General features: G+C 72.6%; 47 protein-coding genes (1 of these 47 only partly in view). 20 read left to right on the top strand and 27 right to left on the bottom strand.

Annotated elements, in window-relative coordinates:
- Positions 1 to 1,054, bottom strand: partial view of an FAD-binding protein gene (locus tag VMF51_RS25055; RefSeq protein ID WP_325477217.1) — the 5' portion only. It extends 632 nt beyond the left edge of the window; the window shows 1,054 of its 1,686 coding nt (coding positions 1-1,054); the start codon lies at positions 1,052 to 1,054; its stop codon lies off the left edge, out of view.
- Between the two features lie 5 nt (positions 1,055 to 1,059).
- On the bottom strand, positions 1,060 to 1,923 hold the full coding sequence (locus VMF51_RS25050; protein WP_325477216.1) for an alpha/beta fold hydrolase: 864 nt from the start codon (positions 1,921 to 1,923) through the stop codon (positions 1,060 to 1,062).
- A gap of 256 nt (positions 1,924 to 2,179) precedes the next feature.
- On the opposite strand from VMF51_RS25050, the gene VMF51_RS25045 reads away from it, so the two are divergent.
- On the top strand, positions 2,180 to 2,734 hold the full coding sequence (locus tag VMF51_RS25045; RefSeq protein WP_325477215.1) for a flavin reductase family protein: 555 nt from the start codon (positions 2,180 to 2,182) through the stop codon (positions 2,732 to 2,734).
- Between the two features lie 21 nt (positions 2,735 to 2,755).
- Here the strand turns inward: VMF51_RS25045 and VMF51_RS25040 are convergent, their stop codons facing one another.
- Positions 2,756 to 3,562, bottom strand: a complete 807-nt coding sequence (locus VMF51_RS25040; protein WP_325477214.1) for an IclR family transcriptional regulator — start codon at positions 3,560 to 3,562, stop codon at positions 2,756 to 2,758.
- 251 nt (positions 3,563 to 3,813) lie between these two features.
- On the opposite strand from VMF51_RS25040, the gene VMF51_RS25035 reads away from it, so the two are divergent.
- From VMF51_RS25035 to dmpG (VMF51_RS24990), 10 genes are all read left to right on the top strand, one after another.
- Positions 3,814 to 4,971 (top strand): Rieske 2Fe-2S domain-containing protein, encoded by a 1,158-nt coding sequence (locus VMF51_RS25035; protein WP_325477213.1) that lies wholly within the window; start codon positions 3,814 to 3,816, stop codon positions 4,969 to 4,971.
- Complete coding sequence (locus VMF51_RS25030) at positions 4,971 to 5,303, top strand: ferredoxin (RefSeq protein ID WP_325477212.1); 333 nt, start codon at positions 4,971 to 4,973, stop codon at positions 5,301 to 5,303. Before VMF51_RS25035 ends, VMF51_RS25030 begins: the two co-directional genes overlap by 1 nt.
- Complete coding sequence (locus VMF51_RS25025; protein ID WP_325477211.1) at positions 5,300 to 6,097, top strand: SDR family NAD(P)-dependent oxidoreductase; 798 nt, start codon at positions 5,300 to 5,302, stop codon at positions 6,095 to 6,097. The genes VMF51_RS25030 and VMF51_RS25025 overlap by 4 nt, the downstream gene beginning before the upstream one ends.
- Positions 6,094 to 6,969: a TIGR03619 family F420-dependent LLM class oxidoreductase gene (locus VMF51_RS25020; RefSeq protein WP_325477210.1), complete on the top strand. Its 876-nt coding sequence runs from the start codon at positions 6,094 to 6,096 to the stop codon at positions 6,967 to 6,969. The genes VMF51_RS25025 and VMF51_RS25020 overlap by 4 nt, the downstream gene beginning before the upstream one ends.
- Positions 6,966 to 7,460 carry a nuclear transport factor 2 family protein gene (locus VMF51_RS25015; protein WP_325477209.1) on the top strand — a complete coding sequence of 165 codons (495 nt, stop codon included), beginning with the start codon at positions 6,966 to 6,968 and terminating at the stop codon, positions 7,458 to 7,460. Before VMF51_RS25020 ends, VMF51_RS25015 begins: the two co-directional genes overlap by 4 nt.
- Positions 7,457 to 8,230 (top strand): SDR family oxidoreductase, encoded by a 774-nt coding sequence (locus VMF51_RS25010; protein ID WP_325477208.1) that lies wholly within the window; start codon positions 7,457 to 7,459, stop codon positions 8,228 to 8,230. Before VMF51_RS25015 ends, VMF51_RS25010 begins: the two co-directional genes overlap by 4 nt.
- Positions 8,227 to 8,637 carry a nuclear transport factor 2 family protein gene (locus tag VMF51_RS25005; RefSeq protein WP_325477207.1) on the top strand — a complete coding sequence of 137 codons (411 nt, stop codon included), beginning with the start codon at positions 8,227 to 8,229 and terminating at the stop codon, positions 8,635 to 8,637. The genes VMF51_RS25010 and VMF51_RS25005 overlap by 4 nt, the downstream gene beginning before the upstream one ends.
- Before the next feature lie 68 nt (positions 8,638 to 8,705).
- Positions 8,706 to 9,548, top strand: a complete 843-nt coding sequence (locus tag VMF51_RS25000; RefSeq protein ID WP_325477206.1) for a 2-keto-4-pentenoate hydratase — start codon at positions 8,706 to 8,708, stop codon at positions 9,546 to 9,548.
- 50 nt (positions 9,549 to 9,598) lie between these two features.
- The gene (locus tag VMF51_RS24995) at positions 9,599 to 10,501 is read left to right on the top strand and encodes an acetaldehyde dehydrogenase (acetylating) (protein ID WP_414689501.1); all 903 of its coding nucleotides are present in this window, start codon (positions 9,599 to 9,601) and stop codon (positions 10,499 to 10,501) included.
- Complete coding sequence (dmpG, locus tag VMF51_RS24990) at positions 10,498 to 11,508, top strand: 4-hydroxy-2-oxovalerate aldolase (protein ID WP_325477204.1); 1,011 nt, start codon at positions 10,498 to 10,500, stop codon at positions 11,506 to 11,508. The genes VMF51_RS24995 and dmpG (VMF51_RS24990) overlap by 4 nt, the downstream gene beginning before the upstream one ends.
- 487 nt (positions 11,509 to 11,995) lie before the next feature.
- Here the strand turns inward: dmpG (VMF51_RS24990) and VMF51_RS24985 are convergent, their stop codons facing one another.
- The 3 genes from VMF51_RS24985 to VMF51_RS24975 form a co-directional block, all read right to left on the bottom strand.
- Positions 11,996 to 13,108 carry a TIGR03032 family protein gene (locus VMF51_RS24985; RefSeq protein WP_325477203.1) on the bottom strand — a complete coding sequence of 371 codons (1,113 nt, stop codon included), beginning with the start codon at positions 13,106 to 13,108 and terminating at the stop codon, positions 11,996 to 11,998.
- Positions 13,102 to 14,742, bottom strand: coding sequence for an ELWxxDGT repeat protein (locus tag VMF51_RS24980; RefSeq protein ID WP_325477202.1), 1,641 nt, complete (start codon positions 14,740 to 14,742; stop codon positions 13,102 to 13,104). Before VMF51_RS24980 ends, VMF51_RS24985 begins: the two co-directional genes overlap by 7 nt.
- 933 nt (positions 14,743 to 15,675) lie before the next feature.
- Positions 15,676 to 17,004, bottom strand: a complete 1,329-nt coding sequence (locus VMF51_RS24975; RefSeq protein ID WP_325477201.1) for an HNH endonuclease signature motif containing protein — start codon at positions 17,002 to 17,004, stop codon at positions 15,676 to 15,678.
- Between the two features lie 196 nt (positions 17,005 to 17,200).
- On the opposite strand from VMF51_RS24975, the gene VMF51_RS24970 reads away from it, so the two are divergent.
- On the top strand, positions 17,201 to 18,025 hold the full coding sequence (locus tag VMF51_RS24970) for a hypothetical protein (RefSeq protein ID WP_325477200.1): 825 nt from the start codon (positions 17,201 to 17,203) through the stop codon (positions 18,023 to 18,025).
- Between the two features lie 24 nt (positions 18,026 to 18,049).
- Here VMF51_RS24970 and VMF51_RS24965 read toward each other — a convergent pair whose 3' ends face one another.
- Positions 18,050 to 20,191 (bottom strand): FAD-dependent oxidoreductase, encoded by a 2,142-nt coding sequence (locus VMF51_RS24965; RefSeq protein ID WP_325477199.1) that lies wholly within the window; start codon positions 20,189 to 20,191, stop codon positions 18,050 to 18,052.
- A gap of 302 nt (positions 20,192 to 20,493) precedes the next feature.
- Here VMF51_RS24965 and VMF51_RS24960 point away from each other — a divergent pair, with 302 nt between their 5' ends.
- Together VMF51_RS24960 and VMF51_RS24955 are read left to right on the top strand one after the other, a co-directional pair.
- Positions 20,494 to 21,303: an HNH endonuclease family protein gene (locus VMF51_RS24960; protein WP_325477198.1), complete on the top strand. Its 810-nt coding sequence runs from the start codon at positions 20,494 to 20,496 to the stop codon at positions 21,301 to 21,303.
- A gap of 13 nt (positions 21,304 to 21,316) precedes the next feature.
- Entirely contained in the window at positions 21,317 to 21,961 is a 645-nt protein-coding gene (locus VMF51_RS24955; RefSeq protein ID WP_325477197.1) for a dihydrofolate reductase family protein, read from the top strand.
- A 127-nt stretch (positions 21,962 to 22,088) separates the two neighbouring features.
- Here the strand turns inward: VMF51_RS24955 and VMF51_RS24950 are convergent, their stop codons facing one another.
- The 9 genes from VMF51_RS24950 to VMF51_RS24910 form a co-directional block, all read right to left on the bottom strand.
- Positions 22,089 to 23,279: a 4-hydroxybenzoate 3-monooxygenase gene (locus VMF51_RS24950; RefSeq protein ID WP_325477196.1), complete on the bottom strand. Its 1,191-nt coding sequence runs from the start codon at positions 23,277 to 23,279 to the stop codon at positions 22,089 to 22,091.
- A gap of 65 nt (positions 23,280 to 23,344) precedes the next feature.
- Positions 23,345 to 24,325, bottom strand: coding sequence for an Ig-like domain-containing protein (locus VMF51_RS24945; RefSeq protein ID WP_325477195.1), 981 nt, complete (start codon positions 24,323 to 24,325; stop codon positions 23,345 to 23,347).
- Complete coding sequence (locus VMF51_RS24940; protein WP_325477194.1) at positions 24,322 to 24,834, bottom strand: hypothetical protein; 513 nt, start codon at positions 24,832 to 24,834, stop codon at positions 24,322 to 24,324. Before VMF51_RS24940 ends, VMF51_RS24945 begins: the two co-directional genes overlap by 4 nt.
- Before the next feature lie 188 nt (positions 24,835 to 25,022).
- Positions 25,023 to 29,417: a family 78 glycoside hydrolase catalytic domain gene (locus VMF51_RS24935; protein ID WP_325477193.1), complete on the bottom strand. Its 4,395-nt coding sequence runs from the start codon at positions 29,415 to 29,417 to the stop codon at positions 25,023 to 25,025.
- Between the two features lie 268 nt (positions 29,418 to 29,685).
- A complete protein-coding gene (locus VMF51_RS24930; protein ID WP_325477192.1) occupies positions 29,686 to 32,571 on the bottom strand; it encodes an AfsR/SARP family transcriptional regulator in 2,886 nt (961 codons plus the stop codon).
- A gap of 58 nt (positions 32,572 to 32,629) precedes the next feature.
- Positions 32,630 to 36,085: an ATP-binding protein gene (locus VMF51_RS24925; RefSeq protein ID WP_325477191.1), complete on the bottom strand. Its 3,456-nt coding sequence runs from the start codon at positions 36,083 to 36,085 to the stop codon at positions 32,630 to 32,632.
- Complete coding sequence (locus tag VMF51_RS24920; RefSeq protein WP_325477190.1) at positions 36,082 to 36,789, bottom strand: DUF4194 domain-containing protein; 708 nt, start codon at positions 36,787 to 36,789, stop codon at positions 36,082 to 36,084. The genes VMF51_RS24925 and VMF51_RS24920 overlap by 4 nt, the downstream gene beginning before the upstream one ends.
- Entirely contained in the window at positions 36,786 to 38,297 is a 1,512-nt protein-coding gene (locus VMF51_RS24915; RefSeq protein ID WP_325477189.1) for a DUF3375 domain-containing protein, read from the bottom strand. Before VMF51_RS24915 ends, VMF51_RS24920 begins: the two co-directional genes overlap by 4 nt.
- Before the next feature lie 106 nt (positions 38,298 to 38,403).
- Positions 38,404 to 39,396, bottom strand: a complete 993-nt coding sequence (locus VMF51_RS24910) for an aldo/keto reductase (protein ID WP_325477188.1) — start codon at positions 39,394 to 39,396, stop codon at positions 38,404 to 38,406.
- A gap of 140 nt (positions 39,397 to 39,536) precedes the next feature.
- Between VMF51_RS24910 and VMF51_RS24905 the strand changes: the two genes are divergently transcribed.
- The 4 genes from VMF51_RS24905 to VMF51_RS24890 all read left to right on the top strand — a co-directional run bounded on the left by VMF51_RS24905 (position 39,537) and on the right by VMF51_RS24890 (position 42,861).
- A complete protein-coding gene (locus VMF51_RS24905; RefSeq protein ID WP_325477187.1) occupies positions 39,537 to 40,874 on the top strand; it encodes a glycoside hydrolase domain-containing protein in 1,338 nt (445 codons plus the stop codon).
- A gap of 34 nt (positions 40,875 to 40,908) precedes the next feature.
- The gene (locus VMF51_RS24900; RefSeq protein ID WP_325477186.1) at positions 40,909 to 41,907 is read left to right on the top strand and encodes a 5'-3' exonuclease; all 999 of its coding nucleotides are present in this window, start codon (positions 40,909 to 40,911) and stop codon (positions 41,905 to 41,907) included.
- 88 nt (positions 41,908 to 41,995) lie between these two features.
- A complete protein-coding gene (locus VMF51_RS24895) occupies positions 41,996 to 42,382 on the top strand; it encodes a VOC family protein (RefSeq protein WP_325477185.1) in 387 nt (128 codons plus the stop codon).
- A gap of 128 nt (positions 42,383 to 42,510) precedes the next feature.
- Entirely contained in the window at positions 42,511 to 42,861 is a 351-nt protein-coding gene (locus VMF51_RS24890; RefSeq protein ID WP_325477184.1) for an arsenate reductase family protein, read from the top strand.
- A 2-nt stretch (positions 42,862 to 42,863) separates the two neighbouring features.
- Here the strand turns inward: VMF51_RS24890 and VMF51_RS24885 are convergent, their stop codons facing one another.
- The 6 genes from VMF51_RS24885 to VMF51_RS24860 all read right to left on the bottom strand — a co-directional run bounded on the left by VMF51_RS24885 (position 42,864) and on the right by VMF51_RS24860 (position 48,900).
- Positions 42,864 to 43,484, bottom strand: a complete 621-nt coding sequence (locus VMF51_RS24885; RefSeq protein WP_325477183.1) for a response regulator transcription factor — start codon at positions 43,482 to 43,484, stop codon at positions 42,864 to 42,866.
- Positions 43,485 to 43,531: 47 nt separating this feature from the next.
- Positions 43,532 to 44,422: a hypothetical protein gene (locus tag VMF51_RS24880; RefSeq protein WP_325477182.1), complete on the bottom strand. Its 891-nt coding sequence runs from the start codon at positions 44,420 to 44,422 to the stop codon at positions 43,532 to 43,534.
- A gap of 130 nt (positions 44,423 to 44,552) precedes the next feature.
- Positions 44,553 to 45,923 carry an FAD-binding oxidoreductase gene (locus tag VMF51_RS24875; protein WP_325477181.1) on the bottom strand — a complete coding sequence of 457 codons (1,371 nt, stop codon included), beginning with the start codon at positions 45,921 to 45,923 and terminating at the stop codon, positions 44,553 to 44,555.
- A gap of 195 nt (positions 45,924 to 46,118) precedes the next feature.
- A complete protein-coding gene (gene dmpG / locus VMF51_RS24870; protein ID WP_325477180.1) occupies positions 46,119 to 47,132 on the bottom strand; it encodes a 4-hydroxy-2-oxovalerate aldolase in 1,014 nt (337 codons plus the stop codon).
- A 2-nt stretch (positions 47,133 to 47,134) separates the two neighbouring features.
- Entirely contained in the window at positions 47,135 to 48,082 is a 948-nt protein-coding gene (locus VMF51_RS24865; RefSeq protein WP_325477179.1) for an acetaldehyde dehydrogenase (acetylating), read from the bottom strand.
- An 11-nt stretch (positions 48,083 to 48,093) separates the two neighbouring features.
- Entirely contained in the window at positions 48,094 to 48,900 is an 807-nt protein-coding gene (locus tag VMF51_RS24860) for a 2-keto-4-pentenoate hydratase (protein ID WP_325477178.1), read from the bottom strand.
- A 69-nt stretch (positions 48,901 to 48,969) separates the two neighbouring features.
- Between VMF51_RS24860 and VMF51_RS24855 the strand changes: the two genes are divergently transcribed.
- Together VMF51_RS24855 and VMF51_RS24850 are read left to right on the top strand one after the other, a co-directional pair.
- Positions 48,970 to 49,764: an IclR family transcriptional regulator gene (locus VMF51_RS24855; protein WP_325477177.1), complete on the top strand. Its 795-nt coding sequence runs from the start codon at positions 48,970 to 48,972 to the stop codon at positions 49,762 to 49,764.
- 254 nt (positions 49,765 to 50,018) lie between these two features.
- Positions 50,019 to 50,768, top strand: a complete 750-nt coding sequence (locus VMF51_RS24850; protein WP_325477176.1) for a response regulator transcription factor — start codon at positions 50,019 to 50,021, stop codon at positions 50,766 to 50,768.
- A gap of 94 nt (positions 50,769 to 50,862) precedes the next feature.
- Here the strand turns inward: VMF51_RS24850 and VMF51_RS24845 are convergent, their stop codons facing one another.
- From VMF51_RS24845 to VMF51_RS24825, 5 genes are all read right to left on the bottom strand, one after another.
- Positions 50,863 to 51,210, bottom strand: a complete 348-nt coding sequence (locus VMF51_RS24845) for a hypothetical protein (RefSeq protein ID WP_325477175.1) — start codon at positions 51,208 to 51,210, stop codon at positions 50,863 to 50,865.
- Positions 51,211 to 51,398: 188 nt separating this feature from the next.
- Entirely contained in the window at positions 51,399 to 52,853 is a 1,455-nt protein-coding gene (locus tag VMF51_RS24840) for a PepSY domain-containing protein (protein WP_325477174.1), read from the bottom strand.
- A 36-nt stretch (positions 52,854 to 52,889) separates the two neighbouring features.
- Positions 52,890 to 53,588: a hypothetical protein gene (locus tag VMF51_RS24835; RefSeq protein ID WP_325477173.1), complete on the bottom strand. Its 699-nt coding sequence runs from the start codon at positions 53,586 to 53,588 to the stop codon at positions 52,890 to 52,892.
- Between the two features lie 115 nt (positions 53,589 to 53,703).
- Positions 53,704 to 54,483: an isocitrate lyase/phosphoenolpyruvate mutase family protein gene (locus VMF51_RS24830; RefSeq protein WP_325477172.1), complete on the bottom strand. Its 780-nt coding sequence runs from the start codon at positions 54,481 to 54,483 to the stop codon at positions 53,704 to 53,706.
- 24 nt (positions 54,484 to 54,507) lie between these two features.
- Positions 54,508 to 56,850: bifunctional [glutamine synthetase] adenylyltransferase/[glutamine synthetase]-adenylyl-L-tyrosine phosphorylase (locus VMF51_RS24825; protein WP_325477171.1), on the bottom strand; the 2,343-nt coding region annotated here is incomplete at its 5' end.

Below are 56,850 nucleotides of genomic sequence, written 5' to 3'. Positions count from 1 at the left end.
CCTGGCCGGGGATGGCCCGCTCGGAGACCAGCGGGATCGTCGCCCCGGTGGGGTGCTCCACGCTCGGCATCCACCACGCGTCGTCCATGAAGTCGACGGCCGCGCCGAGCTGCAGGCCGGCGACGATGCCGTCGCCGGTGTTCTCGCGGGCGCCGAGGCTGTGGTTCTCGCGGCCGCCCTCGGGCAGGTAGGCCTCCCGCAGCTCGGGGTCGTGGTCGAAGCCGCCGCAGGCCAGCAGCACGCCGTACCGGCCGTGGATGCGCTCGGTCCGGCCCTCACGCGTGACCTCGATGCCGACGACGGCGCCGTCCTCGACGACCAGCGCGGTCATCGGGGTCTGCAGCCACAGCGGGATCGAGGCGTCCTTCAGCGCCATCCGCAGGCGGGCGACCAGCGCCCGGCCCCCGGTGGCCATGTGCCGGCGTCGTACGACGTTGGAGGAGACCCGCCAGGCGGCGACGACCGACTTCCACCGGCCGCGCCAGGTGCGCTTGACCATCGCCAGGTCGCGGTAGTCGGCGGAGGTGATCCAGAGACCGAGCGGGCCCTTCATGCTGTTGGGCCGCTGGAAGCGCTCGTCGTCACCCAGCTTGCGGGTGTCGAACGGCTTCGGCTCGACCGAGCGGCCGGCGGGGCGACCGCCGTCCCACTCGGGGTGGTAGTCGGAGTAGCCCTTGGTCCACGACAGCTTCCACCACCGGCTCCGGGCGAGCAGCTCCATCGTGGCCGGGCCGTGGTCGACGAAGGCGTCGAGGCGCTCGGGCGCCACCTTGCCCTCGGTGAGCGCGTCGAGGTAACGCCGGATCGAGTCGCGACTGTCGTCGTGCCCGGCCTGGCGCAGGGTGGGGTTGTTGGGGATCCAGATGCCGCCGCCGGAGATGCCGGTGCTGCCGCCGAACTTCTTCGCCTTCTCGACGACGAGCGTGGACATCCCCGCGTCGTGCGCGGCGAGCGCGGCGGTCATCCCGCCGCCGCCGGAGCCGACGACCAGGAAGTCGACCTCGTGGTCCCAGGCGCCCTGGGTCTTGTCGTCCCGGGTGGTCGCGTCGGTCATTCTCGTCAGTCCTTCCGAGTGAGGAACGCGAGCACGACGGCCTCCCAGGCCGACTTCTGCTCGATCATGGCCCAGTGGCCGCAGTTGGGGAGCACGTGCAGCTCGGCGTCGGGGATGGTGCGCATCGGCACCAGCGCCATGTCGAGCGGGCTGACCCGGTCGTCGCGCCCCCAGGTGATCAGGGTGCGCGCCTTCACCTGGTGCAGCATCGCCCAGTACGGCGGCTCCGGCGATGCGCTCGCCGCCTTGGCCATGCCCTCCAGGGCGGCGCGGCTGTACATCCGGCGCGCGGCGGCCAGGGTGCTCGGCTCGGTCGCCTGCGCCCAGCGCTCCTCGATCATCTGCTCGGTCACCATCGCGCGGTCGAAGACCATCGAGTTGAGCCACTCGACCAGCCGTTCGCGGCTGGGCGCCTCGGTGAACTCCATGAGCAGGTTGAGGCCCTCGCCCGGGGACGGGCTGAGCAGCGCCCGGCCCATGCCACCGACCGTGACCATCCGGCGGATCCGGTCCGGCTGCGCCATCGCGAACCGGGTGGAGACGACCCCGCCCATCGAGTTGCCGATGACGTCGACCTGCTCCAGGCCGAGCCCGTCGAGGAACCGGCCGACGGCCGGCAGCGCGGCCGCCATCGGGTGCTGCTCGGTGGGGTCGCTGACCCCGAAGCCGGGGAACTCCAGCACCAGGCAGCGGAAGTGCTCCGCGAACACGGGCAGGTTGGCGCCGAAGTTGCGCCAGCCCGTCACGCCGGGGCCGGAGCCGTGCAGCAGCAGGAGCGGCGGAGCATCCGGATCACCGGCCTCGTGGTACCGCAGCACCCCGTCCTCGGTGGTCAGCTCGCGCAGGGTCTCGTCGTGGGTCAGGCTCACCACGCCACGGTAGGAACCGGTCTTCCGGGTGATCTCCGGCGATCCCGATGACCGGGAGTGGGGGCGGGGGCGGGGCGGGGGCTGCTGCTTCATCACGGTATGCAGACGAGCTGTCACTCCCCACGACGTACCCACCGTGGTGAGTGCGAGCTCGTCGGCATACCGTGATGAACCTGCGACCGCCCCATCCCCCACCCGACCGGTCACCGGGACCCGCCGGACCTCGGCAACGGGAGCCCGCCGTACCGTCGAGGACATGAGCGAGACCCAGCCAGAACCCGCTGTCAGCGCCCCCACCGCGGCCGAGATGCGCCGCGCGATGGGCTACTTCGCCAGCGGTGTCACCATCGTGACCGGACAGGGCGAGGAGCCGGTCGGCTTCGCCTGCCAGTCGTTCGCGTCGGTCTCCCTGGAGCCGCCGCTGGTGCTCTTCTGCGCCGACCACCGGGGCCGCGCCTGGCCCGACATCCGGCGCTCGGGCCGGTTCACCGTGAACGTCCTCGGCGAGGACCAGGACGACCTGTGCCAGCGCTTCGGGTCCAGCCGGGGTCGCAAGTACGACGGGCTCGAGTGGGAGACCTCGCGCTGGGGTACGCCGTCGCTCCCGGGTGCCCTGATGCGCGTGCACGCCGCCGTCGAGACCGTCCACGTCGCCGGTGACCACGACGTGGTGATCGGCCGGGTGCTGGAGCTGGAGACCACCCCCGCCTGGGAGCAGCCGATGCTGTTCTTCCGCGGCCGCTTCGGTGTGGAGGACGCGAACAGCGAGATCGCCCCGAACCTGTGGGGCTGGGGCGATCACTGGGGGTGAGCCGGCGGTGAGCCGGGCTCGTCAGACCGAGCGCAGGCCGCGCCGGCGCCGGCCCGGCAGGTCCGGGTAGAGCTCGAGCGAGACCTGGCGCGCGGCGTCGAGGACCAGCGGGGCGATCCGCTCCAGCGGGGTCGAGGAGTCGCCGACCAGCGAGATGGCGCCGATCGGCCCCTCGGGGGCGCGGATGGCGGCCGCCACGCACGCGATGTCCTCGAAGCACTCCTGGCGCTCGACCGCGAGGCCGTGGCGGGCGCGGACCCGGTTGAGCTCCTGGTGCAGGGCGTCGAGGTCGGCGATCGTGCGGCCGGTCATGGCGCGCGGGTCGGTGCCGACGCGCTCGTCGACCTCCTCCGCGGACAGCCAGGCCAGCATGGCGCGTCCCAGGGCGGTGCAGTGGGCGGGCGCCCATCCCCCCACGCGGGACGGCACGGACGTCGCGAACCGGGCGCCGATCTTGTCGAGGTAGTGGATGCGGCCCTCGTCGAGCACGGCGAGGTGGACGGTCAGGCCGGTGCGGATCATCAGCGAGTGCAGGTGGCCCGCCGCCGCGGCACGCAGCTCGGAGTTGTCGTCCGCCACCCCGCCGAGGTGGAGGGCGCGCGGGCCCAGGCTGTAGCCGAAGCCGGAGTGCTCCAGCCAGTCGGCCTTCAGCAGCTGGTCCAGGATGCGGTGCGCGGTCGAGCGCGGCAGGTGCGTGACCCGGGCGACGTCCTCGAGGGTGAGGCGCGCCGTACGGCTCGGGAACGCGTCGAGGATCAGGGTCATCCGCTCGACCATCGACGGGGGGAGCTCGCGGCGCTCGGGAACTTCGGCGGTCACGACGGACATGGCTTCCTCCGGGACAAGAACTGAAATGAATTCTAGGTGGTGACGACCGCCACGCTAGCGCGCCGATCGGCCCCAGGGAAGCCAAAACTGAAATTCATTCTGGCGAGTCGTCGCCGCGTCGCCGAGGGTCCGGGAGGCCGGTCCCACCCCTTCCGGTGAGTGGGACCTGAACGGCCCCCGCCGGCGGGGTCGGGCGGACACTCGGGACGTCGGCCACGTGTCCCGCATCACGGCCAGAAACGGAGCAGCAGATGAGCGTCGCCCAGGACGAGGTCCGCAAGATCGAGGCAGAGGCCGCACCCACGCGGTTCGCGCGGGGCTGGCACTGCCTCGGGCTCGAACGAGACTTCCACGACGGCAAGCCGCACCAGGTCTCCGCCTTCGGCGAGAAGCTGGTCGTCTTCGCCGGCCAGGACGGCGAGGTCAAGGTCCTCGACGCCTACTGCCGCCACATGGGCGGCGACCTCTCCCAGGGCGAGGTCAAGGGCAACGAGATCGCCTGCCCCTTCCACGACTGGCGCTGGGGCGGCGACGGTCGCTGCAAGCAGATCCCCTACGCGCGCCGCGTCCCGCTGCGCGCGCGCACCCAGGCCTGGCCGACGATGGTCCAGGACGGCATGCTCTTCGTCTGGAACGACCCCGAGGGCAACCCGCCGCCGGCGGACGTCACCATCCCCCACATCGAGGGGTACGGCGACCCGGAGTGGACCGACTGGGTCTGGTACACCACCAAGATCGAGGGCGCCAACTGCCGCGAGATCGTCGACAACGTCGTGGACATGGCGCACTTCTTCTACGTGCACTACTCGTTCCCCACGTTCTTCTCGAACGTCTTCGAGGGTCACACCGCGACCCAGTACATGAAGGGCGAGGGCCGCGAGGACATCCGCCCGCAGCGGGCCAAGTCCGGCGCCCGCACCGCGCTGGGCAACAGCTCGGTCGCGTCGTACCACGGTCCGTCGTTCATGATCGACGACCTGACCTACCACTACGACGACGGCGACGTCCCGAGCGTGCTGATCAACTGCCACTACCCGGTCGACAACAACTCCTTCGTCCTGCAGTACGGCGTCATCGTCAAGAAGCAGCCGGGCGTCGACGACGAGACCGCGCTGGAGATGGCACGCCGCCAGGGCGACTTCATCCGGATCGGCTTCGAGCAGGACGTCGAGATCTGGAAGAACAAGGCACGCATCGACAACCCGCTGCTGTGCGAGGAGGACGGCCCGGTCTACCAGCTGCGCCGCTGGTACGAGCAGTTCTACGTCGACGTCGCGGACGTGACGCCCGAGATGACCGAGCGCTTCGAGTTCGAGATCGACACCACCCGGCCGAACGAGGCCTGGCGCCAGGAGGTCGAGGCGAACATCGCCCGCCGCGACGCCGAGGCCAGCGGCCAGCCGGTCTGATGGGGGTCCGACCCGACAACCGGCTCGCCGACGGCCCCATGACGCCGGTCGCGTGCGTGACCTGCGGGGCCTCGGTCGAGGCGCGCAAGAGCAGCTGGGAGCAGACCAGCGTGCAGTGGCACGAGGACTCCGTGCAGCGGTGCCTCGAGCGGCGGGCCTCCGGCCCGCGGCCCGGCCCCAACGGGTCGTCGTTCCCCGGCTGCCAGGCGCTGCGCGAGAGCATCCGCGCGGCCGCCGTACGCGGTGAGCTGCCCGTCCAGGACGGCGACCCGCTGCCGACCAATCCCGAGAACCCCGACTCCCCCGAGCATCACGAGGTGACCCACGCATGATCGACGTCGAACGGCACGGACCCTGGGCGGTGATCGCCGGCGGCTCCGAGGGGGTCGGCGCGTCCTTCGCCACCCAGCTCGCCGAGGCCGGGCTCAACCTGGTGCTGCTCGCGCGCAAGCCCGGGCCGCTGGAGGAGACCGCCGAGGCGGCCCGCGCCCTCGGCGCCGAGGTCCGCACGCTCTCCGTCGACCTCACCGAGTCCGACGCGGTCAAGCAGATCGCCGAGATCACCGCGGACCTCGAGGTGGGGCTGCTCGTCTTCAACGCGGGCGCCAACACCTACGGCCACGAGTTCGTCGACGGCGACCTCGAGCGGTTCCAGCAGGTCGTCGACCTCAACATCACCGCCCAGCTGGCGCTGGTGCAGCTCTTCGGCGCGCCGATGAAGGAGCGCCGCCGCGGCGGCCTGCTGCTGGTCGGCTCGCTCGCCGGATTCATGGGCCAGGCGCAGATCTCGATCTACTCCGCCGTGAAGTCCTTCTGCCGGATCTTCGCCGAGGGCCTCTGGCTGGAGATGCGCGAGTACGACGTCGACGTGCTGGAGTTCGTCCTCGGCGTGACCCGCACCCCGGCGATGGCCCGGGCCGGCCTGTCGATGGACATCCCCGGCCTGCACGTCTCCGAGCCCGACGACGTCGCCCGCCAGGCGCTCGCCTCGCTCGGCGACGGCCCGGTCCAGGTCGCGGCCGGCAACGAGAAGGCCGTCGAGATCCGCAGCGGCACCGACCGCGGCCGGCTCGTGCTCGGAGCGCACGAGGCGATGCAGAAGCTGCTGCCGCCGGCCTCGAAATGACGACTGCTCAGGCGGGACGCCTGGGCGTGGTCAGCCCGATCGTGACGGCCAACCCGGGCGCGCACAGCGCCTGGGAGGCCGGCGCCGGCATCGAGGAGCTCGCCCGGATCGCCGAGACCGCGGACCGGCTGGGCTTCCACCACGTCACCTGCAGCGAGCACGTCGCCGTACCGACCGACGTCGCCGAGCAGCGGGGCGCGACGTACTGGGACCCGCTGGCCACGCTCGGCTACCTCGCTGCCCGCACCGAGCGGATCCGGCTGGCCACCCAGGTGCTGGTGCTGGGCTACCACCACCCGCTGGAGATCGCGAAGCGCTACGGCACCCTCGACGTCGTCAGCGGCGGCCGGGTGGTGCTCGGGCTGGGGGTCGGCTCGCTGCAGCAGGAGTTCGAGCTGCTGGGGGCCACCTTCGAGGGGCGCGGCGCGATCGCCGACGACGCGCTGGCCGCGCTACGGGCCGCGCTCGGGCGGCGTACCCCCCGCTACGACGGACCGCACTTCTCCTTCGACGACCTCGTCGTCGAGCCGCACGCGGTCCAGGAGCGGATGCCGCTGTGGATCGGCGGCCGCACGCCGCGCTCGCTGCGCCGTGCCCTCACGCTCGGCGACGGGTGGGTGCCCTTCGGCCTCGGGCTCGACGCCCTGACCGAGATGCTCGGGCGCAGCGAGGTGCCCGACGACTTCGAGGTCGTGCTCTCCGCGGGCCGCCCCGTCGACGCCCTCGGCGACCCGGACGGGACCGAGGACCGCATCCGCAAGGTCCGCGCCGCCGGCGCGACCCTGGTCAGCACCGCCGTGCACGCGGAGTCGGCCGACCACTACTGCGAGCAGCTCGAGGCGCTCGCGATCATCGGCAAGGAGATCGGATGAGCACCGACACGGACGCCCGGCTCGCGGCGCTGGAGGACCGGCTGCGCCGGCTCGAGGACGAGCGGGAGATCCTGCACCTGATCACCGGCTACGGCCCGCTGGTCGACGCCGGCGCGTCCGACGAGGTCGCGGCGCTGTGGACCGAGGACGGCGTGTACGACGTCGACGAGGTCTACCTCGGCAGCCAGGAGGACATCCGGGCCATGGTCCTCTCCTCCGGCCACCAGGGCTGGATCACGGGCGGCTGCGCCCACTTCGTCGGCCCCGCCCGGGTCACGATCGACGGCGACGAGGCCGTCGCCATCTGCCACTCGCTGATGGTGGTCAACACCGAGGCCGGCTTCGTCGTACGGCGCGCGACGGCCAACCACTGGCAGCTGCGCCGTACCCCGGAGGGCTGGCGGGCGACCGTCCGCACCAGCCGGGTCCTGGACGGCCGGGCCGAGTCCCCCGCCCTGCTGGAGGCCGGCGCGCTGGGGCGGCGTCCGTGACCGGGCGGCTCGCGGGCCGGGTCGCGGTCGTGACCGGCGCCGGTGACGGCATCGGCGCGGCGGTCGCCCGCGCGTACGCCGCCGAGGGCGCCCGGGTCGTCGTCGCCGAGCTGTCGGAGGAGTCCGGCCGTGCCGTCGCCGCCGAGGTCGACGGCCACTTCGTGCGCACCGACGTGTCCGACAAGGCCCAGGTGCACGCGATGGTCGACGCGGCGGTGAGCACCTACGGCTCGATCGACGTCCTGGTCAACAACGCCTGGGGCGCGGGCTCGATCTGCCGCGTCGAGGACAAGACCGACGCCATGATCGACGGTGCCCTGTCGGTCGGTTTCCGAGGACCGCTGTGGGCCATGCAGGCCGTGTTCGGCCACATGAAGGAGCGCGGCTGGGGCCGCGTGGTCAACATGTGCAGCCTCAACGGCGTCAACGCCCACGTCGGCAGCCTGGAGTACAACGCCACCAAGGAGGCGCTGCGGACCCTGACCCGCACCGCCGCGCGCGAGTGGGCGCCCACCGGCGTCGTGGTCAACGCCCTGTGCCCCGGCGCCAAGAGTGCGGCGTTCCGCCGGGTGATGGGCGAGCACCCCGAGCTCGAGGCGGCGGCCGACCGGGGCAACCCGATGGGCCGGATCGGCGACCCGCTCGAGGACATCGCCCCCGTCGCGGTCTTCCTGGCCAGCGAGGACTGCCGGTACCTGACCGGCAACACGCTCTTCGTCGACGGCGGTGCGCACATCAACGGCGTCGCCTGGCAGCCCGAGCTCCCGTGAGCGACGACCGCACCGCCCTGGTCGAGCTGCTCGCGGAGTTCGCGTCGGCCACCGACGGGCGCGACTGGGCGACCATCTCGGGGCTGCTCACCGAGGACTGCGTGGCGTACGGCGCGCGCGGTCCCGAGGCCGCCGTACGGCGGATGCGGGACCACCTCGGCGGCGTCGGTCCGACCCAGCACCTGCTCGGCAACCACCGGGTCTCGGTCACCGGCGACGAGGCGCGCACCCTCACCTACGCGCGCGTCCACCACGTCGGCGCCGGCCCGATGGCGGGCTCCTTCTACGAGTGCCTCGGCGAGTACGACGACCGCTGGGTCCGCACCGACACCGGCTGGCGACTGCGCCGGCGGGCCTTCGAGATCCGGGTCTCCCTCGGCGACCCGGCCGTGCTCCGGCCCGCGTGAGCGGACCTGGTTTCCGGTCAGTGGGAGGCGGGTCCGCGCCCGCGGGCCGCGCCGACCACGCTGACGCCATGACCCCCCAGACCGCACCCGACACCACCGTGCCGGAGGCGTCGATAGCCCAGGCGGCCGACCGGCTGCTCGCCGCCGCGGAGACCGGGACGCCCTGCGCCCCGGTGCGCGACCTGATCGGCGCCGACGACCTCGCGGCGGCGTACGCCGTCCAGTCCCGGATCGTCGGGGCCCGCCGCGCCGAGGGCGCCACGGTGGTCGGCCGCAAGATCGGCGCCACCTCGCTCGCCGTGCAGCAGCAGCTCGGCGTCGACCAGCCCGACTTCGGCTGGCTCTTCGACGACATGGACCTGTCCGGCGCGCACGAGGTGCCGATGGAGCGGCTGCTCCAGCCCAAGGCCGAGGCCGAGATCGCGTTCGTGCTGAAGGCCGACCTGGACGACGGCCCGCTCGACGACGCGCAGCTCCGCGCTTCGGTCGACTACGCGGTCGCCGCGCTCGAGATCGTCGACAGCCGGATCAACGGCTGGGACATCTCCTTCGGCGACACCGTCGCCGACAACGCCTCCAGCGGCCTCTACGTGCTCGGCACCGAGCGGCGCACCCTCGACGAGGTCGAGCCGGTCCACGTCACGATGTCGATGAGCGTCGACGGGGTCGAGGTCTCCACCGGGGACGGCGCCGCCTGCCTGGGCGACCCGCTCCACGCGCTGGCCTGGCTGGCCCGCGCCGCCCGCGAGTACGGCGAGCCGCTGCGCGCCGGCCAGGTGGTGCTGTCCGGCGCCCTCGGACCGATGCGCGAGGTGCCCGCCGGCGCGACCGTCACCGCCACGATCAGCGGCCTGGGCAGCGTCACCGCCCGGTTCTCGAACCCCACCACGACCGCCGAGGAGGCGCAGTGAAGAAGACGAAGGTCGCGATCATCGGGTCCGGCAACATCGGGACCGACCTGATGATCAAGGTGATGCGCCTGTCCGAGACCCTCGAGATGGGCGCCATGGTCGGCATCGACCCGGCGTCCGACGGCCTCGCCCGGGCCGCACGGTTCGGCTTCGCGACCACCAGCGACGGCGTCGACGGGCTGATCGCGCTGCCCGGCTTCGACGAGATCGACATCGTCTTCGACGCCACCAGCGCCAAGGCGCACGTCGCGAACGCCGAGCGGCTGGCGCCGTACGGGAAGCGGCTCATCGACCTCACCCCGGCCGCGATCGGCCCCTTCGTCGTACCGGCGGTGAACCTCGACGAGCACCTCGACGCCCCCAACCTCAACATGGTCACCTGCGGCGGCCAGGCGACGATCCCGATCGTCGCCGCCATCTCCCGCGTCACCCCGGTGCCGTACGGCGAGATCGTCGCCTCGATCGCGTCCAAGTCGGCCGGTCCCGGCACCCGGGCCAACATCGACGAGTTCACCGAGACCACGTCGCACGCGATCCGGACCGTCGGAGGCGCGGGTCGCGGCAAGGCGGTGATCATCCTGAACCCGGCCGAGCCGCCGCTGATCATGCGCGACACCGTGCTCTGCCTGATCGGCGACCCGGCCCCGGCGACGCACGAGCGGATCCGCACCTCGGTGGCCGAGATGGTCGAGCAGGTCGCGGCGTACGTGCCGGGCTACCGGCTCAAGCAGACCGTGCAGATCGTGCCGGTCCCCGCGGACCAGCCGGTGCACACGCTGCTGGCCGACCCCGACGCCCCGGTGACCCACCAGGTGTCGGTGTTCCTCGAGGTCGAGGGTGCCGCCCACTACCTCCCGGCGTACGCCGGGAACCTGGACATCATGACCTCGGCCGCGCTGCGCACGGCCGAGCGGATCGCGACCGAGAACGCCCTCGTGGAGGCCACCGCATGACCGAGATCTTCCTGCAGGACGTCACGCTCCGCGACGGGATGCATGCCATCCGGCACCGCATCGACCCCGTCGACGTCGGCCGGATCGTCGCGGCCCTGGACGCCGCCGGCGTCGACGCGATCGAGGTCGCGCACGGCGACGGGCTCGCCGGCGGCACCCTGAACTACGGCCCCGGCTCGCACAGCGACTGGGAGTGGATCGAGGCGGCCGCCGCCAACATCTCCCGCGCACGTCTCACCACCCTGTTGCTGCCGGGCGTCGGCACGATCGCCGAGCTGCGGACGGCGTACGACCTCGGGGTTCGCTCGGTACGCATCGCCACGCACTGCACGGAGGCCGACGTGGCCGCCCAGCACATCGCGACCGCCCGCGAGCTCGGCATGGACGTCTCGGGCTTCCTGATGATGAGCCACCTCGCGCCGGCCGCGAAGCTCGCCGAGCAGGCGAAGCTGATGGAGTCGTACGGCGCGCACTGCGTCTACGTCACCGACTCCGGCGGCCGGCTCACGATGGAGGGCGTCCGCGAGCGGATCCGCGCCTACCGCGACGTGCTCGACCCGGCCACCGAGCTCGGCATCCACGCCCACGAGAACCTCTCGCTGTCCGTGGCCAACTCCGTGGTCGCCGTCGAGGAGGGCGTACGCCGCGTCGACGCCTCGCTCGCCGGCCAGGGCGCCGGGGCGGGCAACTGCCCGATCGAGCCGTTCGTCGCCGTCGCCGACCTCAACGGCTGGCAGCACGGCGCCGACCTGTTCGCCCTCCAGGACGCCGCCGACGACATCGTCCGCCCCCTGCAGGACCGCCCGGTCCGCGTCGACCGCGAGACCCTCACCCTCGGGTACGCCGGCGTCTACTCGTCGTTCCTGCGCCACGCCGAGACCGCCGCCGAGCGCTACGGCATCGACGTCCGCACGATCCTCCTCGAGGTCGGCCGCCGCCGCCTCGTGGGCGGCCAGGAGGACATGATCGTCGACATCGCGCTCGACATCCTCGGCGCCACCGCCTGAGCGCTGCTCCCGCCTACCGTCGCGTGGGGCGGTGAGTTGGCAACCGTTCCCCGGCCACGGTCGGTTGCCGGCTCACCGCTCCCCCGCCGCCGACGAACCCAGGCACGACGAGGGGCCGACCTCGGCGGCGTCGCCAGCGACCTCGCGCGCCCGGGAGCTGCTCGGCCAGGGCCGAACGCCTAGCTGCAACGGACCCACTCGTGAGCCGATAGTTCTTCCTGCTCGGCGACGGTCGTCATCACCATCCGTCTGCCATCTCCGCACAAGGTGGGCGGGAGGACTGACCTGATCACGGGTCAGGGCATGCGCGGAATGGTCGCAGGACGAGTGGGTCTTGGCGCCCAGATAGACGGGTCTGCCCAAAGGTCTGACCCGCCGACCAGCTGCGACCCCTCCTGGTAGAAGCCGGGGCACCGGCCACTGTTCGAGATGTGCAAGACTCTTCGTGGGGCAGCGACCGCGGCAGTCGGCCGCAGCACGCCTGTTGTCACGTCTTCGGTGGCTCGCCCGGGGTATGCCAGATCTCGTGCGGCTCCCCGGCCGCAGGACTGAGCACAGCGCAGCGCGTGTCAGGAAGAACCTGGACGTCGAAGATCTCCTCAACCCCGGAGGTGAACTCGAGGGTCGCTACGGTAGCGCCCGTGCGGAGGTCGACGACGCCGAGACCGCATTTGAGGGCGTCGTGATATTCGGCGATGGGAGCGCCCCCGAAGATGTTGGTCTCACGGATCTTCGAGAGCCCGACGAAGGCATGGTTGCCGCGAAACGCGAGCCCTCGGGCATAGCCGGGCATGAGTGCCACCGGCATGCGCTGGCCCGAGCCAGTGTCGACATGTTCGAGTCGACCCATGCCCGAGTTGAGAACGTAAAGCTGGTCACCGTGCAGGCGTGGTGAGTGCGGCATCGCCAAGCCGTCCGTGACGCGCTCTCCGGACGGCACATGGAGCACCGCGCCGGAGTCATTGCGTTGTTCCCGCCAACCTCCCGGCTCGTCGCTGGCGGCCATCACGGTCACAAACGCGGGCAGCCCGTCCTTCATGGCCATTCCGTTGAGGTGGCAACGATCCTCTGCCGCGAGCTTGGAGATGAAGGGAGGCCGCCACCGCGGGATGAAGCTGTATCGCGGGTCGACGCCGGCCAAGCAGGAGAACAGGGTGTTGACCACCCACAAGTGTCCCGGCCCTTCGGGACCGTTTCCCCACGCCAACTCGTGTCCTTGCAGGCCGCCGGTCACCACGGTGGAGCGTGCGAGGAAACACCGATCGAAAGCGCCCTCGGGCGGGATGCGATCGGCGAGCTCGGAATGCTCTTCGAGGAACCACACTTGGTCCCGCGAGCCGATTGCGATCCGCCCGGCGTCCACAGCAACGCCCATGGCCTGCCCGAAGCGGCGCATCTGCACGTGAAGGCGACTGTCGACGACGCCGACCGATGCGACCTGGCCGGCCTGGTAGGTGGAGATGAGGAGCGCGCAGCCTAGCTCCTCGAGGAGCGCCGGCAGTGACGGGCTGTAGTTGTACGTCGCTTCCTTGAAGCTGGCCGGCAACTCGGCTTGGTGGGAGTCCTTCGGTACACGCTCGCTCACCACGCCGTTCAGCACGCCCTGGCTTTGGACTGCTTCGCCTTGCGTACCTTGACCTTCAGCGTCTTCAGCGTCTTCGCCGTCTTCTTGACCTTCATGCGAACCCGCTTGGCCTTGGCAGGCGAGGCGCCCTTCAGGGACTTCTTCAGCTTGGCTGCCTTCGACTTCGTCTTCGACAGCTTCTTGGTGGCATCCGCCAGCGCCCGCTCGGCCTTCACACAGTTGGGATCGGCCGTTGGCGGTGCGCCGTTGTTGGGCGGCGTGGTGGTGGGTGGGGTGGTGGGCGTGGTGGTGGGCGGGGTCGCGTCGTCAGTGTCGAGCAGCCAGAGCTCGCTCCCGTGAATCCCGTCGTTGGCGCTGAAGTAGAGAGTGTCGCTGAGGGCCGTCAGACCCCGGGGGTCGGAGCCTCCGTACAGCCCGTAGTCACCTGACGAGGAGGAGTTGATGTCAGCGACCAGAACGGTTCCGGCAGCAGTGCCATCGCTCCGCCAGAGCTCAGGGCCGTGGGTGCCGTCGCTGGCGGCGAAGTACACAGTTTCCCCGATCGCGGCCAGATGATCAGGGTCAGAACTGTCTGGAAACAACGGCTCGCCCTCGTAGTAGAACGCTCCGGGGTCGATGTCGGCGACCATCGTGGTGCTGGCCGCGGTGCCGTCGCTCTTCCAAAGCTCGTAACCGTGGACACCGTCGTCAGCGGTGAAGTAGAGCCGGTCTCCGATGGCGGTGAGCTCCTTCGGATGCGAGCCGGAATCGTGATGGATGTCCGTGACCATCGTGGTACCGGCCGCGGTGCCGTCGCTCCTCCACAACTCCACGCCGTGCGCGCCGTCGTGCGCGGAGAAGTAGAGGGTGTCTTCGACAGTCGTGAGCTCAGCGCCGTTGAGGATCGACGGCTCGATGCCCGGCCTGATGTCGGCAACCATCCTGGTGCCCGCAGCGGTGCCGTCGCTCACCCACAGCTCGTCCCCATGGAGCCCGTCGTCATCGCGGAAGTAGAGGACGTCCCCTGCCGCGGTCAGTGGAACCGCGTCGGGGTAGTGACGATGCATACTGTCCGGTCGGATGTCGGCGACCATTGTGGTGCCAGCCGTAGTGCCGTCGCTCTTCCACAGCTCGTGACCGTGGGTTCCGTCGTCGGCACGGAAGTAGACGGTGTCGCCCAGGGCGACCAGGCCGTACGGCGCGGACGCCGCGCTTCCGGCCTTGATGTCAGTGACCATCGTGGTGCCGGCCGTGGTCCCGTCGCTCTTCCACAGCTCGTGACCGTGGGTTCCGTCGTCGGCACGGAAGTAGAGGGTGTCTCCGGCGGCAGCGAGATATCGAGCGGAATTCTCCGCAGTGTCAGAGAGCCTGCTGGTGCCGGCAGCTGTGCCGTCGCTCTTCCACAGCTCGTAGCCGTGGACGCCATCGTTCGCAAGGAAGTAAAGCGTGTCGCCGATGGCGGTGAGGTTCCGAGGGTTCGACCCGAGGTGGGCGTCCGAGCCCCAGCGCACCGTGGCGATGTCGGCGACGAGTGTGGTCCCGGCGGCGGTTCCGTCAGTCTTCCAAAGCTCGACGCCGTGGGTCCCATCGTCGGCGCTGAAGTACACCGTGTCGCCCATGACCGTGAGTTCGTGCGGTCCACCGTGTCGCGCGCCGGCGTTGATGTCCACGCGAGTCAGGCCACTGCCGGACGGCCCCTCGCCGGACGCTGGCGTAGCGACGGCCGAGAGGGAGAGCGCCGTGGCGGTCGCAGCGATCGCGGTACCGGCGGTCGCCTTGCGTGCACGGCGGCGAAGAGCCTTGCGTTCGAAGCGCTGCTGTCTGGTGCGCCGTTGGGACTGACGCTGGTTTCGGCTACTCATGGTTCCCCCCGGAACGTCACCCCGTCGCACTGCCGGGGAATGCTCGGATGACACCGTATCGACACCGCCGGTTCGAAGTGGTCGATTCACGGCCATGGGACTGCTTCATCACCAGGTGACAGGTTGATGTGCCCTACAGCTCGGTCGCCCGAGTTGGCGAATGAGTCGAGGACCTTCGCAGAGGACTGCGCATCGTGCCTCGACCCGACCCACCGGATTCTCGTCAGCGAGTCGTGGCGCTCCGTCGTGCCGACAAGCAGCTCAAGCAGGTCGTCGACCAACTGAGCATCAGCGCCGGGTGTCTGCGCACATGGGTCCTGTAAGGACCGCAGCGACCCCGGTGAGCTCGCCAGGGTCAGCATGATCGAGTCAGCTGAGCTACGCGCGCCGCGCAAACGGGCTAGCCGATGCTCGGCAGCGCACCGACTTCCGCCGGTACCGGCGGACGGGCGAACGGATGTTCGGGTCTGCTTGAACCTCGAAGTATGAGCCGCGCAGTCGGGTCCGTGACTTGGGCGTGGCGCACCGATCACGAGGGCGTGCGCCGGCTGACGCCTGAGGGTCTCTACGGGCGTCGAAAACAGGACCGCGCTGTTGACCCGCACTGCCCTGGCTGCCATTGACCTGAGCAAGCAGTGCAAATCCCGCTGTGCTCGACATCGGTGCCGAACGCACTCGCCTGCCGCGGTCCGGGCGCACCTGCACCTGCGTCTGTCCGCCGCCATGACAGACACCGCCGACCTACGTCCGTCGATGAAACCGGACGCTGCCGTCGGGGAGGCGTTCGGTGGCGTAGGTCGGGTCGTGGGCTCGGTGGTGATGGTGGGAGCAGAGGAGCAGGCCGTCGGCGAGGTCGGTGCGGCCGCCGGCGGCCCAGGGGGTGCCGGCGTGGTGGGCTTCGCACCACGGTGCCGGGACGTGACACCCCTCGGCGCGGCACTCGCCGTCACGGAGCGCGAGCGCGCGGCGCTGGGCACGGCCGAAGAAGCGCTGGGAGCGGCCGAGGTCGAGGACCTCACTCTTGCCGTCGAGAACCGCCGGGACGATGCCGGCGGTGCAGGCGAGGCGGCGGGCTTCCTCGGCGGTAATGCGGTCGTGGGAGTCGCCGGGAGCGGGGTTGCCGAGGGTCGCGGTGGCGAGGTCGGCGCGCAGCGAGTCCAGCGACATGGTCACCACGAGGGTGGTGGCGTCGCCGCCGTGGATCGGGAGGCGGGTGGGGTCGAGGGTCTCCAGGAGGTGGCAGAACGCCTGGGCTGTCTTGCGGCCGTAGGGCACGGGGTTGCTGGTTGGCTCGCCGGGTTTCGAGGCCCGCTTCGCTCGCACCTCAACCAGCGTTGAGTCGGCGTTCGGTCCCTCCTCAACCAGCGACGGGTCAACCGCCGAGGCGGTGTCGTCGCGGCGGGGGTTGGTGAACGCATGCAGGTAGGTCGCGAGTCTCGCGGCGGAGGCGTCGGGGATCAGGCCGCTGATGCGGGTGGTGCCGTCGCCGAGGGCGCGCAGGCCCAGGCGCATCCGCTGCTGGGCGGAGGCTTCGAGGTCGGCGAGGTGGCGAGCCTCGACGGCTTCGGCGATCTCCGGGGCGATGACCTCGAGGATCCGGCGGCCCAGGCGGGCCAGCTCGGTGGGGTCGAAGCGGTCGGCGTACCCCACCAGCGCGGCCTCGGCCTCGTCGACCACCGACGAGGAAACCTCGGCCGGGAGCTTGGCCAGGGCGGAGGCGATGACGTGGGCCTGGTCGAGGTTCACCCGCCCCTCGCGCAGGGCGGTCGCGAGCACCGGACGGTCCGCGAGCGCCAGAGCAAGACGGACCTCAGCCGCGCAGTCGCCCCGGCGTCGATGCGTGGCCGCCGCGGCCCAGGCGCCCACGTCGCGGGCGCCGGTCTCCTCAGCCACGTCAGCGGCGTCGGCGGTGACCCGGAGCCGGAGCTCGGCCACCCGCGCCTCGATGGCGCCCAGCTCGACCAGCGCGGCCGCCTTGTCCGAGGTCGTCATGAAGGCCGGGTTCACGTCGGCGACCGACTTCAGCGCACCGGCGATCTCGGCCGCGGCCTGGCGGATCGGGTGGGCCATGCGAGCCTCCGAGAGCTCTACGAGATGACCATCCCAGTATGGTCGAACGTGCGTTCGATGGCAACTGGCTATCCCCAGCACTACCGAACCTCCGCAAAGCCGCATCAGGCGGGCCGGCGGATGTTAGCGTCGCGGGCACTCGGGACGAATCGACCCGATCGAAGAGGTGGTGGGCCGCGTGGTCCGACGTGGTGCTGTGCCGTTCGCTGCCGTGCTGGTGATCCTGACCCTGGCGGTGGGCGTGCTCCCGGCGACGGGCGCCGAGGCCCGCCGGGCTCCCTCCCTCACGAAGAAGGACCTCCGCAACGCCCCGATCGCGAAGGTGTGCGGCAACTGGAAGGGTCGCTTCAAGAACGGCGTCCTCTCCGACGCCCGCGACTACGAGAGCCTGCGCGTCGAGCACCTGGCGCTCGGCAACCTGGACGGCAAGCGCGGTCGCGACGGCGCCATCGTCGTCCGGTGCGGGACCCGCATGCCCTACACCGACTTCGTCGCGGCGTACGTCGCCGACAAGCGCGGCCGGCCGGTCCTGCGCTCGGTCACCCCCATCGCCGCCATCGACGGGACCACCGCGGACGGGGGCGGTCACGTGAGCCGGCTCCGGATCACGTCCCGCCGGATCGTCGCCCGCTGGGACTCCCACGAGGCCGACAGCGCGGGCGACAACGGCTCCTTGGGCGTCGTCCCCACCGTCGGTCGGCTGAGGCTGCGCAAGGGCCGCCTCCAGGCCTCGATCGAGCGGCAGGGCCTGCGGTGGGTGACCGACCGGTTCGCCGCCACGATGGCCGAGCGGGACTACCGGGCTGCCCGGAAGCTGGCGCCCACCGCCGTCGTCGATGCGCTGCGCGGGTTCCCGCTGAGCTCCTGGTCGGAGCGGTACGTCTGGTACTACGGCGACTTCCGCTCCGACAACGCGAACCTGGGCTGGGCCTCGTTCAGCGACTCCGGCTTCCAGCTGAACCTCCGGTACGACGAGCGCACGGACGCCTGGAGCATCACCGGGCACTACGTCTTCCGCTGACCGCGGTTCCCGGCGAGCTGGGTCTCAGAGCGCGCGGGCGATCTTCCACGCCGAGTGGACGGCGCCCTGGATGTAGCCGACCTCGGCGGCATCGCCGGCGACCTCGACGTCGACCCCACGCGCCCGGAGCTGCTCGGCCAGCGGCGCGCCCGAGCTGACCTCGGAGGCGACGACCACCAGGTCGGCGGCGGCGGACTTCCGCTGACCGTCGGCGTCGAGATAGCGGACGAGCGCGGGCGTGATCTCCTCGACCGTGGCGGAGCGCTCCACGCGTACGCCGTGCTCGGTCGCGCGACGTACGGCGTGCCAGCGGCGGGGCAGCGCCATCGGCAGACCGAGCTGCGCGCCGGCCTCCAGCACGGTCACCGACTTGCCGCGCTCGGCGAAGAACTCGGCCAGCTCCAGGCCGACCAGCGAGCCGCCGATGACGATCACGTCCTGGCCCACCGGGAGGAACGTCCTGGTCGCCCGGCGGATCAGCTCGGGGTGCCGGGTCACGCCGGTCAGGCGCCCGGCGCGGGCGGCCCAGCGCATGACCCGCGCCGTACCGGACCCGCCCGACGGGCCGGCGTCGCCGACCCCCGTCATCAGCGCGCGCAGGGTGTCGCCGGTCTGCACGTGCGGCAGGTCGGCGCCGGGTACGGCGGGCAGGCCGCGGTGCGCGCCGGTCGCGAGGACGACGGTGCTCGGCCGCAACGCCAGGATCGAGTCCACGGTGGCCTTCTGCCCGAGCTGCACCACGACCCCGAGGCGCTCCAGCTCGTGCTGCTGCCAGTCCAGCAGCGGTCCGTTGGGCGGCGTCGTGAGCTGGGAGAACCACGCCGAGCCGCCGAGGCGGTCGCCGGACTCGACCAGCGTCACCCGGTGCCCGCGCTCGCGCGCGACGCGAGCCGTCTCCATGCCGGCCGGTCCCCCGCCGACCACCACGACGTGCCGCGGCGAGAGCACCGGCAGGAAGGTCGCCGCGCCCTCGTCGCCCAGCGCCGGGTTGACCGCGCACAGAGGCGTGTCGTCCCAGAAGTTCTGCTCGACGCACACGTAGCAGTTGATGCACGGCCGCACCGACTTACGGCGTCCGGCGCTTAGCTTGTTCACCAGCTCGGGCTCGGCGAGCAGCTGTCGCCCCATCGCGACGAAGTCGGCCTCCCCGGCGGCGATCATCTCCTCGCCGACCTCGGGCAGCACCCGACCCACCGCGATGACCGGGATGCTCACGGCCGCCTTCACCTGACGGGCGTAGTCGCGGTACGCGCCGACCTCGTTGGGGAGCGGCCCCTTCAGGAAGTCGGCGAACGGGTTGCGGCCCCAGCCCGTCACGTGGATCGCGTCGGCGCCGGCCGCCTCGAAGAGCCGCGCCGCCTGGACCGTCTCAGCGGTGGTGAGCGCGCCCTCCTCGCCGTACTCCTCCCCCGCGACCCGGACCAGCAGAGCAAGCCGGTCGCCGACGGTACGGCGTACCGCGGCGATGACCTCGCACGCCAGCCGGGCGCGGTTCTCCAGGGATCCGCCCCACGCGTCGGTACGACGGTTGTCGGCCCTGCTCAGGAAGCCGCCGAGCAGGTAGCCGTGCGCGCAGTGGATCTCCATCGCGTCCGCGCCCGCCTCCATCACCCGCCGGGCCGCCTCGGCGAACTGGTCGATCACCCAGGCGATGTCCTCCTCCGTCGCCTCGCGGTACGTCGTGGGCCGGCCCTTCGTGACCGAGCCCATCTTCATCAGCTCGTCGGGGGTGTTGTCGCGCAGCGAGCTGAGGTCGCGCGGCTCGTCGGGCACGGACGGCACCAGCATCGGGCGGTCGTTCGCGGTGTCGATCCGCGCGACCTTCCCGTGGTGCGTGGCCTGCACGCACAGCAGCGAGCCCGCGTCGTGCACGGCGTCCGCGAGCGCCTTCAGCCCGGGGATGAACCGGTCGTCGGAGAGCCCGGGCTCCTTCATGCTGGTCGCGCCGACCGGGAAGGCCACCGCGGACGCCGAGGTGATGATCATCCCGGTGCCGCCCGCGGCGCGGGCGACGTAGTGCGCGATGTCCGCCTCGACGATCTCGCCGTCGTGGCACACGTTCATGTCCATCGCCGGCATCAGGACCCGGTTCGGCAGCGTGATCGGGCCGATCCGGCCGGGAGCGAGCAGGTGGGAGAAGGTCTGTCCGGTTCGCCGCGTGCGCATTCGTCGCACGCTAGGTGGCGCCCGCGCGCCCCACGGTCGGGTCTCCCGACCACCGGGACGCGCGCACGACGCCGTCTCTCGAGCCGCCGGGTTTCGAGGCTCAGGACTTCGTCCTTCGCACCTCAACCAGCGTCGACTGACGCTGGTTGAGGTGCGAGCGAAGCGAGCCTCGAAACCCGGCGAGTGGAGCGGCGGCAGTGGTTGGGAGCGTTGTCGTCGTGCGCGGTTCCGAGGCTCCCGCGATCCGGGGGTGCCGTGTGGGAGGCTTCCGGGCGCCCGAGGACCCACGAGGAAGCGAACCCTTGCCCGCACGCACCACCGCCCTGATCGTCTCGCTGGTCCTCTCGCTGGCCGTCGCCCTCTCGTCCTGCGCCGGGTACGGCGTCGTCACGACGGGCGATCCGACGCCGAGCGTCCCGGCCCCGCCGTACGCCACCGGCACGGCGATGGAGGCCCTCGACGCGCTGGCGGTCAAGGGCCGGGCGCCGCGGACCGGGTACGACCGCGAGAAGTTCGGCCAGGCGTGGACCGACGACGTCGACGAGCTCTACGGGCACAACGGCTGCGACACGCGCAACGACATCCTCGGTCGCGACCTCGTCCGGACCACCCGCAAGCCGGGCACCCGCGACTGCGTCGTCCTCACCGGCACCTTCCCCGATCCGTACGGCGGCCGGGAGATCGCGTTCACCCGCGGCCAGAGCACCAGCATCGCGGTCCAGATCGACCACGTCGTCGCGCTCTCCGACGCCTGGCAGAGCGGCGCGCAGTCCTGGGACGCCGAGCGGCGTACCCGCTTCGCCAACGACCCGCTCAACCTGCTGGCCTCCGCCGGACCGCTGAACGCGGCCAAGCGCGACTCGGACGCCGCGACCTGGCTGCCGCCGTACCGGCCCTTCCGGTGCGAGTACGTCGCGCGCCAGGTGGCGGTCAAGGCGCGGTACGGGCTGTGGGTCAAGCCCGCCGAGCGGGACGCGATGGCGCGGGTCCTGGGCGGCTGCCCGGACCAGCCGCTGCCCGGCGCGGCGGACGCCGGCCGGCCCACCGCGACCGCTGCGATGATTCCGGTGGCTCCGGCCGGTCAGTCCGGTCGAGAGATCCCCGTCCCGTGAAGGAGCGACGACCGTGACCCAGCTGGTCCGCGTGCACAACTTCGGCGTCTCGAGCGACGGCTACGCCGCCGGCGTCGGCCAGAGCCTGGAACGTCCCTTCGGGGACGCCGACCCGATGGCGTTCATGGCCTGGGCCGGGGCGACCGACAGCTGGCCGAACCGGACCGAGCCCGGGGGCAGCCGCGGCCTGGACGACTACCTGGTGCGCGACTTCCACCGCAACATCGGCGCCGAGATCATGGGCCGCAACAAGTTCGGCCCGGTCCGTGGACCCTGGCCCGACGAGGAGTGGCGCGGCTGGTGGGGCGAGGAGCCGCCGTTCCACACGCCGGTCTTCGTGATGACCCACCACCCGCGTCCGTCGTTCACGCTGTCCGACACGACCTTCCACTTCGTCTCCGGCACTCCCGAGCAGGTGCTCGAGCGCGCCCTGGAGGCCGCCGACGGCAAGGACGTCCGACTCGGCGGCGGTGCCGACACGATCCGGCAGTTCCTCGACGCCGGACTCATCGACACCCTGCACGTCGCCGTCGCCCCCGTGGAGCTCGGCGCCGGCTCGCGGCTGTGGACCTCGCCCGACGAGCTGCTGGACCGCTACCAGCGCGACGTCGTCCCTAGCCCGAGCGGCGTGGTGCACCACCTGTTCTGGCGGGCGTGAACAAGGACCCTCGACGGAAGGGGGGACCGCCTCCGCCGAGGGCCGACCGGGTCGGGCTCGGCCTCGCGCGCGGTCGGGCCCTGCGGCCATGGTCGCGCGCGAACGCCTCGGAGTCGACCCCCGTTACTCAGTCCTGACCAGGCCAGCCGGTGTAGGCCTCGGCGAGGTACGTCGACCCGGCGGTCGAGCCGGTCACCGCGGCGAGCTCGCCCTCCTGGCGGCGTACGTCGAACGGCGTCGCGTCGGGCAGCGTGTGCAGCATCGTGGTCATCCAGTAGGAGAAGTGCTGCGCCTTCCAGACCCGGGCCAGCGCGCGCTCGCCGTACGTCGCGAGCGGGTCGGTGCTGCCCGTGGCGACGGCACGCTCCAGCTCCTCGGCGAGCACCCGGACGTCGGCGAGCGCGAGGTTGAGGCCCTTGGCCCCGGTCGGCGGCACGGTGTGCGCGGCGTCGCCGGCGAGCACCAGGCGGCCGTGATGCATCGGCTCCTGGACGAAGCTGCGGAACGGCAGCACCGAGCGCGAGGTGATCGGCCCCTCCTTCAGCGTGTAGCCGTTGGCGCCGACCCGGGCCTGCAGCTCCTCCCAGATCCGGTCGTCGGACCAGTCGGCGACGTCGTCGGCCGGGTCGCACTGGAAGTACATCCGCTGCAGGCTCTCGGTGCGCTGGCTGATCAGCGCGAAGCCGTGTGGCGAGTGGTTGTAGATCAGCTCGGGCGCACTCATCGGCGCCTCGACGAGGATCCCGAACCAGGCGAAGGGGTACTCGCGGAAGTACTGCCGCCGCTCGGCCTCCGGGACCTGGCGGCGGCACACGCTCCGCGAGCCGTCGGCACCGACCAGGAAGTCGGCGCGGACCTCGTGGCGCTCCCCCGCCTCGTCGGTGAAGCGGAGCACCGGCGTGCTGTCGAGCAGGTCGTCGACCTCGACGTCGGTGACCCCGAAGCGGACGTCGCCGCCGTCGCGGGCGCGTGCGTCGGCGAGGTCGACGAACACGTCGGTCTGCGGGTAGAGCTGGGCCGCCGCCCCGACGAGTCCCGCGAAGTCGATGCGGTGGCCCCCGCCGCCGAACGCCAGCTCGATGCCCTCGTGCCGGTAGCCGTCGCGGTGCACCCGGTCCGAGACGCCCGTGTCGACCAAGAGGTCGACCGAGCCCTGCTCGAGGATGCCGGCCCGGTGGGTCTCCTCGATCTCGCGCCGCGAGCGCAGGTCGACCGCGATCGAGTCGATGCCGGCCCGGGCCAGGAGGTGGGAGAGCATGAGCCCGGCCGGGCCGGCACCGACGATGGCGACCTGCGTGCGGTGAGACGTGGGAGGCATTCCGGGATTGTGGGTCGGCGGTCGTGCCGATCACCACGCCCGACTTCCACCCACCGGAAGCAGGGTCAGCGGAGCCGGATCGCCTTCGCCCGGGAGGCGGACGCCTTCACCCGGGCGGATCCGGCGTACTTGGCGACCAGCTGGTGCCTGCCGGGACGCAGCCGCGGCAGCTTGACGACCGCCCGGCCGCGCTTCAGCACGCCCCGGGCGACCGGCTTGCCCTTGTCGAGCACGACCACGCGCCCGGTGGCGGCGACCGAGCTGCTCACCTTCACCGTGGCCCGGATCCGGCGACCCTTCAGGACCTGGAAGGTGGCCGTCGTCCGTGATCCGACCTTCCCGGGCTGACCGGGCTGACCGGGACCACCCGGGTTGCTCGCGCCCGCGGTGAAGATCGGGACGTACGGCGTGACGAAGTACTTGTCGCCGCCGTGGCCGCTGACCGTGAAGCCGACCTGGAAGTGGTCGCCGGACTCGGCGAGCGGGCACGGGCCGTCCCCGTCCCGGCGCAGCCGGCACTCCGGCGCCCGGGTCGCGTTGCCCTTCATCGCGCGGGTGGCGCGCACCGGGAACTGGAACTCGAAGATGCCGCCCTGCCGGACCTCGAACGGGTCGCCGTTCTCGTCGCCGATCAGCACGCCCTCGGGGACCTCGTCGTAGGTGAACGGGCGCACGCGCATGTCCTGCGCCTCGCCCTCCGCCTGGACGTCCCACTTGTAGTCGCCGTCGGCGAACTCGAGGCCCTTCGGGAGCACCAGCTTGGGGATGATCGTCACGCCGCCGCTGCACGGCATGCCGACGAGGCCGGCATACCCGCGGACGTAGAAGGTCTGGCCAACCTTGGGGACCTGGCCGGTCGGCGAGAGCCAGCCCACGTTGGCGGAGACGCCGGTGTTCGGCCGCTCCAGCTGGCAGTCCATGATCGTGTCGGCGTCGTACTTGCCGTCCTGCCACTCGGGGGCGGCGGAGGCGACGGGGGTCGTGGCCGCCGACAGCCCGCCGCCGGCGAGCAGGATCGCGAGCAGCGACAGCGCGAGGCGCCTCATCGGGTCACCTCCGGCAGCGAGACCCAGGCGTCCCAGGACAGGTCGCGGCCGACGTACCGCGGGCTGGCCAGCGGCCAGTCCTGGGCGATCCAGCGGGGCACGAACTCGTCGAGCTCGCGCTCGAGCTCGGTGCCGACGAGCCGGTCCACGACCCACCACGACACCTCGGCGTCCGCCCCCAGTCGCTCGGGCGGGTCGACGTACAAGCAGCCGAGCAGGACGGTCTCGTCGGCGTCGAAGAGGGCGTAGTTGAAGGACTCGTGGGCCGCGATCTCGGCCTCGTGGCGGGCCAGGTCGGCGAGGTCCTGGTCCCGGGTCAGGTCGGCCGGCGGCCAGCCCCAGGCGGCGCCGTAGATCGACCACAGCCGATCGCGGGAGCCGACGACCGCGGGCAGGTCGAGGTCGACGTCGTTCGCCCGGATCGGGCGCAGGTGGTGCCCGCCGGACAGCGGGACATGGGTGGGGTGGGCCCAGTCGGCTGGGAGCCAGGGCGCTGTTCTCTCGGTCATGGAGCCACCCTCGGCCGCCGCCCTTGCAGGTCGCCTGTGGTCGGCTTGGGGGCGCTTGTGGGGCGGCTGCGGGTTCATCACGGTATGCAGACGAGCCGGCACCTCCCACGGTGGGTACGCCGTGGGAAGCGACAACTGGTCGACATACCGTGATGAGCCTGGGGCAGCCGGGCGACCACCCCCTCAGCTCACCGGCGGACCCGCACCACCACCCGGGTGCTGCTGGGCAGGACGTCGACCGAGCCGCGGTAGTGGACCCGCACCCGGACCTTCCCGAGCGGCAGCCGAGCGGAGCGGACCCGCACCTTGGCGGCCGCGCCGGTCACCCGCGCGACGCCGACCCGGCGGCCCCCGACGGTCAGGACCACGCGGCCCGTGGGCGTCAGGCCGGTGGCCCGGACCCGCGTCGTGACGACGAGCGGCTGCCCGCGCCGGACGGCCTTGCGGGCGCCGGCCCGCGTCCGGGAGGTCGCCCGGAGGACCCGGACCGGCTTGCTCGCCTGGCTGGTGCGGACCCGGGCGTCGCCGGCGTACACGGCGCGCAGGGCGCGCACCCCGACCGGCAGCTCGCGGGAGGCGACCCGGAACGTCGTACGGCCGGCCGCCAGCGTCGACGACGCCAGCCGACGGCTGTCCGCCCACAGCTCCACCCGGCCGGTCGGCGTGGCACCGGAGGCGTCCACCCGGACCCCCACGGACAGCGGCTCGCCCTTGCGGACCGAGGCCGGAGCGGTCACCGAGGTGGTCGAGTCCACCACGCCCGGCGCCGGCTCGTCGGCGACGAACGACCACGCGCCCGACCCGACCCGGTACGACGTGCGGCCGTCCGTGGTGTCGAGCGGCTCGGCACCGGCCGGGGCCGTGACGACCTGGCCCTCGGCGTGCGGCACCGAGACCGTGGCCGTGGCGCCGGCGGGCACCTCCACGTCGAGCGCGAACCGCTCGCCCTGCAGCGTCCAGCTCGACGACACCCGGCCGAGCGGGGTCCGCACGGAGCCCTCCGCGCGGGTGAGCCCGCCCACCGTGGCCGGCGCGATCGAGATCGTGCGGTAGCCCGGCGCGGTGGGCGTGATCCCGGCGAGGTCCTCGAAGAACCAGTCCTCGATCGTCCCCAGGAAGTAGTGGTTGCGCGACCGGTAGTCGTCCCACGCCTCCCAGGTGCTCGTCGAGCCCTCCGCCGACTCGAACCAGCGGCCCCAGCTCGGGTAGTCGGTCTGGGTCGCCACGCGGTAGGCGAGGTCGCCGTGGCCGTACTCGGTGAGCAGCGGGAGCAGGTACTTCGTCCCGAGGACGCCGGTCCACAGGTGGTCGTCCCGGTTCTCGCTGATGTCGCGGGCCAGGTTGTCCGCCACCCGCTGCTCGTCGCCGTCCGGCACCAGGCCGAACTGCAGCGCCAGCACGTTGTGGGTCTGCCGGTAGCCGGCCTGGGCGTCCCGGTAGACCCCCTCCTCGGCGTCGTAGTAGGTCGCGTTGAAGGCGGTCCGGATCCGCGCCGCCTCGGCGCGCATCTCCTCGGCGTCCGCGGGACGGTCCAGGAGGTCGGCCATCCGGGCCGCGACCTGGCTCATCTCGTAGACGTACGCCGTCGCCGAGACCCGCATGTCCTCGGGCGGGTTGCCGACCTGGTCGGGCGACATGTAGTCGCCGAGGCCCGTCGAGGAGATGTGCCCCACCGCCGTGCGGTGCTCCAGCCGGAGGTAGTCGACGATGCCCTCGTAGTGCCGCTCGACGACCCGCCGGTCACCGGTCTCCTCGTAGACCCACCACGGGATGAGCACGTACGCCGCGTGCCAGGTCGGCGACTGCATGTTGACGCCCCAGTCCCAGCTCGGGTCGGGGGCGATCAGCGCCGGCCGGCCGTCCTCGTGCCGCGAGTCGCTGACGTCGTCGAGCCACTTGGTCATCAGGGTGTGGCTGTCGAAGTTGCGCAGGAACATCTGCGCCCCCAGCTGGGCGTCGCCCGTCCAGCCGTTCTTCTCGTACGTCGGGGTGTCGGTCGGGATGTGGTGCAGGTTGTTGAGCATCGTGACCACCGCCCCCTGGTGGATGCGGTCGAACAGCGGCTCGGAGCTGGCGAACGTCGAGGTCGTCCCGACGTCGGTGTGCACCAGCCGGGCCTCGATGTCGTCGACGGTCGGGGCCTCGCCCGGCCAGCCGGTGATCTCCACGAACCGGAAGCCCTTGTAGGAGAACTTCGGCTCCCAGGTCTCGCCGCCGGGACGCCCGGCCAGGATGTAGCGGTCGGTCTGGAAGTCACCGCCGGTGAAGCCTGTGGAGCTGTTCACGCGCCCGTCCTCGAGCAGCCGCTCGCCGTAGCGGAGCTGGACCTCGTCGCCCGCCGTACCGGTCACGCGGATGCGCGCCCATCCGGCCACCTGCCGCGGGAAGGCCGCGACGAAGACGCCGGGAGCCGGCTCCGTGATCGCCGTGGGCGCCAGGGTCTCGGTGACCCGGATCGGCGGCTGGGTCCGGGCGACGAGGTCGCCGACCGGGCCGGCGACCGCGCCGGGACGGTCCCAGCCGCTGTCGTCGTACCCGGCCTCGTCGGCGCCGACCGGCTCGCGTCGGGCGTCGTAGAAGTCGCCCTCGTAGAGCGAGTCGTACGTCGTCGCGCCGGTGGTCACCCGCCACTGGGCGGGGTTCGTGCCGATCTCCTCGACCCGGCCGTCGGCGTACGTGACGCGCAGCAGGGCGCGGACGGCGGGGTCGTCCTGGTGCCACGGCGCCCGGTCCCAGCCCCAGGAGTTCGAGGTCGTCATCGAGTAGAAGCCGCGGCCGAGCTCGAAGGTGAGGGCGTTGGCCCCCTCCGCGACCTGGTCGGTCACGTCGTGGGTGACGTAGTGGACCGTCTCCTCGTAGTCGGTGTTGCTGACCGAGAGCACCTCGTCGGCGACGGGGGCGCCGTTCAGGCGGGCGTCGACCAGGCCGGCGCCGGCGACGTACAGCCGGGCACTCGTGACGCCCGCATCGACGTCGAACTGGCGGCGCAGCACCGGTGCGGCGGTGCGCTCGACCACGACGACGTTGGAGCCCCAGTCACCCGAGCCGTACGCCGCGTGCACGACGGCCGGGGTCCAGTCGCTGTCGTCGAGGCCAGGGGACTGCCAGCCCTCGGGGGCGGACTTGCTGCTGCGCCACGACGCGTCGGTCGGCACGAGCGACACGTGGCCGTCGTCGTAGGTCAGCCGGACGTAGCCCAGCAGACCGGCGGGCGAGTCGCCACCGTGGGCGAACTGCCGGTTGACGGCCTCCACGGCGACGGTGTTCCGGCCGGGCTCCAGGTTCGGCAGCGGGACGACCTCGGCCTGCCGCCAGGCCTCCGGGGAGTTGGCCGAACGGCCGACCATCTCGCCGTTGACGTACGCGGTGAAACGATCGTCCGCCGTCATCACCAGCACCGCCTCGGTGAGGGTGCGCTCCGCGTCGACCTCGACGTCCCGACGGAAGTGCCGGGTGCCCTCGGGGGCCTTGGGCGCCATGCCGTCGGCGTACCAGATCCACGACGCCTCCGAGAGGGACGCCTGCAGGTCGGTGCTCGGCGGCAGGGTCACGCCGTTGCCCCACGGCCCGGACCCGTACGTCGCGTGCTCGCGGACCGGCGTCCAGGCGGAGTCGTCGTACCCGGACGTCGCCCAGCCGGCCGGCCCGGTCGCCGACGACCGCCAGCCCGCGTCGCCCGCGGTACGACGGACGACCGAGGTGCCGTCGGTGTGGCGGATGCGGATCTTGGCGAGCACCCCGGCCGGTGACGGGACCTGGTTGCCAACGGCCTCCCACGAGTTGCGGGCCTCGACGGCCAGGACGTCGTCCTCGCCCGTGAGCGGGACCTCGAAGCGCTGCGCACCCATCCAGGTGTGCGCGGCGTCGGGGCTCGCGCCGACGAGGTCGCCGTTGACGAACAGCCGGTAGCCGTCGTCCGCGGTGATGACGACCTGTGCCGACTCGGCGGTGCGGCCCTCCTCGGGCGCGAGGTCCACGCGGAAGAAGCGCTGACCGGCGGGTGCGGTCGGTGCGCTCACGGACTCGGGGTGCCACACCCAGCGGGCGCCGCCGAGGTCGAGCGGCTCCTCGTCGTCCGCCACGGGGGTGGAGAGCCACTGCGAGTCGGACCAGCCGTCCGGACCCAGCCCCGTCTCGAACCAGGACGGCTCGCTCCACGTCCCGGCCGACCCGGCCTCCGTGCGCACCTGGACCGCCCAGTGATAGCGGGTCGACGGCTCGAGCTCCGGGCCGTCGTACGCGATCTCGGTGGAGGCCTCCGAGGCGACCGGGCCGCTGTCCCAGACGTCGCCCTCACCGGACGCGGCGGCGCCGGCGGAGGTCGCGACCACGAGGCGGTAGCCGACCTGGGCCACCCCGCGGGCGGCGGTCTGCGTCGCCCAGGAGAAACGCGGCCGCGGCACGTCGATCCCGAGTGGCCGGACCGTGTGCTCGACACGCAGGTCGGCGATGGTGATGGATCCGGCCGCCGTACCGACGGCGGGTGTCGGGTCGTCCAGCGGTGCCGCCGTGGCGGGGGCGCCGGCTGGCCAGAGCAGGGCGAGGGTCAGGACCGGGGCAAGGAGCGTCGATGTGCGCGTCACAGGGGAACCGTTCTCGTGAGGAGAGTGAATCGATTCAAGCCGAGAGAGTGACGGACGTTACAAGGAGACGTCTTTAGACGGCAAGAGTGGTCTCGGCCTCCGGGGTGGTGGGGGCCGGAACCGGCCAGGGTGGGGCCGGCCGCGCCGCAGGTTCATCACGGTATGCAGACGAGCCGGCACCTCCCACGGTGGGTACGCCGTGGGAAGCGACAACTGGTCGACATACCGTGATGAACCTGCGACGACCGGGACGACCGGCCCTACCCCCTCAGAGCGCGAGCGCCACCACGTCGTCCAGCGAGAGCTCCTGCCCCTCACGCACCGCGGCGTCGTACGCCGCGTCGCCGAGCCCGGCGCGGGCCTGCTCGAAGGCGCCGGCCAGCAGCGCCTCGTCGGGCTTGTAGTAGCCGTAGACGTTGGCGCCGACGGTCGCGCGCAGCCGGGCGGCGGCGCCCTGGAGGACGGCGACCCGGTGGTGGGCGCCGTCGAGCGATTCGACGACGGCGAGGGTCTCGAGGAAGTAGGCGAGGTTGGCCATGTCGCCGGTGTCGATGCTGAGCCGGACGCCCTCCTCCACCTGGCGGCGAGCCGTGGCGGGGTCGCCGACGGAGAGTGCGATCTGGGCGGCGGTGAACAGCGTGATGTAGACGGCGAGGGGGTCGCGGCGCTCGCGGGCGGCGTCCAGCGCGAGCTCGACCTGGCTGCTCGCCCGGGCGGTGTCGCCCTGCAGCAGCGAGACGGTGCCGAGCCACACCTGGCTGAGCGTCCACATCCACTCGCGGCCGGACCCGACCTCCTCGCAGAGCGCGATGGTCTTCTCGAAGGCACTCGCGGCACCGTCGAGGTCGCCCTCGCCCAGCGCCACCAACCCCATCCCGCCGCGGTTGTGAGCCCGGCCCACGCCGTCTCCGGAGCTCTCACCCAGCCGGTCCCCCGCCGTCCACGCCTCACGGGCGGCGCGGAGGTCGCCCTGGGCGAACGTCATCGCCCCCTGCACCGCGAGCACCCGGGTGCGCACCTCGTCGGTGATCTCGCCGGCGAGGATGGCGCCGCTGAGCCGTCGCCCCTCGAGCAGCGCACCCCTCAGCCACCAGAACAGCCACAGGTCCCAGGCCAGCCAGCCGGACAGGTCGGCGTCGCCGTCGGCGAGGCCGCTCTCCATCGCGGCCACGAAGTTGGCGTGCTCGCGCCCGGTCACCGCGAGCGCGGCGATCGTGCCCGGTCCGCGGTACGACGGCTCGAGCTGGCCGGCCAGCGCCCGGAAGTGCGCCCGGTGGGCGGCCCGGGCCGCGAGCCGCTCCTCGCCGAGGAGCAGCGCGTCGGCGTACTGCGCGATGGGCTCGAGCATCCGGAACCGCGCGACGTCGGGATGGTCGGCGTCGGGCAGCACCAGCGAGTGCTCGACGAGCGCCTCGAGCGTGCTCAGCGCGGGCAGGTCCCCCGCGACGCCCTCCGCGGCCTCGAGCGTGAAACCGCCGGAGAACACCGACAGCCGGCGGAAGAGCTGCTGCTCCCCCGGCGCCAGCAGGTCGTAGCTCCAGGTGATCGCCGCCCGCATCGTGCGCTGGCGACGGGGCAGGTCGCGGGCGCCGTCGGCCGCCATCACCTGGTCGAGCCGCGCGAGCATCGTCGCCGGAGGCATCAGCCGCACCCGCGCCGCCGCGAGCTCGATGGCCAGCGGCAGGCCGGCGAGCCGCCGGCAGATCGCGCCGATCGCCGCCGCGTTGGCCGCGTCCAGCCCGTCGAGCCGGTAGCCCGCCACCGCCGACGCCGCGCGCTCGACGAACAGGGCGACCGCCGCCGAGCGGGCCAGGACCACCGGGTCGGACTCGTCGGGGTCGGGCAGCGGCAGCGGCGGCACCTGGTACTGCACCTCGCCCCGGACCCGGAGCACCGTGCGGCTGGTGACCAGCACGGTGAGCTCGGGACAGGAGGCGACCAGCCGGCTCAGCGACGCGGCGGCGGGCAGCAGGTGCTCGAGGTTGTCGAGGACCAGGAGCAGCTCGCGTGAGCGGAGGTGCTCGGTCACGGCCGCACCGGCGTCGACGGCCTCGACGCCCGCGAGCCCGAGGGCTCGCGCCACCTCCGGCAGCACCGAGTCGGGCTCGCCGACCGGCGCGAGCGACACGACCACGACGCCGTCACGGTAGGAGCTCCGGCTGGCCTGGGCGACCGCGAACGCCAGCCGGGTCTTGCCCACGCCGCCGAGCCCGGTGAGCGTCACCAGGCGCTGGCTGGAGCCCTCCAGCAGCGACCGGACGTAGTCGACCTCCTGCTCGCGCCCGAGCAGCGGGCTGCTGGGCGGCACCACGTCGGAGCGCAGGTCCGGCGGCGCCTGGACGTCGGCCACGGGCGGCGTCGCCCGAACGGCCACGGCCGGCGCCGGGACCGACGAGGCCTCCGGCACCACCAGCAGCTCCTGGTCCTGCTCCAGGATCCGCTGGTGCAGCCGGCGCAGCTGCGGCCCCGGGTCCAGGCCGAGCTCGTCGGCGAGCTGCCGGCGTACGTCGTCGTACTGCGCGAGCGCGTCGCTCTGCCGGCCGCTGCGGTAGAGCGCGAGGATCAGGTGGCCGCGCAGCGACTCGCGCAGCGGGTGCTCGGCGACGAGCGCGGGCAGCTGCTGGGTGACCTCCTCGTGGCGGCCGAGCGCCAGGTCGAGATCCGCCGCGAGCTCGAGCGCGGCGAGCCGCTGGCCGTCGAGCCGGGCCGCGTCGGCCTGCGCGAACGGCTGGGCGATGTCGGCGTACGCCGGCCCGCGCCACAGCTCGAGCCCGCGGCCGACCTGCTCGCGCGCAGACACCAGCTCGCCCGCCGTACGTCCGGCTCGCGCGGCGGCGAGCAGGTCGAGGAAGGTCGTGGCGTCCAGGCCGCCGGGCGGTACGTCGAGCCGGTAGCCCGGCGGGACGGTGGCCACCTCGACGTCGGTCCCGCTCTCGCGCAGCCTTCCGCGCAGCCGGGAGATCACGCCGTGCAGGTTGGTCAGGTTGCCGCCTCGACCCGCGTCGCCCCACACCCGGTCGAGGATCGCGTCGGTCGAGACGACCCGCCCCGCGTCGACCACGAGCGCGGCCAGCACCTCCCGGTGCCGGGGCGACCCCAGCTCGACGGGAGCGCCGTCCCCGAGGACCTCCAGCGGGCCGAGCACCTTGATCATCGCGCGTCAGCCTAGGACCTCGGCCGCCCCGTCAACCCGGTTTTCGTGCGGGCCGGACTCAGGCGGGCGCCTCGGTCGGGGTGATCGGGGTGATCCACGACTGGTGCGTGGCGCTGTTCTTGGTGATCGCGAGCAGCTCGTCCATGTGCGGCTCCAGCCCCGTCACCTTGTCGAGCGGCACCCCGATGATCAGCTGGAAGCCCAGCCCCTTCCAGGCCTGGACGGCCCGGCCGGCGAACTCGGAGTCGGCTTTCACGAAGCCCTCGTCGAGGAAGACCGGGGCGAAGCGCGGCCGCGACCGGGTCTCGTCGCCGAGCCGGAAGCGCAGCGCCGAGCCGACGATGAACGCGACCAGCTCCTGGCTCTCGCCGCCGCTCTTCTCCCCCAGGGTGCGGTACGTCGCTCGCAGCTCGCCGGTCGTGTGGTCGTAGCGCTCCGCGCTGATCTCCACGTGGCGGCGTACGTCGAGCAGCCGGTCCCGGTCGGTGGCGGCCGCGCCGGCCTCCCCCGCCTGGCTGGGCTTGCGCAGCTGCACCATGAACCGGCTGAGCTCGGTGAACCGCTTCTCGAGCTCGGCGTCGCCCAGTTCCGCGGACGATCCGGCCGACAACGCCCGCAGGTCCCGCATGAAGACCTGGACGTGGGCCGGGGTCAGCCGGCGCAGCCGGATCCGCAGCCGGTCGCGGGCGGCGCCGAACTCCAGGCGCCGCAGGATCGCGTTGATCGGCTCCAGCCGGTCCTCGATCTCCTCGATCGACGCGGCCATCGCGCCGACCAGGGGCACCAGGTCCTGGCCGCTCCACTCGGTGAGCCGGCGGCGCCACTCAGAGCGCCGCTCGGCCAGACCCTTGCCGCGGATCTCGTCGAGGATCCGCGCGTAGTCGGGGTACGACTCCGCCGTCGCGCCGAGGTTGGGCGAGTCCCACTGGGCCTTGTAGAGCCGGAAGATCGCGGCGAGCTCGTCCTCGACGCGCCGGGTCTCCGTCTCGGCGTCGGCGACCGCGCCGCGCAGCCGCTCGGCGAGCCGCTGGGAGGTCTCGTGGAAGCGGTCCAGGTCGGCGGGGTCGGCGGGGTCGGCGGCCGCGGCGAACTCCACGCCCAACGCGGCGTCCTGCGCCTCGGTCAACTCGACCGCGCCGACCCGCTCCATCTCCTCCAGCCGGTCCTTGACCAGGTCCTCGGAGTCGATCAGCTCGGCGTGGCTCTCGCTCAGCTCGTGCTGGCGTCGCTCCAGCCCGAACCGGGTGCGGCGGGTCTGCTCCAGCTCCTCGGTGAGCTGCTCGACCTGTCCCTGGAGCACCTGCAGCTGGTCGTCGGCGGTGAGGATCTCGGTACGCCGGCGCTCCAGCTCGGCGATCCGCCGGTCGCTGCCCGAGACGTCGAGGTCGTCGAAGCGCGCGGTCGCCACTGCTTCGTACGCCGTCCGCGACTGCTCCAGCACCCGCAGTCGCCGGTCCTGCTCGGCGACCAGGCCGTCGACCCGGACCAGGTCGCCCTCCAGCGCGGCCAGCTCCGCGTCGATCTCGGCGATGGCGTCGGCGTTCGAGAAGCCGATGATGCTGCGGGCGTCGTTGCGCCCGTGGGCACCGCGGCGGCCGCTGCGGGTCTGACCCGCCAGCGTCACCCGCAGCCCCGAGCCCGTCAGCCCGGCCGACGACTCGACGCACAGCGCGTTGCGGGCCGGGTCCTCGACGTGGTCCTGCACCCAGCCGGAGAACGGCGAGTCCTTGAAGAGCAGCTTGCCGGCGATCCGCTCCGGGTCGCCGGGTCCGCGGTCGGGCAGGTCCAGCTCGACGCCCTCGAAGGTCAGCCGGCCGCGCAGGTGCAGCCCGTCGATCGCGGCGGAGAACGCCTCCAGGCGGTCGATCGGCACCAGCATCAGCCGCGCCGTGCCGCCCAGGACCGTCTCGATCGCCGTGCGCCAGCGCGCCTCCTCGGGCGCGACGTCGATCAGCTCGGCGACGAACGGCAGCTCCGCGACGTCCAGCCCGCTCGCCTTCGCGACCTCGGCCCGCAGCTCGTGCATCCGCGCGGGCATCCGGCCGGCACGGTCCTCCAGCGAGGCCCGCTCGCGGCGCAGTTCGCTCTGCCGCTGCTGGATCGGGAAGCGCTGGTCGCGGACCCCGTCCCGCTCCTCGCCGAGCCGCTCGTGCTCCAGGCGCCACCCCTCGAGCCACGTGCGGGCGCGCTGCTGGAGCGCCGCGAACTCCTCCACGGAACCGAGCGCCCCATCGAGGCTCCCCGCGTCGGCGTCGGCCACCTCGATCAGCGGCAGCAGCCGCTCGCGCAGCGCCGTGCAGCGACCCAGCCGGTCCTCGCGCAGGACCGCCTCCTGCTCCAGGGACAGCCCCAACGACTGCAGCGTGGAGCCGCCCGCGGCCCGGTGGGCCTCCTTGGCCGCCTCCAGGTCGGCCAGCAGGGCGGCCTCGGCGGAGCCGGCGCGGGTCAGCTCCTCGCCGGTCGTCTTCCGGGCGTCGCGGTTGGCGTCCACGGCCCCCTCGAGCAGCCGCAGGTGCGCCCGCAGCAGCCAGCGCCGCAGGGGCGTGTCGCCGGAGCGGGTCACGCCGTACGAGTCGAGCTCGGTGAGCCGGCGCGCGGCGGTGAGCCGGCGCTCGTGCAGGTCGGTGATCGGGTCGAGCAGCTCCAGCTTCTGCTCCTCGACGCGCATCGCGGAGTACGCCGTGTCGAGGTCGTCGAAGTGCTCGACGGCCCGATCCGCGGCGGCGTACGTCGACGGCCGCTCCAGCACCATGTCCTTGTAGAGCTCGTCGACGCTGCGGACCTGGTTCCCGGCCTGGATCCGGGCGAGCAGCCGGAGCGCCTTGGCGCCGTCGCCGTTGGCGCCGATGCCGAGCCGCGCGTGCAGGACGGCGGAGAACTCGGCGTACGTGCGGTGCACCCGGATGCCGGGGTAGAGCTTCTTCAGCGTGTTGGCGTGGAAGCGCTCGGGGACGGCGACCTCGAGGCTGTCGAGCGCGAGCGCCCCCTCGTGGGTGGCCAGCTGCATCTGCACGTCGCTCGACCGGACGGCCCGGCGCGGGACGTAGTAGGTGCGCAGCACGGTGAACCGGCCACCCTGGTCGTTGACGAAGGTCATCGCCACGGCGCCCCAGGTGTCCGCGCCCCTGCCACGCAGCAGCTTCTCGACCGGGCGTCCGGTGCGCGGGTCGTCGACGACGTCGACGGCGCCGCGCAGGTACGACAGCAGGTTGCGCTGGCCGACGCCGCGGGCGCGGCCGGCCACGGCGTCGTTGGACGCGCCGTTGAACTTGGTGTCCGACGGCATCATCAGCGCGGTGTAGGCGTCGAGGATGGTGCTCTTCCCGACCCCCGAGGCGCCGGAGATCATCGTCGTGTCGCCGCGCAGCGGGACGGTGGTCAGGCCGCCGAAGCCGCCCCAGTTGACCAGCTGCAGCAGCGCGGCCCGCCACTGCACGGTGTCGTCCTTCGGCGTGACGACGTCCTGCTGCTCGAAGAGGCCGTCGCCGACCTGCTCGGTCTCGTCGACGCTCATCGCTCGTCCTCCCCGTCCTCGAACAGGTCCTCGTCCTCGGGCTCGGGCGGCGCCTCGGCGCCGTTGACGCGCTGCAGCGACTCCAGCAGCTCCTGGAGCAGCTCGAGCGGCAGCAGCGGCTCGACGGCGCCGCTGATCTCGTAGCGGTCGTCGCTCGCCGCGCCGATGAGCAGTCCCGACTTCACGATGCTGACCACGGCGTTGCGGGCGCGCTTCTCGTCGCCGGCCTCGTCGGTCGCGTGCGGCGGCCGGAAGCTCGCGACGTAGTCGACGATGTCCTCGCGGTCGACGAACACCCGCGCGTCGCCCCCGGACTGCCCGGCGCGCAGCCGGTCGCGCAGGTGGACGAGCACCAGCGTCTCCTCGCGCGACCACGCGGCGTCGTACAGCAGGGTCGGGAAGCGTGCGCCGGTCTCGGAGAGCGCCTGGCGCTTCCAGGCGACCTCGCGCTCGCGGTCGATCGCCAGGTCGAGGAAGAGGTCGTTGAGGCGCGAGCGCAGCACCCGCTCGTGCTCGACCAGGACCGGCCAGTCGCGCGGGTGCGTGCGGGCGCTGATGAAGCGCTGCTTGAGCAGCGCGACCAGCGTCCGGCGCTGGGAGTACTCGAGCCCACCCTCGTCGCCCTCGAAGAGCGAGACCGAGCCCTCGTCGAGGAGCTCGTCCCCGAGGTCGAGATCGGTGTCGGTGTCGGTGTCGACGCTCATCGGGTCTCCCTCTCGTGCTGGGCGGTGCGTGCGGCGGCGGGTCGGTCGGGGTCGGGCAGCGGCGTGCGCGGAACGGCGAAGGTACGCCGCGACCCGTCGTGGCGCACAGCCGAGAAGGTGTCGAGGTCGTCCTCGGTCGTCCAGTCGCGGTCGGCGGCGAGGTGCAGCAGGCCGAGGATCTCGACCGGCCGCCGCAGCGACGGCTCGAGCTGCTCGAAGAGCTCGCCCAGCGAGGCCACCGGCCGCAGCGAGGCCAGCGCCTCGTCGAGCCGCTCGCGCAGGGAGTTCAGCCGGGGGCCGCCCTGCGCCATCAGGGCGCTGAGCGACACCTCGGGGGCGTCGTCGGGATCGGCCGCCGTGATCCGCTCGGGGAGCACGTCGTCGGCCGGGTCGTAGAAGCGCTCGCGCAGGTGGTCGACGCCGGCACGCGCCGGCAGCAGGGGTACGTCGTGGGTCGCGCGCGGGCCGGTCGTCGCCATCCAGGCCATCAGCTGCGACTCGACCTGGCGCAGGGTCTGCTCCAGCTCGCGGTCGCTGGCGGCGTCGTGGGAGACGATGTACTCCTTCAGCGTCGCCGTCACCCGCGAACGCTGGGCGAGCACCCGGTCGAGCCCGTCACGCACCAGCCGGACCGTGCCCTGCAGCTCGGACCGGTCGGCGTCGCTGAGGATCCGGTCGGAGATCGGGTGGTCCAGCAGTGCGGTGAGGTCCTCGCGGAGCTGGGTGACCAGCGCGTCGTCGCGCAGCAGCGCGAAGGCGCCCTCGAACGCCCGCCCCTCCTGGGTCGCCGTCATCAGCGCGTCGGCCCGGGCGAGGTAGTCGTCGATCACCTCACCGGCCGGCCGGTCCTCGGCCCGGAAGGCGGCCAGGATCTCTCCGCGGATCGTGGCGAACCGCTCCTCGACCCGGGCGAAGTCGCTGGGCAGCGCCGAGATCAGCGAGAGCAGCTCGGTGAAGCCCTCCAGCATGTAGTCCTCGGTCGCGCTGACCAGCTCCGCGCCGTCGACGAGCCGGTCCCGCTCGGCCTGCAGCCGCGCGATCTCCGCGTTGAGGATGGTGACCCGCGAGGTGCGGTCCGGGTTGGCCTCGGCGTTGAACCGCCGCACGCTGCCCAGGATCGTCGCGATCCGGTGCTCGCTCAGCGTGGCCCGGTCGCGGGCGAGGTTCTTGACCAGCTCCAGCGCCTGCTGCGCGTGGGAGGTCAGCGAGTAGACCTCGTTGCCGGTCTCGTCGAGCGAGCGCACCAGCCACTGCCCGCGCATCCAGCGGTGGCAGATGTCGCGACCGCTGCCGGTCGGCACCTCGGTCTCGCCAGCCAGCCGGATCCCGGCGAGGTGCTCCTCGACCTGGGTGTGCAACCGCGCCGTGGGGATCGGCTTGTTGTTGCGGCCGAAGGCGGCCCGGAAGATGGTGATGACCACCGCGGCCTGCCGCTGGTGCAAGAGGGTCAGCGTCGGCTGGGCGAAGGCGCCCTTGACGCGGGCCAGCTCCCCGGCGATCTCGCCCATCCCTGCTCCGTCTCCCTGCACTCCCGACGTCGTGTCGAACGATGGGCAAGCATGACAGAGGCCGCCGACGGCCCCGGTGCCCCGGGGTCCGCCGGCTCCGTTCCGGTCAGGAGCGGTCGATCGTCGCCTGCATCGCCGCGTTGTAGCGCTCGCCCTGCACGACGATCGCCGCGCCGGCCTCCTGGATCTCGGCGAGGTCGGCCGCGGTGAGCTCGAGCGCGGCGGCGCCGACGTTCTCCTGCAGCCGGGAGGTACGACGGGTGCCCGGGATCGGCACGATCCACGGACGCTGCGCCAGCAGCCACGCGAGCGCGACCTGGCCGGTGGTGGCGTCGTACCGCGTCGCGATCCGCTCGAGCAGGTCGACGAGCGCTCGGTTGGCGTCGATGGCCTCGGCCTGGAACCGCGGGATCGAGCTGCGGATGTCGTCGGCCGCGAACGTCGTACTGGAGTCGATGGTGCCGGTGAGGAAGCCGCGCCCGAGCGGACTGAAGGGCACGAAGCCGATCCCGAGCTCCTCGAGCGTCGGGAGCACCGACTCCTCGGGCTCGCGCCAGAACAGGGAGTACTCGCTCTGCAGGGCGGTCACCGGCTGCACGGCGTGCGCGCGGCGGATCGTGCCCGGACCCGCCTCGGAGAGGCCGAAGTGGCGTACCTTGCCGGCCGAGATCAGCTCGCCGACGGCACCGGCGACCTCCTCGATCGGGACGTCCGGGTCGACGCGGTGCTGGTAGAAGAGGTCGATGGCCTCGCCGCCGAGCCGGCGCAGGGAGGCGTCGGCCACCTGCCGGATGTGCTCGGGCCGGCTGGACAGGCCGGTCTGCCTGCCGTCGGCGTCGAACGCGAAGCCGAACTTGGTGGCGATCACCACCTGGTCGCGCACCGGCGCGAGCGCCGCCCCGACCAGCTCCTCGTTGACCCACGGCCCGTAGACCTCCGCGGTGTCGAAGAAGGTCACACCGAGGTCGACGGCATCGCGCATCACCCGGACCATCTCGTCGTGGTCACCGGCCGGACCGAGCCCGTAGCTCATGCCCATGCAGCCGAGACCGAGCGTCGACACCTCCAGCCCGGACGTGCCGAGGGTGCGCTTGTGCATGCTGCTCTCCTTGCTGTCGGTGGCCGTCGATGCCGAGCACGACCGTAGTGGTGCCCCACCGGTTCGCCGCCGGGTGTCCGCGGGTTCGGTTAACCTCGCCGGACGCCCTCGCCCGTCTCGGGCACGACGAGAGGAACCCGATGCCGCACGTCCTGACCCGCCTCGCGGTGCTCGCCAGCGCGGCCGCGCTGTCGATCGCGACCCTGAGCGTCCCCGCCCAGGCCGATCAGCCAGCCACCGAGCAGGTCACCGGGCAGGCACCCCGTGCGGCCTCGACCGTCCGGGTCCCGGGCTCGTTCACCGGATACGGCTTCGACGCGTGCTCGGCGCCGAGCCAGCAGGTGATGGACGCGTGGCGGCAGGCCTCGCCGTACTCCGCGGTCGGCATCTACATCAGCGGCAGCCTCCGGACCTGCCCCCAGGACCAGCTCACCGCCGACTGGGTGCGGACCCAGGCCCGCCGCGGCTGGCACCTGCTCCCGATCCACGTCGGGCCGCAGGCCAGCTGTGCGAAGCGGGACTACCCGATCGAGATGTCCCTGAACAAGAAGACCGCCGAGGACCAGGGGCGGGCCGAGGCCCGGTCGTCCGTCGCGGCGGCCAAGTCGCTGGCGATCCGCACGGGCAGCACCCTCTACTACGACCTCGAGGACTACGACCTCGCCCCGGACGACTGCCGCCAGGCGGCGCTGTCCTTCCTCTCCGGCTGGACCAAGCAACTGCACGCGCTCGGCTTCAGGTCCGGCGTCTACTCCAACATCGGCGCCGCGATCAACTCCCTCGACGTCGCCGACCGGCTCTCCCCCGGCTCGTACGCCATGCCCGACGACATCTGGTTCGCCTGGGAGAACGGCCGCGCCGACACCCGCACCGACCACCGGGTGCAGAGCCGCCGGTGGGACAAGCACGCGCGGATCCACCAGTACGACCTCGACACGGTGAGGACCTACGCCGGCGCCTCGATGAAGATCGACCTGAACTGGGTCGACGTCGGCCGCGGGTCCGTGGGCTCCCCGACCCGCCGGATGTGCCCGGGCGTCGCCGTCGACCTGCGCCGCTACCCCACCCTGCGCAAGGGCTCGCGCGGTGCCGCGGTCAAGGCGGCGCAGTGCCAGCTGCGCAAGCAGCGCTTCACCCGGGCCAAGCCCAGCGGCCGCTACGACGCCGGCACGGTGAAGGCGGTGCGCAAGGCGCAGCGCCGGCTCGACGTACGCGTGACGGGACGGCTGGACCGCCGGACCTGGGTGGCCCTGGTCTCGCGCGGCTCGCGGCCGCTGCTGAAGGTCGGCTCGACCGGCGATCCCGTACGCCGCGTGCAGCGCGCGCTCGGTGCTGCCCTCGGCATCCGGATCCGCGTCGACGGCCTGATGAGCCCGCGGACGAGCAAGGCGGTCGCGCGGTTCCAGAAGCGGGAGCGGCTCGAGCGCACCGGCAACGTCACGATCCAGACCTGGCAGCGGCTGCAGGCAGGCGGCTGAGCGCGGCTCCGTCCCGGCTAGTCTGGGCGCGCCCATGCAGACCCCACCGCCGCGCGCCCGCCGCCTGCTGCTCACCGTCGACGCGCCCTCGCTGCTGCACCGCAACCACCACGCCCGCGCGCACACCGACCTGCGCGACCGGACCGGCCGGCCCGCGTGGGCGCTGCACGGCATGCTGCGGCAGATCCTGGAGGCGATCGACCAGTTCGCGCCGGACGCGCTGTTGTTCGGGCTCGACGACCGGGCGACGTCGGTGCGCGAGGGTCTCTACCCCGGCTACAAGGCGGGCCGTGCCGTCAAGGACGCGACCCTCGTCGAGCAGCTCGAGCGCGCGGCCGCGCTGCTCGACGCGCTGGGGTTCCGCACGGTCACCCCGCCGGGTCTCGAGGCCGACGACGTCAACGCCTCGGCCGCGGCCTGGGCCGGGCGCGAGGGCTGGGACTGCGTGATCGTCACCTCCGACCGGGACTCCTTCGCCAACATCAGCGCCCACACCCGGGTGCTGCGGGTCATCGACGGCGGGATCGGCGGCTCCCCGCTGCTCGACGAGCGCCGGCTGCGCACGATGTACGGCGTCGACGCGGCGCGCTACCTGGAGTTCGCCGCGCTGCGCGGCGACGCGAGCGACAACCTCCCCGGCGTCGCGGGCATCGGTGAGAAGACCGCCCCCGTGCTGCTCGACCTGATGGGCTCGATGCAGGCCGTCTGGTCCGACATCGAGCACTGCGACGGGGAGAACCTGGTCGCCACCGTCGACTCGTGGTGCGCCGAGACCGGTGCCCGGCGGATGGGCGGCACCCTGCTGAAGCGGCTGACCGCGCCCGGGGCACGGGAGCGCTACGACTTCAACGTCTCGATCATGGCCGGGCAGACCGAGCTCGAGCTGGGCCTGACCCCCGACGTACCCGGCTCCCCCGGCCTGCTCCCCCTCGAGCGCAGCCGGGTCTCGCGCGTCGTCGACTTCCTCGGCGTCGGCGCCACCACCGACCTCGCGCTCCGCGTGCTCACCGAGCCGCCGGCCTCCGAGGGCTGACCCCGTCGGACCCCTCGGCCTGGGACCTCGAGCGGGGTTACCGTGGCCAGGAAGCGGCTCGGGCACTTCCCGACCGTAAGGAGCACCGATGTTGAACGACAGCATGGTCACCGCGAACGTTCCGGTTTCCGATCTCGACCGGGCCCGGAGCTTCTACGCCGACACCCTCGGCCTCACCCCTGCCGACGAGAACCCCGGCGGGCTCGTCTACACCACCGGCGGCGGGACGACGTTCTTCCTCTACCAGACCGAGTACGCCGGCCGGGCCGGCCACACGATCGCGCAGTGGCACGTCGGCAACGTGGCCGACGAGGTGCGCGACCTGAAGGCGAAGGGACTGACCTTCGAGCACTACGACATGCCCGGCGTCACCTGGGACGGCGACGTCGCGGAGATGGAGGGCATGGGCCACGCGGCCTGGTTCAAGGACAGCGAGGGCAACATCATGTGCCTCGACGACGCGACGACCGGCTGATCGCCCGGCGTACCCTGGCGAGCCTGTCAGCCGATCCTTGACGTTCTCAGGCAGAATCTCGACTGAGAACATCCAGATTCCCCGGTTCTCCGGGGAATCTGCGCCCGGCCGTCTGAAGAGGTGTCGCCATGGAGATCTGGATCAACCCCGCCTGCTCGAAGTGCCGGACCGCGACGGCGGCGCTCGACGAGGCGGGGGTGGAGTACACCGTCCGGCGCTACCTCGACGAGCCGCCGACCCGCGCCGAGCTCGCTGAGGTGCTGGCGCGCCTCGACCTGGAGCCGTGGCAGATCGTCCGCACCGGCGAGCCCGAGGCTGCGGCCGTGCAGGAGCTGCCGCGCACCCCGGCGGCGCGCGAGGCGTGGGTGCAGGCGATGGTCGAGCACCCGCAGCTGATCCAGCGGCCGATCATCACCGCGGACGACGGCACGGCCGTGCTCGCCCGCGACCCGGAGACGCTGGCCGGGCTGCTGGACTGACGTCAGTCGGACGGCAGGCCGTGGTCGATGGCCCAGGCGACGGCCGTCGACCGGTTCGTGGCGCCGATCTTGTGGTAGCCCGACCGAATGTAGGTCTTGATGGTGTTGACGCCGAGATGGATCTCGGCCGCGATCTCCTTGTTGGACATGCCGCGGGCGATCAGGGCGAGGACCTCGTGCTCGCGCTCGGTGAGGCCGACGTTGCCCGAGGTGAGGTCGGTGCGGGACTCCGCGCTGGAGCCGACCGTGGGGTTGGGGCCGGGATCGCCGGGCTCCCAGCCGGTGGCGGCTGAGGCCAGCGCGTCCAGGACCTCGGCGACCGGCGCGTCGAGGTCGAAGAAGCCGTCGGCGCCGCGGTCGAGCGCCTTGGCGGTCAGATCGGGACGCAGCGTCGTGCCGACGAGCATGACGACGGCCGCGGTCTTGTTCACCAGGATGTCGAGGGTCGAGGTGTCGCCGCGGTCCAGGAAGGCGACGTCGTACAGGACGACGTCGGGCTCGACCCCCTCGATGTCGAAGATCGCCGGGACGAACCGCCCGTCAGTCTGCTGGAGGACCGTGGCGATCCCCAGGGCGACGATCGGCTGCGGAGTGAAGACCGCGACCCCGACGGACGTGCTCATGACCGGTCTCCTTCCCCGCGGCAGAGCGGAGAAACGGCCCCTTTTTTTCAGCGCATCCGGACCATCGCCGGCGGCAGGCAGGCACGCTGCCGCGGATCCAGTCCGGCGACGCACCGGCGGACCTGGTCGGGGCGCCAGGGAGCCGCCGCGATCGTGGTGAAGGGCCGCCTCGTCATCCAGGTGAAGGTCACCGAGTAGCGGTCCCGCGCGGTGGGCGGCGCGGCCCGGTGGAAGATCTGCGCGGTGTCCGGGACGCCCGCGGTCCACCGCGGCCCGGTGGCCTGCCGCCACGTCTCCCGGGGTACGGCGGCCGCGAACCGCTCGTCGTCGACGAACCCGCCGACGTAGCGCAGCGCCCGCGCCGCGGAGGTCGAGCGCGGCCGCGGGACGTAGGTGAACGGACCACCGTCCGAATCGACGTCGTTGAGCCAGACCAGGATCTTCAGCATCCGGTGGTCCTCGATGTCGCGGTGCCACTGGCGGGTGTCGACGGTGCGACCGTCGCTGCACTCCCGGTGCACCAGGGGGCCGTAGTAGCGGACCGGGACACCGAGGTAGTTCTCCACCAGGTCGAGGACCTGCGACTGCAGTCCCCACCGCCACAGGGCGACGTCCTCGAGCATCTCGTCCCGGCCGAGCAGCACCGAGTGCGACCCGCCGGGCGAGCGGTCCGCCAGCAGCCCGCTCAGCTGGAGCAGCAGCGGCTTGAGGGGGTCGACCCCGGGCAGCCCCATCGCGTCCCAGCGCGTCACGCTCATGCCGTTCCCGCGCAGGTCGTCGACGAGCTGACGATGGGCGGGCGCGAGATCCGGCAGCCGGGATCGATGGTCGTCAGCCAGCGACGCCCGATGCTCGTCGACCCGGCGTCGTACCGCCGGGACCCGATGGATCAGCTCGCGCTTGGCGCGGTTGGCCGCTCGGGCCACCTCCACCTTCATGACAAGACCTCCGAGAGCGCGCCACTGTCCGACGCTGGGGGATGCGGTCACCAAGAAGTGCACGCCCGCCCGCGGCGGAATGAGGGCAGCGCGGCGCGAACCTCACCCAAATGGGTGAACTCGCGGCGTCTCAGGCCGGCGGGATGTTCTGGTTGTGCCGGAACAGGTTGCCGGGGTCGTAGGTCGCCTTCACCTCCCGCAGCCGGTCGTAGTTGCCCCGGTAGTTGGCGCCGATCCGGCCCTGGTCGTCCTCGGCCATGAAGTTGATGTAGCCCCCGTCCTCGGAGAAGGGCGCGGTGGCCGCGTAGTAGTCCCGGACCCAGGCGGTGTTGCGCTCGTCGTCCTTCTCGTCCGGCCACATGCCCGCGATCACCGTCGCGAAGTTGGCGTCGCGGTAGGCGAAGGCGGTCGCGTCGGACGCCACCCGGTGACAGGCGCCGTTGATCGGGTAGATGTGCATCGTCGACGTCATCTCGGGCACCTGCGAGCCGTGCTCGACGTGAGCGGCGATCGCGTCGTCGGTCAGCTCCTTGACGAAGCTGGCCTTCCAGTAGTGGCGCAGCCCCGAGGGGTAGAGGTCGTCGAAGGCGCTGTTCAGGGCCGGGTACGGCATCGGGCCGACCAGCTCGGCCACCGTCGGCGCCAGGTCGCGGAACGGCTTCAGCACCTTCTCCCCCTCCCCCGGGTCGCCGGCCCAGCAGGTCACCATCAGGGCCAGCGTGGTGCCGTGCCGGGCCTCGGGGATGAACGGCAGCGGCGGCGCGATCTGGTACGCCGGGAACCCGCCGAACTGCTCGGGGGCGTCGGCGATGAACTCCCGGTAGAGCCGGAACAGGTCCCCCGCCTTGTCCAGCTCGAAGAACATCGGCCCTCCGTAGACGTCCTTGACCGGGCTGAGCCGGAACTCGAAGGACGTGACGACCCCGAAGTTGCCGCCCCCGCCCCGGATCGCCCAGTACAGGTCCGCGTCGTCCTTCTCGCTGGCGATGTGGAAGCTCCCGTCGCCGGTCACCACGTCGGCCGCGACCAGGTTGTCGCAGGAGAACCCGAGCCCCCGCGCGAGGTAGCCGATGCCGCCGCCGAGCGTGAGCCCGCCGACGCCGGTGGTCGAGATGATGCCGCCGGTCGTGGCCAGGCCGAAGGGGTACGTCGCCGCGTTCAGGTCGCCCCACGTCGCACCGCCCGCCACCCGGGCGACCCGGTTCACCGGGTCGACCCGGATGTCGCGCATCGCCGACAGGTCGACGACGACGCCGTCGTCGGCGGTGCCGAAGCCCGGCACGCTGTGCGCCCCGCCGCGCACCGCGACCGTGAGCCCCTGGTCGACGGCGTACCGCACCGCCGTCATCACGTCACCGGCGTTGGCCGCCCGGACGATGACGGCGGGCCGCCGGTCGATCATGCCGTTGCGCACCCGGCGCGCCTCGTCGTACGACGGGTCGTCCGGGCCGATCACCGACCCGCGGGTCTGCTCCCGCAGGGTGTCCAGCTGTGCACTCATCTCTCACGCTCCTCGTGACTCGGTGCCTGCCGGGTCCGGCAACAGGTCGTCGTCACGAGGGCGTCGAGAGGGCGTCGGGATGGCGTCGGGGCGTCACGTGGCACGGCGGGGGTCCGCGACAGGTCTGGAACCACCGACGCTAGACCCGGGCACGGGTCCCCGGCATCGTGCAGGTTGGGGTATTCCGGCGAACCCTCAGGAACGGGCCGGGACCAGGTTGAGCGCGACGTCGATGATCATGTCCTCCTGACCACCGACCAGGCGACGCCTGCCGCACTCCATCAGGATGTCGCGCACGTCGAGGTCGTACTGCTGCGCGGCGTTCTCGGCGTGCCGCAGGAACGACGAGTACACGCCGGCGTACCCGAGCGTCAGGGTCTCGCGGTCGACGCGGACCGGCCGGTCCTGCAGCGGGCGGACGATGTCGTCGGCGGCGTCCTGCAGCTTGAACAGGTCGCAGCCGTGCTTGAAGTCCGACAGGTCGGCCACCGCGATGAACGCCTCCAGCGGGCAGTTGCCCGCACCGGCACCGTGCCCCGCGAGCGAGGCGTCGACCCGGAAGACGCCGTTCTCGACGGCGACCACCGAGTTGGCGACCGACAACGAGAGGTTCTCGTGGGCGTGGATGCCGATCTCGGTCTGCGGGTCGAGGACGTCGCGGTAGGCGCGGACCCGCGCCGCGACGTCGTTCATCGTCAGCCGGCCACCGGAGTCGGTGACGTAGACGCAGTGGGCGCCGTACGACTCCATCAGCCGGGCCTGCTGGGCCAGGTCCTCGGGCGCGGACATGTGCGAGAGCATCAGGAAGCCGGAGACGTCCATGCCGAGCTCACGGGCCGCCGCGATGTGCTGCGCCGAGACGTCGGCCTCGGTGCAGTGGGTGGCGACCCGGACCGAGCGGACGCCGAGCTCGTAGGCCCGCTTCAGCTCGTGGATGGTGCCGACGCCGGGCAGCAGCAGCGTGGTCAGCCGCGCCCGCTTCAGCACGGAGGCGGCCGCCTCGATCCACTCCCAGTCGGTGTGGGAGCCGGGGCCGTAGTTCACCGAGGAGCCGGCGAGGCCGTCGCCGTGCGCGACCTCGATGGCGTCGACGCCGGCGTCGTCGAGCGCGGCGACGATCCGGGTGACGTCCTCCGGCGTGATCCGGTGGCGTACGGCGTGCATGCCGTCGCGCAGCGTGACGTCCTGGACGAAGATCGGAGTGCTCATGGTCAGTTCCCTGCCTTCGAAGCCGCGATCCGCTCCGCCATCTGCAGCGCCGCGGAGGTCATGATGTCGAGGTTGCCGGCGTACGCCGGGAGGTAGTGCGCAGCGCCCTCGACCTCGAGGAACACCGACACCTGGTGGGTCGGGCGGGTCGTGGCCTCCGGGCCGACGAGCGTCTCGACCGGCTGGTCGGCGGCGATCTCGGTGATCTGCACCTGCTGCTTGAGCCGATAGCCCGGGACGTACGCCGCGACGTCGGCGACCATCTTCTCGACCGAGGACCGGATCTCCTCGTGGACGGCCGGGTCGGGGGCGTCGACGAGCGCGAACACGGTGTCGCGCATCATCAGCGGCGGCTCGGCCGGGTTGAGGATGATGATCGCCTTGCCGCGCCGGGCGCCGCCGACCTCGACGATCGCGGCCGAGGTGGTCTCGGTGAACTCGTCGATGTTGGCGCGGGTGCCGGGGCCGGCGGACTTCGAGGCGATCGAGGCGACGATCTCGGCGTACGCGACGGGCACGACCCGCGAGATCGCGGCGACGACCGGGATCGTCGCCTGGCCACCGCAGGTCACCATGTTCACGTTCGGGGCGTCGAGGTGGTCGTCGAGGTTGACCGCGGGGACGACGTACGGGCCGATGGCCGCGGGCGTCAGGTCGATCAGCCGCTTGCCGAGCGGCTCGAGGAGCCCGGCGTTGTGCTCGTGCGCCTTGGCCGAGGTGGCGTCGAAGACGATCTCGATCTCCTCGAAGCCGGGCAGGGCGATCAGCCCCTCGACGCCCTCGTGGGTGGTGGCGAACCCGAAGCGGGCCGCGCGGGCGAGCCCGTCGGAGGCGGGGTCGATGCCGACCATCGCCCCCATCTCGAGGTGCTTGCTGGTGCGCATCACCTTGATCATCAGGTCGGTGCCGATGTTGCCCGAGCCGATGACGGCGACCTTGGTCTTGGTCATGTCCTGGTCCTTTACTCGCTGAAGGCGACGGAGACGCCGCCCAGCCCGGTGATGGTGGTGGTGACGGTGCTGCCGGGCGCGACGGGCCGCATCGGGCCGAGCGCGCCGGAGAGGACGACCTGGCCGGCCCGCAGCGGCTCGCCGAACGTGCGGGCCTGCCGAGCCAGCCAGACCACGGCCTCGAGCGGGTCGCCGAGGCAGGCGGCGCCGGTGCCGGTGGAGACCTCGGCACCGTCGATGCTCATGCTCATCGCGACCTCGCGCGGCTCGACCTCGTCGAGGGTCCGGCGCTCGGTGCCGAGGACGTACGCGCCGGCCGAGGCGTTGTCGGCGACGGTGTCGGCGAAGCTGATGTCCCAGTCCGCCACCCGGCTGCCGCAGATCTCCAGGGCGGCGACCGCGTAGTCGACGGCGCCGCGGACCTGCGCGAGGTCGAGCGGTCCCTCGGCCAGGTCCTCCTTCAGCACGAAGGCGACCTCGGCCTCGACCCGGGGCTGCAGCACCGCGGCCGCGGGCACGGCGCCGCCGTCGGCGTACGCCATGTCGTCGAAGAGGACGCCGAAGTCCGGCTGGTCCACGCCGAGCTGCTCCTGGACGGCGCTCGAGGTGAGGCCGATCTTGCGGCCCACGACCCGGGCGCCGGCGGCGACCCGGCCCTCGGTGAGGCGCTGCTGGACGGCGTACGCGGCCGCGACGTCGTCACGGCCGATCAGGTCGCGCACCGGCGCGCTCGGCGTGCCGGTCTCGGCCGCGAGCCGCAGCCGGTCCGCGGCCGCGACGATGGCGTCGGTGTCGACGCGGGAGACGGTTTCACTCATGCCCCCACCCTCGCCGCGCGGTCCTCGGGCCGGCCACGGCCGCGTTCCACTCACCGGTACGCTGATCGGGTGACCGAGCGTCCCGACGTCGAGCCCAGCGGGACCGACACCGTGCTCGGCAAGGCCGTCGCCCTGCTGCGCGCCTTCCGCGTCGACGACACCGTGCTCCCGCTCGCCGAGCTGGTGCGCCGCACCGGACTGCCCAAGGGGACCGCGCACCGGGTCGCGGGCGATCTCGTCGGCCACCGGCTGCTCGACAAGACCCCGCACGGCTACCGGCTCGCGGGCGGGCTCTTCGAGCTCGGCATGCGGGCGGCGTCCGAGCGCACCCTGCTGGAGCTGGCGATGCCGTTCCTCCAGGACCTCTACGAGCGCACCCACGAGACCGTGCACCTGGGCGTGCAGGACGGCACCGAGGTCGTGTACGTCGCCAAGATCGGCGGGCACCGGCAGGCCCGCTCCCCCTCGCGCACGGGCGGGCGGATGCCGATGCACTGCACGGCGATCGGCAAGGTGCTGCTCGCGCACGCCTCCCCCGCCGTCCAGGAGGAGGTGCTCGCGCGCCCGCTCGAGCGGCGTACGCCGCACACGGTGGTGGCACCCGGCCTGCTGCGACGGCAACTGACGACGGTGCTGGACACCGGGACGGCGTACGAGCGCGAGGAGTCGACGACCGGCCTGCTGTGCATCGCGGCCCCGGTGCTCGACACCGACGGGCGTACGGCGCTGGCGGCGATCAGCGTCACCGGGCCGGTCGGGCGCTTCCGGCCCGAGGCGCACGAGACGGCCCTGCGCGCCGCCGCGACCGCGCTGGCCAGCACGCTCGCCCGGCGTCACGGCGGGGCGGTCCGGCCGGGGCGGTGAGCAGCCGGATCTGTGCGCGGGATCTGTGAACGAAGGTTTTGCCACACGGGTCGGCGGGTATGAACCGTCCAGGCACTCAGTTCCATCGGTTCCGCCCCCGTCTCGGACTTACGCAGCCCGTATCCCGGGGGCGGGCTGCATTTGCGACCGTCGCGTGCCTCGGCCGTTCCGGGGAGGCTCGCCCCGTTCCCACGGGGCGAGCCGAGGGGGCCTCGTCCCCCCTCGATGCCCGTTCATCTGGCAACATCTGCGGCATGGTGATCGACTCGGGCTCCGAACGGCGCGCCCTGGTCGTCGAGGACGACGAGGACATCCGCTCCCTGATCGAGTTCACCCTGAGCACCCAGGGCTTCGAGGTGTCGGCCGTCGAGTCGGGCACCGCGGCCCTGGAGGCGGTGCGCACCCTCGACCCCGACCTGATCACCCTCGACCTCGGTCTCCCCGGCATCGACGGGATCGAGACCTGCCGCCGGCTGCGCGAGATCACCGAGGCGTACGTCGTCATGATCACCGCCCGCAACGAGCCGATCGACCGGCTCCTGGGGCTGGAGACCGGCGCCGACGACTTCATCGCCAAGCCGTTCGACGCCCACGAGCTGAAGGCCCGGGTCAACGCGATGTTCCGCCGGCCGCGCCGCCCGTCGGCCGCGGCGGCCGCGCCCGCTCCGGTGGGTGCGAGCGGCCCCGGCTCCACCCACGAGGTGCTCGAGCACGGGGTGCTGCGCGTCGACGTCGACGGCCGCCGGGCCTTCAAGGAGGACCAGGAGCTCGCCCTCACCCGCACCGAGTTCGACCTGCTCACCGAGCTGATGCGCAGCCCCGCCCGGGTCTGGTCGCGCGAGACCCTGCTCCGCTCGGTGTGGGGCACGGAGTGGTCGAGCGACACCCACCTCGTCGAGGTGCACATCGGCAACCTGCGCCGCAAGCTCGGCGAGACCAAGGACCGGAAGTTCGTCCGCACCGTGCGCGGCGTCGGCTACCGGATGGAGTCCTCCGACACCTGACCCACCCCACCCGCCGAGTCGGCAGAACTTGCCCGCCGAGTCGGCAGAAGTTACGCGTCGAGTCGGCAGAACTTGCGCGTCGAGTCGGCAGAAGTTACGGGCGGGGCGCGGTCAGGTACTCCTGGAGCGCAACCTGGGCGCGCTGCGCGGCCTCCGGCAGCACCACGGCCCGGCTCCGGGCGGCCGGGAGGTCCTGCCGGCGCAGGTCGGACTCGATCTCGCGAGCGACGTCGGCCAGCTCGCAGGCCCCCACCGTGGTCGAGGAGACCTTCAGGCTCAGCGTCGCGTCCATCCCGTCGATGAAGTCGAGGGCGTCCAGCGCCTCGGCGATCCGGGCGACGCGGTGGTCGAGGAGGCCGGCGTACTTCTCGGCGAAGGCGCGCGCGAAGGCGGGGTCCTTCATGTCGTGCGCGAGCTTGGCCAGCGCCTGCGGATCGAACACGCTCACCATTCCTCGAGCCTCGCTTCCAGAAGCCCCAGCCCCGGGCAGCCGCGGCGGAGCCGTGACCGCCCGGAGGTCTGTGACCAGCAAGGGTGCTGGTGGTCCGAGGCGACATCCCGAACTGTGCCGGGGCAACATCAAGGCGGGCGGGTCCAAAACCTCAAGGAACCCGCAAAAGATCCGCCGCCTCAGCGCACCGTGTCGAAGAAGCCGCCCAGGGCCGGGATCCGGCGCAGCACGAGCTGGTCGAGGGCGAGCACCACGAGCAGCGAGATCCCGAACAGCGGGAGCAGCAGCCCGAGCCCGACCAGGGCCACCAGTAGCAGCGGCGTGGCCCGCAGCGGCAGCTTGCCGCGCGGCGCACCGACCCGCCCGGCGCCACTCGGACGGCGCCGCCACCACATCAGCGGACCACTGATGCACATGAAGACGATCAGCACGCACATCAGCGCCGCGCCCCAGAACGACGCGAGACCGAGGCTGCGCCCCTCGTGCAGGCCGATGCCGTGGGCGACGACCTTGGCCAGCGCCGGGTAGTCGTCGAAGCCGTACGTCGAGACCACCTGGCCGCCGTACTGGTCGACGTGCACGGTGCGCTCGTCGGACGGCGCGTCGAAGGCGTAGCCGATCACCGAGAACACGCCGCCCTCGTCGCTCGGGATCGTCACGGTCATCGGGTGCCGCAGCCCCTCGCCGCCCGCCACGGCGATCGCGGTGTCGACGTTCGCGACGCTGCCCTCGTGACCCTCCGGGTCCGACTTCGGCACCTCGGTCTTCTGCTGCGCCCACGGCAGGTCGACGCTGTGGCTGTGCGGCAGCGACTCATCGAGGGTCGAGAGCGGGTCGGACGCCGCCCCGTGGTCCAGCGACCACATCGAGGTGCCCCGGTCGGTGGCGATCTCCTGCACCTTCGCGCCCCACAGCCCGGTCCAGGGCAGTCCCGAGATCAGCAGGGTCAGCAGCCCGACGCCGACCACGGCGCCCGCGACGCCGTGCCGCGAGCGCAGCCGGGCGCCCTTCCGGTTCGCCTTGCGCATCCGGCGGCGTGCCCGCCAGCCGCGCACGAACAGGTAGTAGCCGGTCAACGCCATCACGATCGCCCAGCACACACCGAGCTCCAGGAACCGGTCGCCGAGGGTGCCGCTCATCAGGTCGGCGTGCAGCCGGACCGCCGTACCGGACAGGGTCGAGTCGGGGTTCAGCGAGCCCAGGACCTCGGGGACGTAGGGGTCCACGAACACGTCGCGGCCCTCGCCGTCAGCGGTCGTCACCGAGAAGACGGTCGCCCGGCCCTCCTCGCGGGGCTCGGCCATCGACATCACGGTGACGTCGGGGTAGGTCTGCCGGACCGCGGCGAGCTGGGCGGAGTACGGCTGCTGGACGGCGTCCGCCGACGGTACGTCGACCTTCATCAGGTCGGGATGCATCAGCGGCTCGAGCTGGAAACGGAACAGGTAGATCAGGCCGGTGACGGCCAGCACGAGCAGCACCGGGATGACCAGGAAGCTCGCGAAGAAGTGCCAGCGCCAGATCGCGCGGAACAGGCCGCTGCCCTTCGAGCGCTCGCGCGGCGGCCGGGGCGACGGCGGTGACGGGGGTGGGGGTGGCGCCAGGGCAGCATCGGGCGCGGTCAGGTCGGTCATGGGTCCTCGGGTGCGGTCGTGGGGTCGTCGGGCGGGTCAGCGCGCGACGAGCGGAGGACCGCGCCGGACCACGGCGCGAGCGAGGACGAGCGAGTGCGGGGGCCGAAGCGGTGCGGCGGCCCGCACGGCGAGGCGTCGTACGACGGGCAGCCCGGCGCGCGCGATCGCGGCCAGGAGCTGCAGCGGGGCCAGGACGACGGTGGCGGCCAGCGCGAGCAGCGTCCACAGGGAGCGCTCCCCCACGGCCAGCCAGAGCCCGACGGCGACGGCGACGACCAGGTGCGCCAGCATCATCGGCGCCTGGCCGGTGAGGTGGTCGAGCAGGTGGCCGACGGGCAGCGCGGGACCGGACGCGTGCCCGGCTCCGACGTCGAAGGCGTCCTGGAGCGTCCCGACCCGGCGGCCGTCGACGGTCGGGAGCGTCCCGGCCGGTGCGGGCGCCGGACCGGCCGCGGGCCGGGCGGGATCGCCGACGTGTCCGGCGGCCGCGCTGAGCACGAGGTGGACGACGGTCTGGCCGCCCACGAGCAGCGCGACCAGCCGCAGCGGCGAGGCGGGACGGGCGAGGAACGCCGCCGCGCCGACCACCGCGACGACGTACAGGACAACGAGCGCGGCGGGACCGGGCAGCAGCCCGTCGGCCGTCACGTGCCCGGCCGCGCCCAGGAACACCGCCACCGAGGCGAGCAGCACCGCGCGCGCCCACAGCACGGCGGGGTCGGTCCTCGGCCTCATGGCTCGGCATTCTCCCAGCCCATCCTGAGAACCGCCGAGTCGGCAGAAGTTGCTGCCGACTCGACGCGCAACTTCTGCCGACTCGACGCGCAAGTTCTGCCGACTCGGCGGGGGCTCAGTTGAGGAGGCGCATGGTGGACGGTACGCCGCCGCCGGCGTGGACGTCCTCGACGAGCTCCTGGAGGGCGGTGAGGGCGACGTTCTGCGACATCGGGCCGTAGGAGACCCGGGCGACGCCGAGCTCCTGCAGACGGGCCAGCGACGGGAGGCCGGGGATGCCGATCAGCGTGAGCCGTTGCGGACCGAAGGCGTCGACCAGCGTCGAGACCTGGGCCTCGTCGAGCCGGCCCGGCACGAACACGACCGGCGCGCCCGCGTCGAGGAACGCCTTGCCGCGCTCGACCGCGTCCTTCAGTACGTCGGCCGGGTCGCGGTCGCCGGCCTTCACGAAGGCGTCGGTGCGGGCGTTGAGCACGAAGTCCGCGACACCCTCCGCCTCGGCAGCGCGCATGATCGCCTCCACGTTGGCAGCGGCCTCCGACAGCGGGCGCAGCTGGTCCTCGATGTTGGCGCCGACGACGCCGAGGCCGATCGCGCGGCGGATCGTCTCGGCGGGGTCGCCGTACCCGCCCTCGAGGTCGGCGCTCACCGGGAGGTCGGTCGACCGCACAATCCGCCCGACGGCCTCCAGCATCAGGTCCCGCGGGATCTGCTCGCCGTCCTCGTAGCCGTACGACGCGGCGATCGAGTGGCTGGCGGTCGCGAGCGCGGTCGTGCCGGGTACGTCGGCGACGACCTTCGCGCTGATCACGTCCCAGACGTTGACGACCGTCAGCAGGGCCGGATCGCGGTGCAGCTCGAGGAGTCGGGTGGCACGGGTGGCGGAAGTGGTCATGCGACCGACGCTACCCACCGGGGCTCAGTCCTCCCAGAACACCCGTTCCACGACGGCACGCGCCAAGCGGGTGTGCCGAAGGTGGTCGTTGAGCATCGCCTCGGACTCGCCCGGCCCGTAGCCCAGGATGCTCGCCACCGCCGCCCGCTCGCGGGGATCGCGGGGCAGCTGGTCGCTGGGCTTCCCGCGCACGAGCGTCACCGCGTTGCGGACCCGGCTGACCCGCCGCCAGGTCTGCTGCAGCACGGCGGCGTCGTCCTCGCCGATCAGATCGGCGTCACGCGCAGCATCCAGCGCGGGCATGGTGCGGGGGGTGCGCAGGCCGGGCACCTGGCCGGCGTACCGCATCTGCAGCAGCTGGACGGTCCACTCGATGTCGGCCAGGCCGCCGCGGCCCAGCTTGAGGTGCATGTGCGGGTCGGCGCCGCGGGGCAGCCGCTCCTCGTCGACGCGGGCCTTGATCCGACGTACCTCGAAGGCGTCGTCGGCGCTGATGCCGTCGGCCGGGAAGCGGAGCGGGTCGATCAGCTCCTCGAAGCGGCGGCGCAGGTCGGGGTCGCCCACCACGGCGTCGGCGCGCAGCAGCGCCTGCGCCTCCCACACCTTCGACCACTTGGCGTAGTAGGCGGCGTACGACGACAGCGTGCGCGTCAGCGGACCCTGCTTGCCCTCCGGACGCAGGTCGGCGTCGACGACGAGCGGCGGGTCGCCGCCGGGCAGGGCGAGCAGCCGGCGCAGCTCGTTCGCCACCGCCTGGGCGTACGACGACGCCTGCTGCGGGTCGGCGCCCGGCTCCGGGTCGTGCACGAACAGCACGTCGGCGTCGCTGCCGTAACCGCACTCGTGCCCGCCGAACCGGCCCATCGCGATCACCGCGAACCTCGTCGGCAGCGGGCGGCGCAGCTCGGCGAAGACCTTCCGCAGCGCCACCTCCAGCGCCGCCTGCAGCGAAGCCCGGGTGATATCAGTAAGCGCTTCGCCGGTAACGGCGAGCCTCCCCCCGGTTCCGGGGTCGTCCCCCCCGAGTGTGTCAGCTGCGGACGTGCGGAGGAGCTCGCGGCGGCGCACCGAACGGACTGCGGTCACCGCGGCCTCGGCGTCGTCCTCGTAGCGCTGGATGGCCGCCATCATCTCGGCGCGCAGCCCGGTCAGGCTCCGGGGCTTCAGCTCGGCGTCGTTGCCGAAGATGGCGACCGCCTCGGGCGCGCGCAGCAGCAGCCCCGCCGCATACCGGCTGGACGCCAGCACGTGGGCCATCCGCTCGGCCGCCCTGGTCTCGTCCCTGAGCAACCGCAGGTACCAGGGTGAGGACCCGAGTGCCTCACTGACCTGGCGGAACGCGAGCAGGCCCGCATCGGGTTCGGCGGCGTCGGCGAACCAGCCGAGCAGCACCGGCAGCAGCGTGCGCTGGATCGCCGCGCGCCGGGACACCCCGGAGGTCAGCGCGTCGATGTGCCGCAGCGCCCCGGCCGGATCCGCGTAGCCGAGCGCCTCGAGCCGGGCCCGGGCCTCGGCCGGCGTCAGCCGGGCCGCCTCGGACGGCAGCCGGGCCACCGCGTCGAGCAGCGGCCGGTAGAACAGCTTCTCGTGCAGCCGCCTGACCTGGCGGGCGTGACGGCGCCACTCCTCGTCGAACTCGGCCGCCGGGTCCGAGCGGATACCGGTGAGCGCGGGCTGGAACCAGTCGTCGTTTGGTCCGTCGTTGAAACGCATCGCCCGCCCCAGCCGGCGAAGTACGGCGGGATCCTCGGGCAGACTGTGGGTGCGGCTCAGCCGGTTCAGCTGGAGCAGGTGCTCGGTGCGGCGCAGGAACCGGTAGGCGGCGCCCAGCTCGTCCGCGTCGGCCCGGCCGACGTACCCCCCGGCGGCCAGCGCGGCCAGCGCGGGCAGGGTGGCGGGCGAGCGCAGCGTCTCGTCGGTGCGGCCGTGCACGAGCTGCAGCAGCTGGACCGCGAACTCGATGTCGCGCAGCCCGCCCGGACCGAGCTTGAGCTCGCGCCCGGCCTGCCGGGCGGGCACGGACTGCTCTACCCGGCGGCGCATGGCCTGCACGTCCTCGACGAAGTTATCGCGGCGGGCCGCCTGCCAGACCATCGGGCCCACGGTGTCGGCGTAGGCCTGGCCGAGCGCCAGGTCCCCGGCCACCGGCCTGGCCTTGAGCAGGGCCTGGAACTCCCAGGTCTTGGCCCAGCGCTCGTAGTAGGCCAGATGGCTGGTCAGCGTGCGGACCAGCGGCCCGGCCCGGCCCTCGGGGCGCAGGTTCGGGTCGACAGGGAACAGCGCCTCCTCGGTGCCGGCCGCCGAGCAGACCCGGATCATCGCGGCGGCCAGCCGGGTCGCTGACGCGACGTCCCCGTCTCCGGCCAC

Origin of the sequence: Nocardioides sp. (assembly GCF_035503875.1) — a bacterium.
In the GTDB taxonomy this organism is placed as follows: domain Bacteria; phylum Actinomycetota; class Actinomycetes; order Propionibacteriales; family Nocardioidaceae; genus Nocardioides.
Note: the sequence above shows the minus strand (reverse complement) of the source record. Positions and strands in the feature narration are given on the sequence as shown.

What these genes read in the sequence shown, in the direction of transcription:
- VMF51_RS25045 (WP_325477215.1), top strand. Translation starts at nt 2,180, where the DNA reads ATGAGCGAGACCCAGCCAGAACCCGCTGTCAGCGCCCCCACCGCGGCC.
- VMF51_RS25040 (WP_325477214.1), bottom strand. Translation starts at nt 3,562, where the DNA reads ATGTCCGTCGTGACCGCCGAAGTTCCCGAGCGCCGCGAGCTCCCCCCG.
- VMF51_RS25035 (WP_325477213.1), top strand. Translation starts at nt 3,814, where the DNA reads ATGAGCGTCGCCCAGGACGAGGTCCGCAAGATCGAGGCAGAGGCCGCA.
- VMF51_RS25030 (WP_325477212.1), top strand. Translation starts at nt 4,971, where the DNA reads ATGGGGGTCCGACCCGACAACCGGCTCGCCGACGGCCCCATGACGCCG.
- VMF51_RS25025 (WP_325477211.1), top strand. Translation starts at nt 5,300, where the DNA reads ATGATCGACGTCGAACGGCACGGACCCTGGGCGGTGATCGCCGGCGGC.
- VMF51_RS25020 (WP_325477210.1), top strand. Translation starts at nt 6,094, where the DNA reads ATGACGACTGCTCAGGCGGGACGCCTGGGCGTGGTCAGCCCGATCGTG.
- VMF51_RS25015 (WP_325477209.1), top strand. Translation starts at nt 6,966, where the DNA reads ATGAGCACCGACACGGACGCCCGGCTCGCGGCGCTGGAGGACCGGCTG.
- VMF51_RS25000 (WP_325477206.1), top strand. Translation starts at nt 8,706, where the DNA reads ATGACCCCCCAGACCGCACCCGACACCACCGTGCCGGAGGCGTCGATA.
- VMF51_RS24995 (WP_414689501.1), top strand. Translation starts at nt 9,599, where the DNA reads ATGATCAAGGTGATGCGCCTGTCCGAGACCCTCGAGATGGGCGCCATG.
- dmpG (WP_325477204.1), top strand. Translation starts at nt 10,498, where the DNA reads ATGACCGAGATCTTCCTGCAGGACGTCACGCTCCGCGACGGGATGCAT.
- VMF51_RS24975 (WP_325477201.1), bottom strand. Translation starts at nt 17,004, where the DNA reads ATGGCCCACCCGATCCGCCAGGCCGCGGCCGAGATCGCCGGTGCGCTG.
- VMF51_RS24965 (WP_325477199.1), bottom strand. Translation starts at nt 20,191, where the DNA reads ATGCGCACGCGGCGAACCGGACAGACCTTCTCCCACCTGCTCGCTCCC.
- VMF51_RS24950 (WP_325477196.1), bottom strand. Translation starts at nt 23,279, where the DNA reads ATGCCTCCCACGTCTCACCGCACGCAGGTCGCCATCGTCGGTGCCGGC.
- VMF51_RS24945 (WP_325477195.1), bottom strand. Translation starts at nt 24,325, where the DNA reads ATGAGGCGCCTCGCGCTGTCGCTGCTCGCGATCCTGCTCGCCGGCGGC.
- VMF51_RS24940 (WP_325477194.1), bottom strand. Translation starts at nt 24,834, where the DNA reads ATGACCGAGAGAACAGCGCCCTGGCTCCCAGCCGACTGGGCCCACCCC.
- VMF51_RS24930 (WP_325477192.1), bottom strand. Translation starts at nt 32,571, where the DNA reads ATGATCAAGGTGCTCGGCCCGCTGGAGGTCCTCGGGGACGGCGCTCCC.
- VMF51_RS24925 (WP_325477191.1), bottom strand. Translation starts at nt 36,085, where the DNA reads ATGAGCGTCGACGAGACCGAGCAGGTCGGCGACGGCCTCTTCGAGCAG.
- VMF51_RS24920 (WP_325477190.1), bottom strand. Translation starts at nt 36,789, where the DNA reads ATGAGCGTCGACACCGACACCGACACCGATCTCGACCTCGGGGACGAG.
- VMF51_RS24915 (WP_325477189.1), bottom strand. Translation starts at nt 38,297, where the DNA reads ATGGGCGAGATCGCCGGGGAGCTGGCCCGCGTCAAGGGCGCCTTCGCC.
- VMF51_RS24910 (WP_325477188.1), bottom strand. Translation starts at nt 39,396, where the DNA reads ATGCACAAGCGCACCCTCGGCACGTCCGGGCTGGAGGTGTCGACGCTC.
- VMF51_RS24905 (WP_325477187.1), top strand. Translation starts at nt 39,537, where the DNA reads ATGCCGCACGTCCTGACCCGCCTCGCGGTGCTCGCCAGCGCGGCCGCG.
- VMF51_RS24900 (WP_325477186.1), top strand. Translation starts at nt 40,909, where the DNA reads ATGCAGACCCCACCGCCGCGCGCCCGCCGCCTGCTGCTCACCGTCGAC.
- VMF51_RS24895 (WP_325477185.1), top strand. Translation starts at nt 41,996, where the DNA reads ATGTTGAACGACAGCATGGTCACCGCGAACGTTCCGGTTTCCGATCTC.
- VMF51_RS24890 (WP_325477184.1), top strand. Translation starts at nt 42,511, where the DNA reads ATGGAGATCTGGATCAACCCCGCCTGCTCGAAGTGCCGGACCGCGACG.
- VMF51_RS24885 (WP_325477183.1), bottom strand. Translation starts at nt 43,484, where the DNA reads ATGAGCACGTCCGTCGGGGTCGCGGTCTTCACTCCGCAGCCGATCGTC.
- VMF51_RS24880 (WP_325477182.1), bottom strand. Translation starts at nt 44,422, where the DNA reads ATGAAGGTGGAGGTGGCCCGAGCGGCCAACCGCGCCAAGCGCGAGCTG.
- VMF51_RS24875 (WP_325477181.1), bottom strand. Translation starts at nt 45,923, where the DNA reads ATGAGTGCACAGCTGGACACCCTGCGGGAGCAGACCCGCGGGTCGGTG.
- dmpG (WP_325477180.1), bottom strand. Translation starts at nt 47,132, where the DNA reads ATGAGCACTCCGATCTTCGTCCAGGACGTCACGCTGCGCGACGGCATG.
- VMF51_RS24865 (WP_325477179.1), bottom strand. Translation starts at nt 48,082, where the DNA reads ATGACCAAGACCAAGGTCGCCGTCATCGGCTCGGGCAACATCGGCACC.
- VMF51_RS24860 (WP_325477178.1), bottom strand. Translation starts at nt 48,900, where the DNA reads ATGAGTGAAACCGTCTCCCGCGTCGACACCGACGCCATCGTCGCGGCC.
- VMF51_RS24850 (WP_325477176.1), top strand. Translation starts at nt 50,019, where the DNA reads ATGGTGATCGACTCGGGCTCCGAACGGCGCGCCCTGGTCGTCGAGGAC.
- VMF51_RS24840 (WP_325477174.1), bottom strand. Translation starts at nt 52,853, where the DNA reads ATGACCGACCTGACCGCGCCCGATGCTGCCCTGGCGCCACCCCCACCC.
- VMF51_RS24835 (WP_325477173.1), bottom strand. Translation starts at nt 53,588, where the DNA reads ATGAGGCCGAGGACCGACCCCGCCGTGCTGTGGGCGCGCGCGGTGCTG.
- VMF51_RS24830 (WP_325477172.1), bottom strand. Translation starts at nt 54,483, where the DNA reads ATGACCACTTCCGCCACCCGTGCCACCCGACTCCTCGAGCTGCACCGC.